Annotated in this window: 49 protein-coding genes and 2 pseudogenes (1 of these 51 running past the window's edge); 33 read left to right on the top strand and 18 right to left on the bottom strand. The window is 58.8% G+C overall.

Features of this window, described 5'->3' with window-relative positions:
- From tssH to AC1DVF_RS14605, 25 genes are all read left to right on the top strand, one after another.
- Positions 1-1,096 carry the 3' portion of a type VI secretion system ATPase TssH gene (gene tssH, locus AC1DVF_RS14725; RefSeq protein ID WP_476334893.1) on the top strand. The gene continues 1,562 nt to the left of window position 1, outside the view, so only the last 1,096 of its 2,658 coding nucleotides appear in the window; the start codon falls outside the window, past its left edge; its stop codon occupies positions 1,094-1,096.
- Positions 1,097-1,106: 10 nt separating this feature from the next.
- A complete protein-coding gene (locus AC1DVF_RS14720) occupies positions 1,107-2,627 on the top strand; it encodes a sigma-54 interaction domain-containing protein (protein WP_477782668.1) in 1,521 nt (506 codons plus the stop codon).
- Between the two features lie 93 nt (positions 2,628-2,720).
- Positions 2,721-2,861: a hypothetical protein gene (locus tag AC1DVF_RS14715; protein ID WP_003229566.1), complete on the top strand. Its 141-nt coding sequence runs from the start codon at positions 2,721-2,723 to the stop codon at positions 2,859-2,861.
- Between the two features lie 18 nt (positions 2,862-2,879).
- Positions 2,880-4,076 carry a type VI secretion system-associated FHA domain protein TagH gene (tagH, locus tag AC1DVF_RS14710; RefSeq protein ID WP_034152083.1) on the top strand — a complete coding sequence of 399 codons (1,197 nt, stop codon included), beginning with the start codon at positions 2,880-2,882 and terminating at the stop codon, positions 4,074-4,076.
- 5 nt (positions 4,077-4,081) lie between these two features.
- Positions 4,082-4,582, top strand: a complete 501-nt coding sequence (gene tssJ, locus AC1DVF_RS14705; RefSeq protein ID WP_007920299.1) for a type VI secretion system lipoprotein TssJ — start codon at positions 4,082-4,084, stop codon at positions 4,580-4,582.
- 2 nt (positions 4,583-4,584) lie between these two features.
- Entirely contained in the window at positions 4,585-5,916 is a 1,332-nt protein-coding gene (gene tssK / locus AC1DVF_RS14700) for a type VI secretion system baseplate subunit TssK (protein ID WP_007920300.1), read from the top strand.
- 5 nt (positions 5,917-5,921) lie between these two features.
- Positions 5,922-6,797 carry a type IVB secretion system protein IcmH/DotU gene (gene icmH / locus AC1DVF_RS14695; RefSeq protein ID WP_016985783.1) on the top strand — a complete coding sequence of 292 codons (876 nt, stop codon included), beginning with the start codon at positions 5,922-5,924 and terminating at the stop codon, positions 6,795-6,797.
- Positions 6,798-6,810: 13 nt separating this feature from the next.
- Positions 6,811-10,350 (top strand): type VI secretion system membrane subunit TssM, encoded by a 3,540-nt coding sequence (gene tssM, locus AC1DVF_RS14690; RefSeq protein ID WP_477782667.1) that lies wholly within the window; start codon positions 6,811-6,813, stop codon positions 10,348-10,350.
- Positions 10,350-11,078 (top strand): PP2C family protein-serine/threonine phosphatase, encoded by a 729-nt coding sequence (locus AC1DVF_RS14685; protein ID WP_038359322.1) that lies wholly within the window; start codon positions 10,350-10,352, stop codon positions 11,076-11,078. Before tssM ends, AC1DVF_RS14685 begins: the two co-directional genes overlap by 1 nt.
- Positions 11,075-12,076, top strand: a complete 1,002-nt coding sequence (locus tag AC1DVF_RS14680; protein ID WP_320336130.1) for a serine/threonine-protein kinase — start codon at positions 11,075-11,077, stop codon at positions 12,074-12,076. The genes AC1DVF_RS14685 and AC1DVF_RS14680 overlap by 4 nt, the downstream gene beginning before the upstream one ends.
- A gap of 28 nt (positions 12,077-12,104) precedes the next feature.
- On the top strand, positions 12,105-14,147 hold the full coding sequence (locus AC1DVF_RS14675) for a type VI secretion system Vgr family protein (RefSeq protein ID WP_477782666.1): 2,043 nt from the start codon (positions 12,105-12,107) through the stop codon (positions 14,145-14,147).
- 51 nt (positions 14,148-14,198) lie between these two features.
- A complete protein-coding gene (locus tag AC1DVF_RS14670; RefSeq protein ID WP_477782665.1) occupies positions 14,199-16,976 on the top strand; it encodes a glycoside hydrolase family 19 protein in 2,778 nt (925 codons plus the stop codon).
- On the top strand, positions 16,973-17,908 hold the full coding sequence (locus AC1DVF_RS14665) for a tetratricopeptide repeat protein (protein WP_477782664.1): 936 nt from the start codon (positions 16,973-16,975) through the stop codon (positions 17,906-17,908). Before AC1DVF_RS14670 ends, AC1DVF_RS14665 begins: the two co-directional genes overlap by 4 nt.
- A 169-nt stretch (positions 17,909-18,077) precedes the next feature.
- Positions 18,078-18,827, top strand: coding sequence for a lysozyme inhibitor LprI family protein (locus AC1DVF_RS14660; RefSeq protein WP_477782663.1), 750 nt, complete (start codon positions 18,078-18,080; stop codon positions 18,825-18,827).
- 47 nt (positions 18,828-18,874) lie between these two features.
- Complete coding sequence (locus tag AC1DVF_RS14655; RefSeq protein ID WP_477782662.1) at positions 18,875-19,300, top strand: hypothetical protein; 426 nt, start codon at positions 18,875-18,877, stop codon at positions 19,298-19,300.
- An 8-nt stretch (positions 19,301-19,308) separates the two neighbouring features.
- A complete protein-coding gene (locus AC1DVF_RS14650) occupies positions 19,309-19,770 on the top strand; it encodes an XAC2610-related protein (protein ID WP_477782661.1) in 462 nt (153 codons plus the stop codon).
- Between the two features lie 20 nt (positions 19,771-19,790).
- The gene (locus AC1DVF_RS14645) at positions 19,791-21,158 is read left to right on the top strand and encodes a lysozyme inhibitor LprI family protein (protein ID WP_477782660.1); all 1,368 of its coding nucleotides are present in this window, start codon (positions 19,791-19,793) and stop codon (positions 21,156-21,158) included.
- 138 nt (positions 21,159-21,296) lie between these two features.
- Complete coding sequence (locus AC1DVF_RS14640) at positions 21,297-22,691, top strand: TIGR01777 family oxidoreductase (protein WP_477782659.1); 1,395 nt, start codon at positions 21,297-21,299, stop codon at positions 22,689-22,691.
- Between the two features lie 9 nt (positions 22,692-22,700).
- Positions 22,701-25,151 carry an alpha/beta hydrolase gene (locus AC1DVF_RS14635; protein ID WP_477782658.1) on the top strand — a complete coding sequence of 817 codons (2,451 nt, stop codon included), beginning with the start codon at positions 22,701-22,703 and terminating at the stop codon, positions 25,149-25,151.
- A complete protein-coding gene (locus AC1DVF_RS14630) occupies positions 25,148-25,876 on the top strand; it encodes a hypothetical protein (protein WP_477782657.1) in 729 nt (242 codons plus the stop codon). Before AC1DVF_RS14635 ends, AC1DVF_RS14630 begins: the two co-directional genes overlap by 4 nt.
- 88 nt (positions 25,877-25,964) lie before the next feature.
- Positions 25,965-26,420 carry a hypothetical protein gene (locus AC1DVF_RS14625; protein WP_049802143.1) on the top strand — a complete coding sequence of 152 codons (456 nt, stop codon included), beginning with the start codon at positions 25,965-25,967 and terminating at the stop codon, positions 26,418-26,420.
- A 4-nt stretch (positions 26,421-26,424) separates the two neighbouring features.
- The gene (locus AC1DVF_RS14620; RefSeq protein WP_477782656.1) at positions 26,425-27,288 is read left to right on the top strand and encodes a tetratricopeptide repeat protein; all 864 of its coding nucleotides are present in this window, start codon (positions 26,425-26,427) and stop codon (positions 27,286-27,288) included.
- Positions 27,285-28,046 (top strand): lysozyme inhibitor LprI family protein, encoded by a 762-nt coding sequence (locus AC1DVF_RS14615; protein WP_238156312.1) that lies wholly within the window; start codon positions 27,285-27,287, stop codon positions 28,044-28,046. The genes AC1DVF_RS14620 and AC1DVF_RS14615 overlap by 4 nt, the downstream gene beginning before the upstream one ends.
- A 54-nt stretch (positions 28,047-28,100) precedes the next feature.
- Positions 28,101-29,087: a hypothetical protein gene (locus tag AC1DVF_RS14610; protein ID WP_477782676.1), complete on the top strand. Its 987-nt coding sequence runs from the start codon at positions 28,101-28,103 to the stop codon at positions 29,085-29,087.
- 97 nt (positions 29,088-29,184) lie between these two features.
- Positions 29,185-30,204: a hypothetical protein gene (locus AC1DVF_RS14605; protein WP_477782655.1), complete on the top strand. Its 1,020-nt coding sequence runs from the start codon at positions 29,185-29,187 to the stop codon at positions 30,202-30,204.
- A 62-nt stretch (positions 30,205-30,266) separates the two neighbouring features.
- Here AC1DVF_RS14605 and AC1DVF_RS14600 read toward each other — a convergent pair whose 3' ends face one another.
- A complete protein-coding gene (locus AC1DVF_RS14600) occupies positions 30,267-30,638 on the bottom strand; it encodes a DUF6124 family protein (RefSeq protein WP_477782654.1) in 372 nt (123 codons plus the stop codon).
- A 584-nt stretch (positions 30,639-31,222) separates the two neighbouring features.
- Between AC1DVF_RS14600 and AC1DVF_RS14595 the strand changes: the two genes are divergently transcribed.
- Positions 31,223-31,606, top strand: coding sequence for a hypothetical protein (locus tag AC1DVF_RS14595; protein WP_007920327.1), 384 nt, complete (start codon positions 31,223-31,225; stop codon positions 31,604-31,606).
- A 192-nt stretch (positions 31,607-31,798) separates the two neighbouring features.
- The gene (locus tag AC1DVF_RS14590) at positions 31,799-34,411 is read left to right on the top strand and encodes a hypothetical protein (protein WP_477782653.1); all 2,613 of its coding nucleotides are present in this window, start codon (positions 31,799-31,801) and stop codon (positions 34,409-34,411) included.
- Between the two features lie 64 nt (positions 34,412-34,475).
- Here the strand turns inward: AC1DVF_RS14590 and AC1DVF_RS14585 are convergent, their stop codons facing one another.
- The 6 genes from AC1DVF_RS14585 to exbB form a co-directional block, all read right to left on the bottom strand.
- The gene (locus AC1DVF_RS14585) at positions 34,476-35,876 is read right to left on the bottom strand and encodes an aminoacyl-tRNA deacylase and HDOD domain-containing protein (protein WP_016985804.1); all 1,401 of its coding nucleotides are present in this window, start codon (positions 35,874-35,876) and stop codon (positions 34,476-34,478) included.
- 79 nt (positions 35,877-35,955) lie between these two features.
- Positions 35,956-38,031 carry an ATP-dependent DNA helicase RecG gene (recG, locus tag AC1DVF_RS14580; RefSeq protein WP_116254237.1) on the bottom strand — a complete coding sequence of 692 codons (2,076 nt, stop codon included), beginning with the start codon at positions 38,029-38,031 and terminating at the stop codon, positions 35,956-35,958.
- Between the two features lie 9 nt (positions 38,032-38,040).
- Positions 38,041-38,970 (bottom strand): hydrogen peroxide-inducible genes activator, encoded by a 930-nt coding sequence (locus AC1DVF_RS14575; RefSeq protein ID WP_007920331.1) that lies wholly within the window; start codon positions 38,968-38,970, stop codon positions 38,041-38,043.
- A 276-nt stretch (positions 38,971-39,246) separates the two neighbouring features.
- The gene (locus AC1DVF_RS14570; protein WP_477782652.1) at positions 39,247-39,993 is read right to left on the bottom strand and encodes an energy transducer TonB family protein; all 747 of its coding nucleotides are present in this window, start codon (positions 39,991-39,993) and stop codon (positions 39,247-39,249) included.
- On the bottom strand, positions 39,990-40,418 hold the full coding sequence (gene exbD, locus AC1DVF_RS14565; RefSeq protein ID WP_007920333.1) for a TonB system transport protein ExbD: 429 nt from the start codon (positions 40,416-40,418) through the stop codon (positions 39,990-39,992). The genes AC1DVF_RS14570 and exbD overlap by 4 nt, the downstream gene beginning before the upstream one ends.
- 6 nt (positions 40,419-40,424) lie before the next feature.
- Positions 40,425-41,384, bottom strand: a complete 960-nt coding sequence (gene exbB, locus AC1DVF_RS14560; protein ID WP_099757518.1) for a tonB-system energizer ExbB — start codon at positions 41,382-41,384, stop codon at positions 40,425-40,427.
- A 188-nt stretch (positions 41,385-41,572) separates the two neighbouring features.
- Here exbB and AC1DVF_RS14555 point away from each other — a divergent pair.
- Positions 41,573-42,394: pseudogene (locus AC1DVF_RS14555) on the top strand (SDR family oxidoreductase); the annotation flags it as partial.
- An 83-nt stretch (positions 42,395-42,477) separates the two neighbouring features.
- On the opposite strand, the gene AC1DVF_RS14550 reads toward AC1DVF_RS14555, so the two are convergent.
- The 6 genes from AC1DVF_RS14550 to AC1DVF_RS14525 form a co-directional block, all read right to left on the bottom strand.
- Positions 42,478-43,218 carry a putative periplasmic lipoprotein gene (locus AC1DVF_RS14550; RefSeq protein ID WP_099757516.1) on the bottom strand — a complete coding sequence of 247 codons (741 nt, stop codon included), beginning with the start codon at positions 43,216-43,218 and terminating at the stop codon, positions 42,478-42,480.
- Positions 43,219-43,285: 67 nt separating this feature from the next.
- On the bottom strand, positions 43,286-43,666 hold the full coding sequence (locus tag AC1DVF_RS14545; protein WP_003229509.1) for a RidA family protein: 381 nt from the start codon (positions 43,664-43,666) through the stop codon (positions 43,286-43,288).
- 24 nt (positions 43,667-43,690) lie between these two features.
- A complete protein-coding gene (gene spoT / locus AC1DVF_RS14540; RefSeq protein WP_064589822.1) occupies positions 43,691-45,796 on the bottom strand; it encodes a bifunctional GTP diphosphokinase/guanosine-3',5'-bis pyrophosphate 3'-pyrophosphohydrolase in 2,106 nt (701 codons plus the stop codon).
- Positions 45,797-45,853: 57 nt separating this feature from the next.
- Complete coding sequence (gene rpoZ / locus AC1DVF_RS14535; protein ID WP_477782651.1) at positions 45,854-46,117, bottom strand: DNA-directed RNA polymerase subunit omega; 264 nt, start codon at positions 46,115-46,117, stop codon at positions 45,854-45,856.
- Between the two features lie 167 nt (positions 46,118-46,284).
- The gene (gene gmk / locus AC1DVF_RS14530) at positions 46,285-46,905 is read right to left on the bottom strand and encodes a guanylate kinase (RefSeq protein ID WP_008078609.1); all 621 of its coding nucleotides are present in this window, start codon (positions 46,903-46,905) and stop codon (positions 46,285-46,287) included.
- Positions 46,906-46,917: 12 nt separating this feature from the next.
- The gene (locus tag AC1DVF_RS14525) at positions 46,918-47,781 is read right to left on the bottom strand and encodes a YicC/YloC family endoribonuclease (protein ID WP_093429970.1); all 864 of its coding nucleotides are present in this window, start codon (positions 47,779-47,781) and stop codon (positions 46,918-46,920) included.
- A gap of 271 nt (positions 47,782-48,052) precedes the next feature.
- Between AC1DVF_RS14525 and rph the strand changes: the two genes are divergently transcribed.
- The 3 genes from rph (at position 48,053) to gltS (ending at position 50,741) form a co-directional block, all read left to right on the top strand.
- Complete coding sequence (gene rph, locus AC1DVF_RS14520) at positions 48,053-48,775, top strand: ribonuclease PH (protein WP_016985814.1); 723 nt, start codon at positions 48,053-48,055, stop codon at positions 48,773-48,775.
- Positions 48,776-48,803: 28 nt separating this feature from the next.
- On the top strand, positions 48,804-49,172 hold the full coding sequence (locus AC1DVF_RS14515) for a DUF4870 domain-containing protein (protein ID WP_007920344.1): 369 nt from the start codon (positions 48,804-48,806) through the stop codon (positions 49,170-49,172).
- 357 nt (positions 49,173-49,529) lie between these two features.
- A complete protein-coding gene (gltS, locus tag AC1DVF_RS14510) occupies positions 49,530-50,741 on the top strand; it encodes a sodium/glutamate symporter (RefSeq protein ID WP_093429662.1) in 1,212 nt (403 codons plus the stop codon).
- Between the two features lie 78 nt (positions 50,742-50,819).
- Here gltS and AC1DVF_RS14505 read toward each other — a convergent pair whose 3' ends face one another.
- Positions 50,820-51,599, bottom strand: a complete 780-nt coding sequence (locus AC1DVF_RS14505) for an exodeoxyribonuclease III (RefSeq protein WP_007920349.1) — start codon at positions 51,597-51,599, stop codon at positions 50,820-50,822.
- Positions 51,600-51,681: 82 nt separating this feature from the next.
- On the opposite strand from AC1DVF_RS14505, the gene pyrE reads away from it, so the two are divergent.
- Complete coding sequence (gene pyrE / locus AC1DVF_RS14500) at positions 51,682-52,326, top strand: orotate phosphoribosyltransferase (protein ID WP_008078597.1); 645 nt, start codon at positions 51,682-51,684, stop codon at positions 52,324-52,326.
- Between the two features lie 168 nt (positions 52,327-52,494).
- On the opposite strand, the gene argB is transcribed toward pyrE, so the two are convergent.
- The 4 genes and pseudogenes from argB to coaBC all read right to left on the bottom strand — a co-directional run bounded on the left by argB (position 52,495) and on the right by coaBC (position 56,782).
- Entirely contained in the window at positions 52,495-53,400 is a 906-nt protein-coding gene (gene argB / locus AC1DVF_RS14495) for an acetylglutamate kinase (RefSeq protein ID WP_003229488.1), read from the bottom strand.
- 17 nt (positions 53,401-53,417) lie between these two features.
- Positions 53,418-54,794, bottom strand: a pseudogene (locus AC1DVF_RS14490) (phosphomannomutase/phosphoglucomutase); the annotation flags it as partial.
- Between the two features lie 318 nt (positions 54,795-55,112).
- Positions 55,113-55,568: a dUTP diphosphatase gene (dut, locus tag AC1DVF_RS14485; protein WP_038359240.1), complete on the bottom strand. Its 456-nt coding sequence runs from the start codon at positions 55,566-55,568 to the stop codon at positions 55,113-55,115.
- A 5-nt stretch (positions 55,569-55,573) separates the two neighbouring features.
- Positions 55,574-56,782 carry a bifunctional phosphopantothenoylcysteine decarboxylase/phosphopantothenate--cysteine ligase CoaBC gene (coaBC, locus tag AC1DVF_RS14480; RefSeq protein ID WP_477782675.1) on the bottom strand — a complete coding sequence of 403 codons (1,209 nt, stop codon included), beginning with the start codon at positions 56,780-56,782 and terminating at the stop codon, positions 55,574-55,576.
- A 135-nt stretch (positions 56,783-56,917) separates the two neighbouring features.
- On the opposite strand from coaBC, the gene radC reads away from it, so the two are divergent.
- Positions 56,918-57,592, top strand: coding sequence for a RadC family protein (gene radC / locus AC1DVF_RS14475; protein WP_093429665.1), 675 nt, complete (start codon positions 56,918-56,920; stop codon positions 57,590-57,592).
- Positions 57,593-57,671 lie beyond the last annotated feature (79 nt).

Genomic DNA, 57,671 nt, shown 5'->3' with positions numbered 1-57,671 from the left:
AGGCCAAAGCGTCGAAGCGCTGGAAGCCCAGCTCAACGAAACCCACAGCGCCTTGACCGCCGCCCAAGTCAAAGAGCGTCTGGTCAGCTTCGAAGTGTGCCCGCGCCTGGTTGCCGAAGTAATCAGTGCCTGGACCGGCGTGCCATTGGCGCAACTGGCTCGCGAACACAACGCCAAAGTCGCCAGTTTCGCCACCGACCTGCGCACGCGCATCCGTGGTCAGGAACAAGCCGTGCACGCCCTGGATCGCTCGATGCGCGCCACCGCTGCCGGTCTGAACAAACCTGACGCACCAGTGGGCGTGTTCCTGCTGGTCGGCCCGAGCGGCGTCGGTAAAACCGAAACTGCACTGGCCCTCGCTGACTTGCTGTACGGCGGTGATCGTTTCATCACCACCATCAACATGTCCGAATTCCAGGAGAAGCACACCGTTTCCCGCCTGATCGGCGCGCCACCGGGCTACGTCGGTTATGGCGAGGGCGGCATGCTTACCGAAGCCGTGCGCCAAAAGCCGTACTCGGTAGTGCTGCTTGATGAAGTCGAGAAGGCCGACCCGGACGTGCTCAACCTGTTCTACCAAATCTTCGACAAAGGCGTGGCCAACGACGGCGAAGGTCGCGAGATCGACTTCCGCAACACGTTGATCCTGATGACCTCGAACCTCGGCAGCGACCGCATCAGCGACCTCTGTGAAAACGGCGCGCGGCCAACCGCCGAAGTGCTCGAAGAAACCATTCGCCCGGTGCTCAGCAAACACTTCAAACCGGCACTGCTGGCGCGGATGAAAGTAGTGCCGTACTACCCGGTCGGCGGCCCGGTATTGCGCGAGCTGATCGAGATCAAACTCGGTCGCCTCGGCGAGCGTCTCAATCGTCGTCAGCTGGATTTCAGCTGGTGCCAGAACCTTGTCGATCACCTGTCCGAGCGTTGCACGCAAAGCGACAGCGGTGCGCGCCTGATCGACCATCTGCTCGATCAGCACGTGCTGCCGCTGGTGGCTGACCGCTTGCTCGATGCCATGGCTACCGGTGAAAGCCTCAAGCGTGTGCATGCCACGCTCGACGGCGAGTCCAGCGTGACGTGCGAGTTCGCCTGAGGTGGGTGTGATGTTCACTCAGGTGCCGCAGCCACTGGTCTATGCCGAAGCGTTGCTGGCGCAGTTCGCCAGTCTGTCGCGGGCGGCGGACGGTGCTGCGTTGCTGGGTGACTTCGTGCGTGGGTTGGCCGAGTTGAGCGGTTGCGAATTGACGCAGCTGTATTTGCTCGACGCCACCCACACGTGCCTGGGGATGAACGCCGAATGCCTCGACGGCGCTCTGCAACCGCGTGAAGCGGCGAGCCTGCCGGCGGATTACAACGGTGAACAACTGCTGCAGTTTGCCCTGTGCCAGAACCGCGTGGTGTGCCTCGACGACTTGAGCGGCAGCTTGCACGAAACCAGTTTCCTGCCGGCGGCGACCTCGCCGTGGCAGTCGCTGCTGTGCGTGCCGCTGGTCAATCAGCACAAAGCGGTCGAAGGCTTGCTGCTATGCGCCAGTCGACGTCGCACCAACCTGCAAGGCTTCGCCGATTCCCTCGGCCAGCTCGGCTCGTTCGTGCTTGGCCAATTGCATTTGTTGCAACGCCTGCGTCAGCCGCTGGCGGAATCGACCACGGTGGCGCGCAGCGTGCCGAGCATCAGTGGTTATGGCTTGATCGGCAAAAGCGCCGCAATGCGTCAGACCCATTCGCTGATCAGCAAAGTTCTGCACAGCCCGTACACCGTGTTGTTGCGTGGTGAAACCGGTACCGGCAAGGAAGTCGTTGCGCGGGCGATTCACGATTGCGGCCCGCGCCGTTCTCAGGCGTTCATCGTGCAGAACTGCGCGGCGGTTCCGGAAAACCTGCTGGAAAGCGAGCTGTTCGGCTATCGCAAAGGCGCCTTCACCGGTGCCGACCGCGACCGTGCGGGGCTGTTCGATGCGGCCAATGGCGGCACGCTGTTGCTCGACGAGATCGGCGATATGCCGCTGTCGTTGCAAGCGAAGATTCTGCGCGTGTTGCAGGAAGGCGAGATTCGTCCGCTGGGTTCCAACGACACCCACAAGATCGACGTACGCATCATCGCCGCGACCCACCGCGATCTGTCGACGCTGGTCAGCGAAGGCAAATTCCGCGAGGACTTGTACTACCGCCTCGCGCAATTCCCGATCGAGCTGCCGGCGCTGCGTCAGCGTGAAGGCGACATCCTCGAACTGGCCCAGCACTTCGCCGAGAAGACCTGCACGTATTTGCAACGCGATCCGGTTCGCTGGTCGAGTGCGGCGCTGGAACACCTGTCCGGCTACAACTTCCCCGGCAACGTGCGTGAACTCAAGGCACTCGTTGAGCGCGCGGTGCTGTTGTGCGAAGGCGGCGAGTTGCTCGCCGAGCATTTCTCCCTGCGCATGGAGCCGATGCCGGAAGACAACAGCCACTTGAATTTGCGTGAACGCCTCGAGCAGGTCGAACGCACGTTATTGCTCGATTGCCTGCGCAAAAACGACGGCAACCAGACCCTCGCCGCCCGCGAACTGGGCTTGCCGCGACGCACGCTGCTGTATCGGCTCGGCCGTCTGAACATCAATCTGGGAGATTTCGATGGGTAGGCAAAACTTCATCGAAATCCCCACAAAAACCAATTTCAGCGCCGCCCGCAAGGGTCGGCGCTTTGTGCTTTGTCTACACCTGGAGACCCTCTGATGTCTGTTCGTCACTGGCACGCTGTCCTGCTGACCCTCGTCGTTCTATGCGGCCTTGGCGGCTGTAGCGGCAACTACAAATTCAACGACAACGACTATCGCCCGTTGGGTGATCCGCAAGCGGTCAATCGCGGCAAGTGACCGCAAGGAGCATCAAACATGGAATTGGTTTTCGAAATGCTGAACACCAAGCAGTTCGTGCCCACCGAGTTGTGCCAGAAGACCTTTAAACAGGCCGGCGGCGTAATCGGGCGAGGCGAGGACTGCGACTGGATCATCCCTGACCGCAAGCGTCATCTGTCCAATCACCACGCGATTGTCAGCTATCGCGAGGGCACGTTCTTCCTCACCGACACCAGCAGCAACGGTGTCCAGGACGGCGAGAGCGGCGCACGCCTGCACAAAGGTGAGCCAGTGCGCATCGAACACGGCAGCACCTACGTGCTGGGTGACTTCGAGATTCGCGCGCGCCTGGTCCGTGACCCGGCGACCTTCGATGGCGAAGTCGGCCGCCCACGCGCCGCTGGCAGCATCATTCCCGATGATGCCTTCCTCGATCTCGACCCGCTCAATGCTCTCGAGCAGCAAGAGCGTGTGTACTCGGAAATCGACGAACTGTTGGCGCCGAACACCAAGCCTGAAGACTCCCGTCAACGTGCCGACTACGCGCGCATCGACATGGAAAGCCTGATGGTGCCGGAGCTGATCGCCGCTCCGGTCGAACCTGAACCCGCTCCGGCACCGAAAGCCGTCGAGCGCCAGAGCGAAGGTTTCTGGGATCATTTCGGTGCGGCGCTGGGTGTCGACGTCAAAGGTCTCAGCCACGACGAACGCGAAGCCCTGGCGTTGAACGCGGCGCGCTTGCTGCGCCAAAGCATCGGCGGATTGCAGCAGAGCCTGCGCACCCGCTCGGAGCTGAAAAACGAATTGCGTCTGGCCCAGACCACCGTGCAAGGCACCAACAAGAATCCGCTGAAATTCGCCGTCGATCCGAGCGAAGCCCTGCAGATTCTGTTGCAGCCAAGCAAGCCCGGCCATCTGCCGGCCGAGCAAGCGATCTCCCGTGCGTTCCGCGATCTGCAGGCGCATCAAGTTGCACTGCTGACCGCCAGCCGCGCCGCCGTACGCGGCACGCTGGAGCACTTCTCGCCGGAGCAACTGACCCTGCGTTTCGAGCGCGACAACAAGCCGTTGATCGCGACATCGGGCGGGCGCTGGAGAGCGTTCGGCCGCTATCACCAGGCGCTGCGTCAGGACGATGACTGGAGCGAGCGCCTGCTGGCCCGCGACTTTGCCCAGGCTTACGAAGAACAGATCCGCCTGATCTCCACCCTCCACACCGACCACCAAGGATGATGCGCATGTCTCGCCGCTCGACCGCTTTTTTCAAGACGCTGACTGCGCTCACCGTGCTGGTGCTGCTCGCCGGTTGCTCGTCGCTGTCGCCGTACTCGAAAGTGACCAAGATCAACCTCAAGCTGACCGGCAGCGATCAGCTCAACCCGGACCTCAACGGTCGGCCGTCGCCGATCGTCGTGCGCCTGTTCGAACTCAAGCACCCGGTGACCTTCGAGAACGCTGACTTCTTCAGCCTGTACGAACGCGCCAAGGAATCCCTCAACCCGGATCTGGTGGCCAGCGAAGAACTCGAACTGCGCCCGGGTGAAACCGTGGAGATGAAGCTCAAGGTGGAAGAGGGCAGCCTTTATGTTGGCGTTCTCGCCGCTTACCGCGACTTGCCGGACACCCAATGGCGCCACACCGTTCAGATCACTCCGCTGGAGGTCACTGAAGTCGATCTGACTCTGGACCAGACCGGCATCCGTAACACCAATCAAGTGCTCGCCAAGGCGGATGACTGATCATGAATACCCATAAAGTCATTTGGCAGGAAGGCATGCTGCTGCGGCCGCAGCACTTCCAGCACAACGATCGTTATTACGATCACCAGATGAAAACCCGCACCCAATTGCTGGGTGGCTACACCTGGGGTTTCCTCAATCTGGAGATCGACCTGCAGTTCCTCAACATGGGCAAACTGGTGATCAGTGAAGCCTCGGGGATTCTGCCGGACGGCAGCCTGTTCGAACTCGGTGGCAACACCGAGCCGCTGGCGCTTGACGTACCGCCGAACACCGGCAACACGCCGATCTACCTGGCGCTGCCGCTGGTCACCGGTAACCACATCGAGTCGCGCCGTCCGGAGCAATCCGACGTGCTTGCGCGTTACACCGCGTACGACGCCGAAGTGGCCGACTCCAACGCCGGCGACGATTCCGCCAGCCAGGTCAGCTGCGGTCGCCCGGACTTCAAACTGTTGCTCGGCGAGCAGCAGAGCGATCAGGCCTACGTCAAGCTGAAGATCTGCGACGTGCTCGACACCACGCCGGACGGCGTGATCAGCCTCGACCCGGATTTCGTGCCGACCTACATTCAGGCCCACGCCTCCAGCTACCTGCTGTCGTGCCTGAAAGAAGTCATCAGCATGCTGAACCACCGTGGCGACACGATTGCCGAGCGGATTCGCTCCAACGGCAAGGTCGGCGGTGCTGAGGTCGGTGATTTCATGATGCTGCAACTGATCAACCGCACCGAACTGCTGCTGCGCCACTACCTCGGCCTGGAGCAAGTGCACCCGGAAGAGTTGTACCGCACGCTGCTGACCATGCTCGGCGATCTGGCGACCTTTTCCGGCGAGAGCAAACGCCCGCGCCTGGACAGCCGCTACTCCCACGCCGATCAGGGTGGGAGCTTCCGCAAACTGATGGAAGCGATTCGCCAGGTGCTGTCGATGGTGCTCGAGCAGCACGCCATCGAACTGATTCTGCAAGCACGTCAGTACGGCATCATCGTCTCGCCGTTGCACGACCACAAACTGCTCGGCTCGGCGTCGTTCGTGCTGGCAGCGAGTGCCAACTGCGACTCCGAAGAACTGCGCCACCGCTTGCCGGCGCACCTCAAGGTCGGCCCGGTGGAGCGTATCCGCCAACTGGTCAACCTGCACTTGCCGGGGATCAAGGTCAAACCGTTGCCGGTGGCCCCGCGGCAGATCGCGTTCCATTCGAACAAAACCTATTTCATCCTCGAACTCAGTTCCGAAGACCTGGCACAACTCGAGCGCTCCGGCGGTTTCGCGTTCCATGTGTCCGGCGAATTCGCCGAGCTTGAACTGAAATTCTGGGCCATCAGGAACTGACCGACATGATCAAGGAAACGGATTACAACCAGGACGACAAAACCGTCCTGCTCGATCGTCAGGGCCACGGACCGGCATCGAGTCCGCTGACCGACTTCGCCGCGCCGCCGCGTTTCGAGCAACTGGAAGAACGCATGATCTACGCCGCGCGCCTGCGCCCGGCAGAAGCGTTCAACATCAGCCTCAATTCGCTGGTCGCTGCTTCGTCCGAGCTGCTTTCGGAAGTGGTGCGCCTCAAGCACAGCGAAACCCGCGAAGACTTGTACGCACTCAACGAGCGTCTGACTGCCGGGCTGAAATTGTTTGAAGTACGCGCCCTGCACAACGGCGCCGAGAGCAGCCAGGTGATGGCCGCGCGTTACGTGCTCTGCACCGTGGTCGACGAAGCTGTCGTGACCACACCGTGGGGCAACGAAAGCGAATGGTCGCAGATGAGCCTGCTGAGCAGCTTCCACAACGAAACCTTCGGTGGCGAGAAGTTCTTCCAGTTGCTCGATCGCCTGTCGAAAAACCCGGTCAAGCACTTGCCGATGCTCGAGCTGATGTACCTGTGCCTGTCCCTCGGTTTCGAAGGCAAGTACCGCGTGCAAGCACGCGGCATGCTCGAACTTGAAGGCATCCGCGATGCTCTGTACCGGCAGATTCGTCAGTTGCGTGGCGACGTGCCGCGCGAGTTGTCGCCGCACTGGGAAGGCTTGAACGATCAGCGCCGCAACCTGGTGCGCATCGTGCCGGCGTGGATGGTGGTGTTGTTCACTTTCGTCTGTCTGGTGGTGATGTATTCGGGCTTCGCCTGGGTCTTGGGCGAGCAGCGCGACACCGTTCTGCAACCTTATCAGCCGCTTGATCCGGCCGCGGTGCAACCGCAGTCGCAGCCGTAAACAGGGACGTGTGATGAAAAAGTTTTTCAAGAAAGTCGGCGCCTTCCTGCGCCAGACCTGGGTCTGGACCTTGCTGCTGGTGCTGTTCGTGGCGCTGCTGGTGTGGTTCGTCGGCCCGTTGTTGGCGGTTGATGACTACAAGTTCTGGGAGAGTGCGACCGCGCGCTTGCTGACCATTGCCGTGCTGTTCCTGATCTGGGGCCTGACCATGGTCTTCGTCAGCTGGCGCGCGGGTATCCGCAAGAAAGCCGAGGAAGAAAGCGAGGACGGCCAGGACCGCATTCGCCGCGAAGAGCTGATTGACGAAGAACAGAAGGAGTTGAAGGCGCGCTTCAAAGACGCGCTGAAAACCCTGAAGACTTCCAGCCTGTATCGCGGCCGCAGCGAGCGCTGGCGCAGTGACTTGCCGTGGTACCTGCTGATCGGTCCGCAGGCTTCCGGCAAGACCAGCCTGCTGGACTTCTCCGGTCTGGAATTCCCGATCAACAAGATCGACCGCAAGCTGACCCGCGACACCCTCGGCACCCGTCATTGCGACTGGTACTTCGCCGACCACGGTGTGCTGATCGACACCGCCGGGCGCTACATGACCCAGCCTGACGCGGAAGTCGACGGCAGCGCCTGGACCACCTTGCTGGAACTGCTGCGCAAGCGCCGTCGCGGGCGTCCGTTGAACGGCGTGCTGGTGACCATTCCGGTGGAAACCCTGCTTGGCGGCAGTGAGCAGGACATCGATACCCTCGCACGCCAGGTTCGCGGCCGTCTGCAAGACGTGCATCAGAAACTGCACGTCGACGTGCCGGTGTACCTGGTCCTGAGCAAGGCTGACAAGCTGCTCGGCTTCGACGAGTTCTTCGATCAACTGACTCGCGAAGAAAGCGATCAAGTGCTCGGCACCAGTTTCCGCAAGGATCAGGTCGGCACCGACGTCGCTGTGCTGCGCAACGAGTTCGAAGAACTGCTGCGTCGCCTCAACAGCCAAGTGATCATGCGCATGCACTCCGAGCGCGACACTCAGCGCCGTGGTCGCATCCTCGACTTCCCGCATCAACTGGGGCAGATCGGCGAGCGCCTGTGCCTGTTCGTCGACATGGCGTTCACCGGCAACCGTTATCAGCGTGCCACGCAACTGCGCGGTTTCTACCTGACCAGCGCGCCGCACCTGACCCAAGAGATGGATGCCACCACCGCCGGCATCGGCGCCAGTCTCGGCATGAGCGCCGGCGTGCTGCCGACCCTGCGCAGCGGCCGTTCGCGGTTTATCCATCACCTGTTCAGCCAAGTGATTTTCCCCGAAGCCGATCTGGCCGGTCTGGACAAGCGCGAACGCAGCCGCATCCATTGGGGCCAGCGTGCGTTGTACGTCGGCGCACTCGCTTCGCTGGCGCTGTTCGGCATGCTCTGGGCCGGTGGTTTCTCGGCCAACTACGAGCGCCTGGAAAACCTGCGCAATCTGGCGCAGAACTGGACGCAGCAGCGCACGGCTTTGTCGCCGCGTGATGACGCCATGGGCGTGCTGAAAACCCTCGACACCAGCTACGCCGCAACCCAGGTCTTTCCGAAAAAGGGCGACGTTTCGTATCACGAACGTGGCGGGCTGTATCAAGGTGAAGACGTCAATCCAGTGGTCAAAGAGGCTTACGAGCGCGAGCTTGAAAAGCAACTGCTGCCACGGGTGGCGACCATGCTCGAAGGGCAGATCCGCGCCAACATGAAGGACCGCGACCGCCTGCTCAACAGCCTGCGCGCGTACCTGATGTTGAACATGAAGGATCGTCGCGATGCCGCGTGGCTCAAGGACTGGGTCGCTACTGACTGGTCGACGCGCTATACCGGCAACACCGCCGTACAGAACGGTTTGAGTGCGCACCTCGATCGCCTGCTGAAGCAGCCGTTTATCTACCCGCTGAACGACCAATTGGTCACTCAGGCGCGTCAGGTATTGCGCAGCGAATCGCTGGCCACCGTGGTTTACCGCATGCTCCGCGAGCAGGCGCGCAACCTGCCGGACTATCGTTTCAGCCAACACCTCGGCCCACAAGGCTCGCTGTTTATCGGCACCGAATACGTGATCCCGGGTTTCTACACGCAAACCGGTTATCAGCAGTACTTCTCGGTACAGGGTTCGGCGCTGGTCACCGACATCCTGCGTGACAACTGGGTGCTGGGTGAAGGCGCCGGCATCAGCGACATGGACTTGCGTCGTCTGATGGTCGAGCTGGAGCAGCTGTACTTCCGCGACTACGCCAACTATTGGAGCGAAGCGGTTGGCCAGGTTGCCCTGCCGCCAATCAGCGACCCCGGTGAAGGTGCCGAGCAACTGGCGGGCCTGACCTCGGCGAATTCGCCGGTGCTGGCATTGCTCACTGAAGTGCGTGAGAACACCCGCTTCCAGGCCGCTGCAGACCCTGTCGAAGAAGCTGGCGACGCTGCTGATGCACTGGCCGGGCAGAAAGGCAAACTGGGTAAAGTCGGTAAACTGGCCTCGGCTGTCGCGGACAAGGCTTCGGCCCTGAACGTGGCGAAGACCCTGCCGGACACCGCGAAGAAGTCGCTGCAACGCCGCTTCGAACCGCTGCATCGTTTGCTCGATGACAACAACGGCCCGGCGGCGGATCTCACGCCTGCACTGAGCGCGCTCAACGACCTGCAACTGCAACTCGCCGGTCTGGCCCGTTCCAGCACGCCGGAACAAGCCGCGTTCGAAATGGCGAAAACCCGCATGAGCGGCCAGCGTGATGCGCTGACCAACCTGCGCAATGCCTCCGGTCGTCTGCCGCGTCCACTGAGCGTGTGGTTCAACGTGCTGGCCGAAGACTCGTGGCGTCTGGTGCTCAACGATGCTTACCAATACCTGAACGGCCGTTATCAGAACGAGCTGTACAGCGTGTATGGCAAAACCATCAGCAAGCGTTATCCGTTCAGCGCCAGCAGCACCAGCGACGTGGCGATCAGCGATTTCCGCGAGTTCTTCCGCGCTCAAGGCACCGTCGACCGTTTCTTCGACAGCTACCTGCGTCCGTTCGTCAGCGGCGATCCGGGCAACTACCGCATGCGCAGTGTCGATGGTCACAGCCTGCCGGTATCGAAGATGTATCTCGACCAGATGGCGGCGGCACTGACGATTCGTCAGAGCTTCTTCTCGATCAACCCGGCCGAGCCGACCGTGCAGTTCAAACTGGAGCCGTACACCCTCGACCCGGCGGTCAGCCGTTCCGAGTTCAAGTTCGGCGACAAGACCATGGAATACCGCCACGGTCCGATCCTGCCAATGTCGTTCAAATGGCCGACCGATGCTGAAGACGGTCGCACCAGTCTGGTCATGGACAAAATGGCCGGTCGCCCGATCGGCATCGAGAAGAACTCCGGCCCATGGTCGCTGTTCCGTCTGTTCGACCTGATGCAGACCGAGTACCTGACCGGTCGCGATGTGCTGGTGCTGAAAGCCGATGTAGGTGGCCTGCGCGCCAACTACCTGCTGACCAGCCAGCGCACGCCGAACCCGTTCGACATGGGCGTACTGCGCACCTTCCGTATGCCGGTGCAGCTCTGATGCTGGTGGCCAGTGCCTGGCGCAGCGCGGCGCGTACCGACCCGGGCAAGGTGCGGGCGCGCAACGAAGATGCCTTCCTCGACTCGCCACAGCAGGGGCTGTGGGTGGTCGCGGACGGCATGGGCGGTCATCAGGGGGGCGACATCGCCAGCCAGTTGATCGTCGCCAGCCTGGCTGAACTGCCGCAACACGAGGACTTCGACGAACGCCTCAAAGCCATCCGCCAGTGCCTGCACTGGTTGAACCGGCGTTTGGGGCAGGAGTTGACGGTCACCGCCGGACGTCACGACAGCATCATGGGCAGCACCGTCGTGGCGCTGCTGGTGGAAGGCAATCGCGCAGCCTGCATTTGGGCCGGCGACAGCCGTTGCTACATGTGGCGCGGGCAGCGGTTGTATCAGCTGTCCAAGGATCATTCGCTGCAACAACAATTGATCGACGAGCAACAGATGAGCGTCGAACAAGCGGCAGCGCACCCAGCGGCTCAGGCCTTGACCCGAGCCGTCGGCGCCGCTGAACAACTGACCCTGGATGTCCTCGAACTCGAGGTTTATCCGGGCGATGCGTTTTTGCTCTGCAGCGATGGTTTGTATCAGGGCCTGAGCAGCGATGCCCTCGGCAACGCCCTCAGCCTCAGCGCGCCGCATGTGGCGCTGGAACGTTTGTTCGACGGCGCCCTGCGTGGCGCCGCGCGCGACAACCTGACAGCCGTGGTGATCCGCCAATGACTGAAATCGAATCCTCAGTCGATGACTTGCTGATGAGCGACGAACAGGCCAACAACCTGACCTACTTCGCCTTTGCCAAGGAAAACAGAGCAGAACCGTTGCTGGCGCCGACCAAGGCCAGCATCGGTGCACTGCCGGATGTACTCGCCGGTCGCTACCACCTCGAGCGTCTGCTCGGGGCCGGTGGCATGGGCGCCGTTTACCGGGCGCGGGATCTGCTGCACGAACAGTTCGGTGATCCCGATCCTTACATTGCGCTGAAAATCCTCAGCGAAGAATTTGCCGAATCGCCGGACGCCAGTGCCTTGCTCTACAGCGAGTTCGCCCTGACCCGACGCCTGCGCCACGACAACGTCGTGCGTGCACATACCTTTGAAGTCGACACCGACTGCCAGCGGGCCTTCATCACCATGGAATACATGCGTGGCCTGACCCTGGACAAATTGCTCTGCGAGCGGCCCCTCGGCCTGCCGTGGCAAGAGCTGCGCGACATCATCCTGCCGCTGCTCGACACGCTGGCCTACGCCCACGGTCGCGGCGTGCTGCACGGTGACCTGAAACCGAGCAACGTCATGCTCAGCGAAGACGGCCTGCGCCTGTTCGACTTCGGCCTCGGTCAGGCAGAGGAGGGCGTGATGCCCGGCCTGCCGCACCTGAGCCGCGAGCGCTTCAACGCCTGGACCCCGGGCTACGCCGCCCCCGAACTGCTTGAGGGCCAACCGTTGTCGGCCAGCGCGGACGTGTACGGCGTAGCCTGCGTGATCTATGAACTGGCGGGCGGCAAACACCCGTTCCGCCGCTTGCCCTCGACCCAGGCCCGCGATGAGCACCTGGAGCGCGAACTGCAAGCCCCGGCGAACTTACCCAAACACGGCTGGCCAGCGCTGCGAACCGCGCTGAGCTTCAACCCGGCAGAACGCACCATCACTGCCCAACAATTGCGTGACGCCTTGGGCGCCACTTCGTCCTGGCTGCAACGTCTGCGACTTCGGGCGTAACGGATGACATTCGAACAGGGAGCACTTTATGTTCAACCCAGCTAACGAAACCCACTTCAGCCTCAAGGTCGAAGACTACGTCGGCGACCTGCAAGTGCTGTCGTTCACCGGCACCGAAGGCATCAGCCAGCCGTATCGCTTCGACCTCGAACTGGTCAGCGAAAACCCCGATCTGGACCTCGAACAGCTGCTGCATAAGCAGGCCTTCCTCGCATTCGATCCACAAGGCTCGGGCATCCACGGCCAGATCTACCGCGTTGCCCAAGGCGATGCCGGCAAGCGCCTGACTCGCTACAAAGTGTCGATGGTGCCGCAACTGCAATACCTGCATCACCGCACCAACCAGCGCATCTACCAGCAGATGTCAGCGCCGAAAATCATCGCGCTGATCCTCGAAGAACACGGCATCAAGGGCAACRCCTACAGCTTCCAGCTCAGCCAGCCGTGCCCGGACCGCGACTACTGCGTGCAGTACGACGAAACCGACCTGCACTTCGTCCAGCGCCTGTGCGAGGAGGAGGGGATTCACTATCACTTCCAGCACAGCGACAAAGGCCATCTGCTGGTGTTCGGCGACGACCAGACCGTGTTCCCCGACCTCGGCCAGCCAACCGCGTACGTACAAGGCAGCGGCATGGTCGCCGAAGAACCGGTGATCAAAGGCTTCAAACTGCGCCTGGAAACCCGCACCAGCCGCACCACGCGCCGCGACTACGACTTCGAAAAACCGCGCCTGCAAATGGAAGCGGCCTACAAACCCGAAGGCGAGAGCACTGAGCCGGATCTGGAAGACTACGATTACCCCGGCCGCTTCATCGACCGGGCCCGTGGCAAGTTCCTCAGCCAGCGCGCCCTCGAACGCCACCGCGCCGACTATCGTCAGGCCGAAGGTCGCGGCGACCAGACCAAACTGGTCAGCGGCCACTTTCTGGAAATGTCCGACCACCCACGCAGCGAGTGGAATGACCTGTGGTTGCTCACCGAAATCTTCCACGAAGGCAAGCAGCCGCAAGTCCTCGAAGAAGGCGTGACCAGCGACACCACCGACAACAAGGACGACTTCCACCAAGGCTACCGCAACACCTTCCTCGCCACCCCGTGGGACGTGTTCTACCGCCCGGCCCTCGAACACCCGAAACCACGCGTCCTCGGCAGCCAGACCGCCATGGTCACCGGCCCCAAAGGCGAAGAAATCCACTGCGACCAATACGGCCGCATCAAAGTCCAGTTCCACTGGGACCGCGAAGGCCTGGCCGACGACAAAACCAGCTGCTGGCTACGCGTCTCCAGCTCCTGGGCCGGCGACCGCTACGGCGCCATCAGCATCCCGCGCATCGGCATGGAAGTCCTCGTCACCTTCCTCGAAGGCGACCCCGACCAACCGCTGGTGACCGGCTGCCTGTACCACAAGGAAAACCCGGTGCCGTACGCCTTGCCGGCGAACAAGACTCGCAGCGTGTTCAAAACGCTCAGCTCGCCGGGTGGCGGTGGGTACAACGAACTGCGCATTGAAGACAAGAAAGGTGCGGAGCAGATCTACATTCATGCCCAGCGGGATTGGGATGAGAACGTTGAGCACGATCAGAAGATTCGGGTCGGCAATGAACGTCATGACACGGTGGTTAAGAACACCTACACCGAGCTGAAGGCTGAAGAACACCGCACGACGATTAGCGATCGCAAGATTGAAGCGAAGCTGGATGACCACCTCACGGTTGGGCAGAACCAACATGTGAAGCTGGGGACTGCGCAGCTCACCAGCGTGGGGAAAGAGATTCACCTTAAGGCAGGGGACAAGATCGTTATCGAGGCGGGGACGGAGCTGACCATTCTTGGGGGTGGGAGCTTTATCAAGCTCGATGGCGGTGGGGTTACGGTGGTTGGGCCGGTGATCAAGATCAATGCCGGTGGGTCGGCTGGTTCCGGCACGGGGATCGGGATTAAACCGCCGGTGCTACCGGGGGCGGCGGATAAGGATAAGGCGGGGAGTTTGATGGATCAGGCGTTGTTGAATGCGTCTGAGGAAAAGATCAAACGCAAACCGAAGCGCATGCTCAATTTTTCCGGGTAAGACATCGACGGCAATCCAAGCCACCAGGGATCAGAATTCAGGTAATTGGTAATGACAGAGACAACAAACAAAATTCAAAAATGGTCGTATCCCCTGAAAGTGGGGACAGCTGAAGCGACCGATCCGCAGCAGTTCTACAAGGCGTTAGCCAAAGCGAAGGATGGTTACTATCCGCTGGGGGCCAATGGGCTTTGGCATGGTGGTGTGCATTTCGATGAAGCTTCGGGTTTGGTCAGCGATCTGACGGAGGTCAGATGCATCGCTGATGGAGAGGTCGTCGCGTACCGCATCGACGAGAAGTACCCGACTTCTGATTTTGGTTCGACACCCTCGGTTTATTCGACTGGGTTTGTGCTGGTAAAGCATCGCCTTGAGCTTCCGGCACCTCCTGCGCCAGGAGCGGCTCCTGCTACGCCCGGGCCAAGCCTCACATTCTTCAGCCTCTATATGCACCTGCTGGACTGGGAAGGTTACAAAGCGAACCCCACGCTTAAAGACCGGCCGGGTTTCTGGGGAAAGGGGCTTTATGAAGTTAAGGCCAATGCTCCAGACAAGCCTTTGGGCATACGGATGCGAAGTGGTAACGCCGGACACTTTCCCGTCTTGGCAGTTTTACCCCGGGGGACGACCGTGGTTACACAACCTGCCCCAGCGAATCAAATGTGGGTTGCGGTTATCAGCGTTAGTCCTGAAATCGCAGGCTTGCCTGCAGGCGGATGGGTATATAAGGGTCAATTGAAAGACTTGGGTGGTGGCAAGTATTTCGTGGGTAACGAAGCTCAAGATCCTATCCCTGGAGGCGCTCAGCACGGAGCGAATATTCGCAGCGCCCATACCAGTGGCCTCCCGATTAGCCACTTACCAGCAGGCGTACAAGTACGGCTTGGTGACGAAGCGACACCTAACAACTTTCGTAAACTCGCCGAAATCGTCAGTGGCCAGGCAACGCCAGCCTTAGCGCCCGGCGCAGATGGGAAGCTCCCGGGTTTTATTTGGCTGCAATCACTTACGCCAAAGAGTGAGCCACATAGCCCGATGGGGGATGTTGTTGTCCTCTCTCCGACATACAAGATCAAGGCTGGTGAGGTTCTGGGGCATGTTGGAAAGTATCAGAACCATTCAGATGCAGCTCCGAAGAACCTTCTGCACCTAGAGGTTTTTAGCTGTGAGGATGTGAAGGCTTTCAGTGAGCAGAGTAAAGCTAAGGCTGTCGGTTTCCCCATCGCTGAAAAATCGATAGTCAAAATCCCAGTAGGCACCAAACTTGTAACTCACGTACAAGGAATGGGCGCTACGAATCCACCTAAAGTATCGGATGCTGGGAAAGATGTGGGGTACGATTTTTATATCCCAGTAGGACTGCTAGAAGGGTTATCTGCGGACAAAAAAATAAAACAAGCAGTCACAATGGGTCAGTCAACGACAACTACTTATTGGTGGCGTCTAGAGGGGCTTTTGGGAGACAAGGACGGTAACGGAATTGATGGTTGGTTCGCGGAGCAGGATGTAGTTATTTCTCGACACTCACCCTTTGAATGGGGTGGCTTCAATTTCATCGAAGAGACCACCAGCAACGCCGATCACTTAGCAGCGTTCCTGCATGCTCAAGAGAATCTCAATGAGCAAGAGCGTGAAACTTATGTACCAAACATTGAAGCGGCCGTTGCGGGTTCGGTTAACGAGATGCTGTATAAAATACTTGACCGGAATGGGGACAAAAAACTGGCCCCGTCTGAGATTGCAGAGGCATTGAGCAAGCCTTGGTTCTCCCAACCGATATCGAACTTGGTCACGCGCTATGAAAATGAGTGGGATTTCAAAAAAGATAAGTGGGATGCTCTGGACGAAATAATTGGGCATAGTAATTCTGAGCCTCATAAAGATTGGATAGAAGAAAAGGCAAGAATTGAGAAGCTTAGTTGGTGGAGCAAGCTGTTGGGTCAGCATGGAATCTCCAATAATGCGAGCGTGCAACATATTCATCCTGTCGGTCTAATTTCTTCGTTTGCACATAACGGTGGCTGTAGTTGTTCGGATGTTATTACTAAAGAGCAAATTAAATTAATTGCCCCAGCGGCTACACAGGCTAATATAGACAAGTACACAGATTTGCTAACTGAAATGTACGCTACGGCTGGAATTGTTACCTGTATAAGTAAGGCGCATGTTTTGGCGCAGATGTTACATGAGAGTGGCAGTCTTAGGGTTACGATTGAGGGTTATAATAGCCTTCCTTCGTATGCACCATATATTGGCCGGGGATTGATCCAAATTACTTATGAAGAAAACTATAAGGCTTATGGGGTTTTTGTAGGCGAAAATTTCTTGGGTGCGCCCGACTATAATAAAATGGCACAGCTGCCTCATAGTGTGGTTTCCGTAGGGTGGTTCTGGGCGAATTATAAAAAGTTAACTGCGAGTTCGGATTTGGATGATTTTATCTATTGTACGGCCGTGGTGAATGGTGGCTTCAATGGTTACGATGATAGATTGCAATTTTTGAATCGAGCAATTGAAGCGCTTGATATAAAGGGGTGCGCTAAGCTAAACAAGCTGGGCGTCTATGAGTTGGCTGACAGCAAAGCATATAAAAATGCCAAGTTTTCGTTTGCTTGGGGGCTATGGAGTGATCCGGCGGGAGGAACTAGCGGGAAGGCCGCAGACCGAAATCAAGCGATTATAGGGTATAAGCGTTTTATTGAACTATATAACTCGGACTCGTCCGTGAGTGGCAATGCTACCCGCAAATACTACGCATCTTCCCGCACCGCGTCTGTCGCGAAACAGCATGCTGAAGCTCGAATAGTTGCTCTTGGAGGAACGCTATGATGAAGTTCTTATGTGGTTTCATTCTTCTTTCCGTGTTCGGTGTTGTGCAGGCAGCTACTCAGTGTCAGATCGATCTGAATTCCGATGGAGTATGTGATCATTATGCTGTGTCCTCTTCTGCGGAAGATGAGACTTTTTCAAATATAACCATCGATATTGGTGGTAGTGATAAAAAAATAACAGGTGGTTTTGAGCTCGGTAGCGGTGGGCTTTCTGAGGGGTATATACCAGGTGATTTTTCACTTCTGATTGACTATTATCCGCATAACACACTGATAACGAAGTATGACTTCAGATGGGATCGAAGTCTTAATGATTTCGTACTATACAAAATGTCCGGCTGGGAGGAGCCTGATCGTGATGAAAAATATTCTATCAGCGACGAGAGCGTGCCAGGCGAGGATAGAATACCTCGTGAATTTAATGTGCGGCGCATTGAGTGTTGCGTAAAGTTTTCTCAATTTTCTGGTAATGGTCCTTCTGTCAAGAATATGAGTGAAAGTGTAAAGCTTGCTGAAATCAATAAGGACTTTAAGTATGTATTGAAGAAGCTTCCTGAAGGTGAAAAAGGGGGGCTGTTTCTTCAGTCCGGCACAAGTAGGGAACGAATTAGTATTCCAAAAGATTTGGTATATGAAATGACATTGATTGTTGGCGATAATAATGTTGGAGCGATCAATGATTATGCTTATTATCTATACCGCAATAAAGAGAGTGCTTTAGCAGTATTGCTTCTGAAGAAAATTCACCAAAAGTATCCTGAAAGGGTGGTTGCTATACTGAATTTGGCAGATGCTTATTGGGATCTAGGTATGAAAGAAGATGCTTGCCCTCTTTACGCGAGTTATACCGATAAGATGAATGCGCTTGGCAAGTCTTCGCGTATACCTGCATCTGTTAAAGATAAGAATTATTGTATAAAGAGGGGTTGATATATTTGTTGCGAATCAAAGGGGACGGATTTATTTGTTGCGTTCGATCGCTTTGAATTTGGTTGAGAACTTAAATAGATCTGGCCCGTTTGTCGGTTCTGACTCTATCTTCTGTCGCAGGCCCGTTCAGAATTGAACGGATCACTGAGTTTTTTACGGACGCCAAGGAATGCAGATTTTCAAATTCAGCCTCATTTTTTTTCTTTCAATACTGTCGCCTGTGGTCATGGCTGAGGGCACGATGATTGCCACCATCCTTCAGGCCGACTTTTCCAAGGACCCGGAAGTCCGGTTGCTTGTCAGAGTCGTTGATGTGGGTGGCGGTTCGGATACCCCTTCCATGGCGGTTCGTAATCAATGCCTGGAGAGGAAGGCGTCCGCAGAGCGTCCTGGGCCGGATCCGTGCTTTTCGATAGAGATCACGGAGAGCAAAAAGCAACGGGCCATTGTTCGGCAAACGCTATTGAATGATCCTCAGCGCACAACCGACCCTATCTATTTGGAAATTGTTTATCGCTCGGAGGTCAGCGAGAGCGATCCGACGAATCACCATCAGCGATCCGCCACACTGAAGATCGAAGAAAACGGCCTCTACAATTGGAACAATGAGAGCGAACAGGCATTGGCGGACGTTGAGTGGTTTCCCTCGGGAAATGGTGTTCTTGATCTGATGGTTCCTGACGCGGATGCATTGTTGAATTCTGTATTTCGGGATCGTATGAGCCGGCTGGACGAAAGCGGTCAGAAAGCACTGAGGGAAACTCAAAGAGCCTGGATGAAATTTCGAGATGCGGAGTGCCAGGCCGACCCGAAATTGCATAAATCAGTTTTCGGTGAGTGGTCCGATGCCTGCCTGATTCGCGCGACGATAGAGCGTGCTCGCCAATTGGCTTTGGCACCGGACAAGAACAGGCGTTGAAACGGACAAGTCAGAGCATTGGCGCGAAAGCGTCTACTTGGATGAGCATGAACAAACTTTTCTTTCTCTTTTTTGCGCTATTTCCTTTAGGCGCTCAAAGCGCAGTCACCACCGAATCACTTTGCTTCGAACTATCCCAATCGAGCCCGGTAAAGTTCGAACTCCGGACCTACTACGACGAAGCCAGCAAATGGTCCGGTGGTTTCGTGAAGTACGCCAATTCAAGTGAGCCCATTTCCATTGTGTTGACGGATTCTCAGAATGAAGTCCTCGATCCGGACGCGCCTTGGCAGCACACCAGAACCTGGTCCGAAATCGTCAACGGCAAGGTCACGGGGACTTATGAGTTGATGACTCAAGGCTCGCAGATCGTCTCGATGTCTTACACAAAGCAGTCCAGCGGTAAGGCTTATGGCTTCGGAATCAGCACCAGCATCGACTCCTCTCTCGAGTCCGGATGCAAGTGGGAGTAGGGCAGTACATGCAATTCAAAACTCTAGCGGTATCGCTGCTCGGCCTGATGTGGACGATCCCGGCGTTGGCCGAAACCACCACGTTCAGCCCAACCAAAGGCGTCGAAGCGACGCTGGTTCTCGAAGGCCCCAAGCTGAACGTCGCGGTTAAAAGCGAAACGCACAGCGAGTCTCGGACAATCGATTTTGAAGCCGAGAACGAACTCCACGTGCAGTTCGACGATTTCAATTTCGACGGCACCCAGGATTTCGCGATCTGGCAGCTGGATGACGGCATGGGTACTTACGATTACTACCGGGTGTTCGTTTACCAAACCAGAACCGGAATGTTCGAAGAGTTGCAGCCGGACTGCGGCGATGGCTTCGTTAACCTGCGCGTCGACCAAAAGCGCAAAGCGTTGCTCAGCACTTACTGGGAAATGAACATACCCAAGCAATGCATCACCCGATTCACCAAACGCAAAGCCTGAATGACTCAAGGAAGAACACTGTGAACCGTTTTGTTTTTACCCTGCTAGCCGCGCTGCTGTTGCCAGTTTCTGCGGTCTATGCGCAGGACGACTGCAGCCATGTCACCTCAAGCCTGGAAATGGTGCCCTGTTCGGAGGCGGCGAAGAAGGCTGCCGATACGCAGTTGAATGTCAGCTACAAGCAGTTGATGACGCGGCTTGAGTCTGACTATCGAGCAGATCCGGCATTGGGCGCGGAGTACGCCGCGAAGGTTAAAGAGTCGCAACGTGCGTGGTTGAAATTGCGCGATGCGAACTGCCCTTTGGAGGCGTTCGAGATCGAGACGGGGATGCCGGCGCATGTGTTCGCCGTTAACTCGTGCATCGCCAGAATGAGCCGCGAGCGCTCGGCGTATCTGGACAAGATTGTCCCTGCGCTTGCATCCGATAAGAGCGCTTCGACGGCTCCCACCAGCGACGCTTGCCCCTCGGAGGAGTTCGCGCCTTTCCTGACTGCGTTTTCCGCCAACAGCGAATCACAGCGCCGTCTCACGGCGATGACGGTCAAGTCGCTGGTGTTGAAACCGGTAGCAGGAAAGGATCGAAGTACCTTTGAGCCTTCGACCTCGGGAGTCAGTGGAGCTACTTTCAACTATCCGCTGATGGCTGCAATCACGCCCGGCAAGACACCTGGAGTCGAAATCGAAGAGGTCGATGACAATCACGTCAACGTTGTGGATAAACGGGCGGGTAACAGCAATGTGAAAATCTTCAACTTCTCTCGTCAGGCGTGCTGGGTGCTTGAGGGGATTGAGGATTGGTCGATCAGTGAGAAGGATCTTGTCGCAACGGACAACCCGGGAATGAGCCGCGCCGAGAACTTCTGTTATCAGCGTGCCGAAGCGCTAGGTGGGCTGGGGTTTCTTGAGCAATACCCGCTGACTGTGGAGTTGATTGAAGCGTCCCTGGAAAATTTCGTGTGTGCTGCAGAGTCAGGTGATGCACAGGCGAGCCTGTCGGCGGCAAGCCTAAGCCTTTCGCAAATGGCGTCTCAGTTGGAAACCCCGAAGGTTGAGGCGCTGTTCAAAGCAGCCTCGAAAATACCGAGTGGCGCGTTGGCCTATGCCACTTTTTTTTGTGTCGGAAACTCCACCGACTATAACGGCCCTTGCCTCCATCCCGAGCAGGCAAAAGAGCAGGTCATTCGGGCGATCACCATGGGTTCCACAGACGCGATGAATTATCTGGCCTCGACCTTTGAAGGTGGCGAGCTTGGAACGAAGGATATGTCGCGGGCGCTAGCCTGTTATCAAATGGCGGCTGACAAAGGTAATCAGTTGGGCATCTTCAACGTGGGGCGATTGGGAACACAAGGCGCTGAGCCGATCAAGGCCAGTCACTGCATCTGAAATGCCGGGTCATGTCTGATGCGTTTTCGCAGTCGTTGGGTCTGAATCCGTCCGGTAAAACGTTTAGTTTTTGAGCATCTGACGACCGCGATTTTCCTTTAAACTCCCCACCCCCAAGGAATGCGCTCAGGACATGGAATGCCAGCCCCCTCGACCTCGCTTCGCCCCGCGTTAGTGCTCTGGCTATACGCCGCCGCAATCGTGCACATTCTCGCCGGCCTCACCCTGACCTGGGCCGGTCACTCCGGATTACTCGACGGCTACCTGCACAATCTCGAACTCGCATTCTGGGGCGCTGATGCGGTTCCCACCGCCGGCCACGAACAACAAGTCTGGTGGCTCGCGCTGTTCGGCGCGACGCTGCAAAGTTATTCGCTGTACATGCTCGCGCTGGTGCACTTGGGCAATCGCTTGAAAACCCCGGCAGTCTGGGGCTGGTTGAGCGCCGGCATCCTGTTATGGGCGCCGCAGGACATGTGGCTTTCAGCGCAACAACAGGTCTGGTCGCACCTGTGGCTCGACGGTTTTGCGTTGCTGGTGTTGGTGCCGCCGTTATTCTGGCTGTATCGGCATGACCGCCGCAAATCCCCTTCAGAAAAGACTCCGAGCCAATCCAACCCGTTTGCCGGCGGCACTTTCAAGCGTGTGCTAATCACCGGCGGCACCGGGTTCATCGGTGAAACCTTGGTCAATCAATTACTCGACGCGGGCCACTCGGTCAGCGTACTGACGCGCGATCCATTGAGCGCAGCCAATCTATTCAACGGCCGCGTCCGCTGCGTGCATTCGCTCAGCGAACTCAGCCACGACGAAGCCTTCGACGTAGTGATCAATCTCGCCGGTGCCCCCGTCGCCGGCCCGCGCTGGACTCCCAAACGTCAGGCTCAACTGCTCGCCAGCCGAGTCGGCACCACCGAAGCGTTGATGACCTGGCTGAAGAACGCCAAGAACAAACCCACGCTATGGATTCAAGCCTCAGCCATCGGTTTCTACGGCGTGCGCGATGCCAGCGAAAGCCTCGACGAACACGCCAGCAAAGGCGATGGGTTCATGGCCGAACTCTGTGCGCGCTGGGAAGCCGCCGCGCAACCGGCCACGGAGTTTGGCGTGCGTCAGGTGGTGCTGCGCCTAGGCGTAGTGTTCGGTCCCGGCGGTGCGTTGACGCCGTTGCTGCTGCCGTTCCGTCTGGGTTTCGGCGGGCGCATGGGTGATGGTCGGCAGATCATGAGCTGGGTGCATCGCGACGATGTGCTTCAGGTGATCGCGCGGGCGTTCAACGACGACACTCTGCGCGGCACCTACAACATGGTCGCGCCCGAAACGGTCAGTCAGGCAGCGTTCGCCGAGCAGGCCGGCAAGGTCCTCAAGCGTCCGGTGTGGTTGCACATTCCCGCCGCGCCAGTGCGTGCAATGGCGGGGGAGATGGCGCAGTTGTTCTTCGACGGTCAGCGCGTGGTGCCGCAGCGTTTGACCGACGCCGGTTACACATTCCGTTATCCAACCCTCGACGCCGCTCTGCGCGATCTGACCTGAGGATCGTCCATGAGCAAGCCGTTGATGTACCTGCTGGCCGGCAACGGCAGCGCTGCCGATTGGTGGGATGACGCGCTGCCGCACTTTCAGCGCTACGACGTGGTGCCGCTGGAGTTGCCGGGCTTCGGCGCCAATCCGCTGCCACCCTGCGAGGATCTGGCGGACTACGCGCAGACCTTGTTGGCGATGACGCAGAAGGGCAGCGCGATCATGGCAGTCGGGGTCAATGCGTTGCTTGTATTGCATGCGTTGCAGCATCGGCCCGGACACTTTTCCCGCAGCGTTTTGTTGGCGCCGGTCGGTGCGTTTTTGTGGCAGCGTCGATTGCCGGCGCTGATGTCACCGCTGCCGATCCGCAAGACCATCCACTGGCTGCTGTCGAACAAGCCCAAGCTGTTCGCCCGCAAGTTCTCCAACCAGACCTGGACGCCCGCGCAGTACCAGCGCATGGGCGCCGGCTATGCGCGCTGCCGTGCGTTCGTGCCGCACTGGGATCTGATTCGCGCCGATACCGCGTTGCCGCTGCTGGAGTGGATCACCGATCCGGTCGAGCTGGTTTGGGGCGATCAGGACGCGGTGCTCGGCATCGAGCAAGCGGCGGCATGGTCGGCGATTCTCGCCCGCGCCGACCTGACCATCAGCCTCAAACCCGGTTGGGGTCATTACCCGTGGATCGACTCGCCCGCGCAGTTCGCGCAGTGGCTGGAGTCGGGCGAGCGCGGGTTTGTCGCGCACACCAAGGGCGGGCGTTTGCGCTTGGCTGAACTGGCGCGGCAAGCGGTGCCGGCGGCGCTGATTCTCAACGATTGCACTGACCCGCGTCTGCCGGCATTTCTCGCCGCCCAACCTGATGTGACCTGGGCGGTGCGCTCCTCCAGTTACGGTGAAGATCAGGCCGACTCGGCGAATGCCGGTTTGAGCACCACCTATCTGCGCGAACCGACCGCCAATGTGCCGAAACGCATTGCCGAACTGACGGCCGAAGGCGTCGAGGAAGTGGTGGTGCAACGCTTCATCACGCCGGTCGTTTCGGGGATTGCGTTCGTGCGCCATCTCTCGGTAGAACTCGAATGGGTTGAAGGCCATCTCGAATCGCTGGCCGACGGTCACGCCAGCCCCTCGCGGGCAACGCTTTCGAGGCTCGGCGATGCTTGGCGCAGCGGCACGTTCACGCCGTCCCACGGTTTGACCGAAGACCTGCTCTGGCGCTTTCTGCAAGACGTGCTGCGCGTGTTCCACTACGTGCCCGGCGACGTCGAATGGGCCTGGGATGGCTCGCAACTCTGGCTCCTGCAATACCGGCCGATCAGCGACTACGGCTGGCGCCGGCACCTGACCGCCGCGAACATCGCCGAGATCCTGCCGCCGCAACCGAGCGTACTGGTGGAGTACGCCCAGCGCCGCGCAGCCGCGAGTATCCCGGCGATCATGGCGCGTTGGGATGCGCGGGTGTTGCAGGACAACGAGCCGTTCACCGCAGTGTTCGGCGGCGCGTCCTATATCAACAATGATCTGTTTCTTGCCCGGCTGGCCGACTGGGGCATCAGCGCCGATAACTACGCCGGTGAAGTCGGTGGCGCTACTCCGCATTTGCCATGGCAACCGCTGAAGATGCTGCGATCGTTGCCGCTGTTTTTGCGTATGCAACGCAAGGCCCGCAGCCATTTGCTGAACCTTGAAAATGGTTTGCAGCGCTTTGATCGGGAGCTGGCCGAACTCGTCGCCCAAGCTGCCGATGGTCAGCAATTGGCGGACTGGTTCACCCGGTTTTACGTGTTCGTGGTGCAAGGCAATCTGTGCATTGCCACGGCGCTGGCCAGCAGTGGCGGTGATTGGCTGGGTCGCCCGCCGACCGCTTACGACAACCTTGAAAACAGCCCGCATCGATTGCCGTGGGAAACTGATCCGGCCACCCCTCGACCCGCGTCGAGCGAACTGCCGCTACAGCCATTCCCGCAATGGCCAAGTCTGATCCGCCTCGCGCATTCGACCGGCCTACCGGGCCTGCGCGGTTACTACCTGCAAGTGCGCGAGTGGTATCGCGACAACCTGATGCGCATCTTCTTTCGTCTGCACCACGCCATGCCGCTGGCGGATCGCGAGCACTGGTTTGCACCGCACCCCGATGTGCGCACCCGCGACGGCAGCTTCTGGCAGGACGGTCGCGAAGGTGCGGAGCAGGCCACCGGGTTCATGATTTATCCGGGGCAGGTGCGGGGCATCCTCGGCGCCGACATCCTGCTCGAAGACACCCTTGATCCGGGGCGGCATGCGCACTATCAAGCGGCGCGGGCGGTGATTGCGCGAATGGGTGGGCGGTTGTCGCATGGCTCGACGTTGCTGCGGGAATTGCGCAAGCCATCGGCGGTGATACCGCAGGTTGATCAGGCGTGGTTGGGGTGTGAGGTGTTGTATCGGGATGGTGAGTTGGAATTGATCAATTCGAAGGATGCGAAGTGAAACTACGATACCTCCGCGCATTGATCTTTGGTCTGGTCGCGTTTTTACAGGTGGAGTATGTGACTGCCGCAGGTCCTGTATTGGTCGGTAACGAACCCSGCCAGTCGCCGGTTGCGCAAGGCCCGACCGAGGCAGTTGTAGACATGGGTCCGTGTCGGTTCTCCATGCCGCTGCTGCAGAACCAATGGCTGAAGTTCGACGATTTCTATTCGGTATTTATCGCAGCCAAACAACTGCCCAAACCGTCCAGCGCCCCCAGCTTGTGGCAAGCGCAGACGTCGAGTGGTGCCGACTGGCACTTCGAGAAACACGGTGACCTGAGCCAGCCGTGGTTTGGTTTGATGTGTGAAAACTCGGAGAACTTTTCGCTTCTCACCGACTGGAAACCCCCGGTAGACGATGCGTTTGCGGTGCAAGTCCTGCGTGACGACAACGACCGCAGGTGTCCGGCGACTCGTACCGATCAGGGCTGGGTGCCCAACTCTCTGGCGGGTCGTGCGAACACCTACACCTTCGAACAATGGGGTGGGGAGAACTCTTCGGGTTTCATCTTCGGTTTCCACGACAAGTCACGACGGCACATTACCCGCATCGCTTTTTGCCTGCTGAGGGGCAAAGACGTGCTGATCGGCTCGGCGGAATCGGGTTCATCCACCCCATTGGCGATCAGCAACGAAGGGTTCGAGCAAATCAGGAAAGCGGTGCGCGGCATTGCCTTCGAATGAACACACCCACAATGACTTGCGTCGATGGAGCTACAGCGTGAAAGGATTTTCGGTTCTTCTCGGCAGCTTGATATTGGCTGCCGCGTCCATGGCATTCGCTGCCGATCCAACCTTCAAGGATTACACCGTCACGCCAGTTTTCACCGGCCCCAACCATAAGCTGGTGCCGCAAGAAAACAGCAGCCCAATGATGGATCAGGCACGGGTGCAAGCCCTGAAAGGCAAGGTCAACTTCGCCGGCCATTACATCCTGCACAGGCTCGGCTGTGGCGGCAGCGCCATTTGCGGCGAAGTGCTGGACGCCCAGACCGGTGAAGTGGTTGGCGGTCTGCCGAATGCTTACGACGGCAGCACCTTCGGCATGGTTTACCAGCCCGACAGCCGTTTGATCATCGTGTCCGGCATCACGCTCGACGGCGAAGAAGATGCGCAGGGGAATGCTTTGGAAAGCGGCAACCGGGACCGTTACTACGAATTTGTGAACAACGAATTCCGGCTGCTGAGCATGACCGACGTGGAATCGTCGCCGATGGATGAGGAGTGAGTGGATGAACCGTCTTCTCGCGGGCAGCCTTAAGTGGTTGATGATTGTCATGAGCCTGACAGCTTCAGCCAATGCCTTGTCTGAAAATATTCAGATCGTGGGGGTTGGCGGGCACTTAGTGACATTGAAGGACAAGACATGGGGCAGGCCTGCTGCGGAGGCGGCGGTTGCCTCGTTTACCGCCAATGGAAAAACGTTTCCCCTCTATGTACCCGCGGTGGGTACTGAAACGCATGAGGCTTGGTTAAGTCCCGACAAGAAAACATTGCTCCTCCTTCAGACTCTGTATGGCGTTGTCATTGGCCAGGAGGGTGAAGAAATCCCAACAGAGGAAACTGGTTGCGGGGTCATTTCGATGGAGACCGGTTGCGTGCTCAGTCAGCCTGCAGCCAGGTTTTGCTACGGCAAGTGGGAGGGCAATCGGTGGACTTCCGGGGAAGAGGATGCGCCTGACCTCGTCCTGCAGACGCCGTCTCCAAAGGACTTATTGAAGCAGGTCTCAAATATTGAGATGCCGCAATCTCGCGTGGAAGAACTCGCATTCAATCTTCGCACTATAAGTCCAGAGTCCTATATGGCTTGTCACCCACCAGCGCGCAATGTTCAAGCTTTTAACGACTTGGCCTTCTATTTGGCCGAGGGCGGTAGAGATGAGTTGGCGCTGAAGTTTTATCGCGGCGTTGAGGCCGTTGGTAAACGCACGGTGCTGATGTTGAACATCGCCGATTCACTCTGGCGCCTCGATCGTACAGACGAAGCGCAACGCTATTACAGTCAGTACCGCGACGCGATGAGCGCCGACGGCAAGGCGCAGAAAGTTCCGCAACGAGTCATTGAGCGAACTGCACATCAAGGAATGAAAAATTGAACAGGATTGTCCGCTTTATCGCGTTACCTCTTGGGATGCTATGCGCGTTATATGCGCACGCCGAGGACGAATGCGAAGTCATTACCTCTAGCTTGGAATTTAATCAATGCGTGGCGGCCGAACTTAAGCGGGCCGACGCCAACCTCAATGCCAGCTACAAAAAGCTGATGGCAAGGTTTGAGGTTCAGCAAAAACGCGACCCTGAACAGGGCAAGGCTTTCATGGCCATCGCCAGAGAGTCACAGCGTGCGTGGATCAAGTTGCGCGATACCACATGCCCGCTCGAAGCCACGGATATCGACCCTGATACGGCGCTTCACTCTACAACCGTCGATAGCTGCATCATCAGAATGAGCCTGGAACGCGCTGCATATCTGGACAGGATCGTGGCAGATGACTCGGGTGATGTGGTTGATATGAATAAGGTGTCCAGATCCGGCGCGAAGCGTTACCAGGATGTAGTCGCGCGCTATCTCTACTCGTTCGACAACCCATGCTTGACGGTCCAAATTCTCGCGCCTGACGGTGGATGGCGAGTGTTGTCATTGACGCGGTTCTGCAGTTTTGACGGCAAGTCATTCCAGTCCGGTTACGCCGATGCTGGATTCGAGGCCCCTGTATTTACAGATGACGGTCTGCACCTGACGTTAAGCACTACGGAGCTTCGCGCGCCCGGTGAGAAGCGTCGCGCCTGTGTGATTCCGATCAAGAACGAGCAAATAAAAGCGCTGAAATGTGGCGAACCTGAGTCATCGTGATGCCCTCGCGCTAGTTATTGAAGATTGATCAATTCGTCGATCGACAAGGAAGTAATGGAAGTGAACAGGTTTTCAAGTTGTGTGTGCTTGCTCGCATCGATCATCGGTTTTACCGCGCAAACGGCAACGGCGGATGACCTGCAAACCATCAAGCAAATGCATCCGCCGGTGGTGGCAACGGTGGGCGGGCAGAAGATCACCGTGTTGTTCTTGAAGAACACACTCAAAGGTCAGACGACAGGTGCCTACGTTCCCGGTGGGGAGGTTTTCTACACGACAATGAGTGCCACGAGGCCAGAACTCTCGTTTGTGGCGCCGCTCGTGGGTGATGAAGTCGCATCGGTGTTTTTTTTCGAACGCAAATTCCCTGAGCGAGCGGGGAAGTCCCTTTACGTGCTCATGAGGCAAAAAGAGGCAAACGGTGGTTTCGAAGGCTACACCTATTGGACGCTGGAATTGCCACTCATCAAGCAGGGCGAACAGTTGTCGTTGCGGTTTTTTCGCGGTGATCCACCAGACCCCGAATTGCAGGATTGCCGAGACGGCCGAGACCTTGAAAACGGCGTCGATGTTGTGTGTGCCTACAAGGATGCAACTAGTATCAAAAAGCGTCTGGCAGACCTTGATGCAAAAATCATTGCCGATTCGAAACTGCAACAGGAGATCCGCCAGAAAGCGTTAAAGATCGACGGTGAAGTGTGTCCCTCGCCCGACTTTTCAACATTCCTCTCAGCCTTCTCTGATCGCGCGGAGTTGCAGAAAGCCTTCGTCCTACAGCCGCTGAAAATGGTCACAACCGTGGCCGGCGACCCCGAGCCCGAGATGCAAAAAAACAGTCTCAGCGGTGATCAGCTCAAGTTCCCAATAATCCCGGATCTGGCGAAGCGAGAGGCCCAGGGCCTGACGTTGACCGTCAAGGAAGAGCAGGGTGATCACGCCGTCGCCATCCTGCAGAAACCGGATACCGATTATGTATTCGAGTATCGGTTTGTTCGTGGGCAATGCTGGTGGCTCGAAGAAGTGATGGATTACTCGCTTTGAAACAGGTGGCAAGTTGAAAAGATTAGGCTTGATCGCGTTATTGCTGTGTTCTTTCTCTGTGGGGGCAGGGCCGATGTTCCCGTCACTCGAGTCTTGCATGGCCGCCGACAGCGACTGTGCGCTGGCGCTGAAAGACGATTTCCTTGTAGACGCTAAGTCCGGGCAACGTCTCTCCGAAAGGCCGGTATCGGCCGGAGCGATGAGTGTTTTCTGGCTGTATCGAGATGGCGAGCGCTACATCCTGGAGGAGGAAAACTCCTCACAGGCGAAGTCGCGTCGCTGGCTGGTATTCACCTACGACAGCGGAAAAGTGGTGCTCGACGGCGCTTATGTTTTCTCGATCGACATTGATATGAACACCGGGCCCTATTGGCATGGCTACGACTGCCGAGGTGATGCCAAGCCGTTCGCCGTGCCCACGAAAGATCCGTTCAATGATGTCGCTTTGGAGGAGTTGTGCGGGGAGGCCGAAGGCTGGGTCGTCTCGGGTCGGAATACCGAGGTGCCGGTGTCTGCCAATGGGCTGGCCGTCAGTGTTCCCGTGTACCACGCCCGCAACCGTGACGGTTCAGCGACGTACCTGTTTACTGAAAGTGATGTTCCGGAGCTTTCGACGCTGGTGTGTTTGTCCAATTGCGCCGATGTCACTCAAATACCAGAACGCGTCTCGCAAGAAACAGCGCCTTTGAAGGGCGGGCAGGATGGAACGTTGTGTTCAGATGACGAAGACATTTACTTCAGTTGCCCGTTGGAGGGTGGTAAGACGGTTTCCGTTTGTGCACGGGGAAACAACAAGCCCACGGCCGGTTTTGTTCAGTACCGTTACGGCGTGCCGAGCAAAATAGAGATGGTCTATCCGAAGACGGCTTTGCCGCCCAAGGGCAAATTCTTTGTCGTGAACGCTTCGGAAGGCAGCGTGAACTTGAACATCATCAAGTTCAAAAACGGTGCTTATACCTACCTCGTTAATCAAGCCTTTCTGAGTTATCTGACGGTGCTCAAGGACGACAAGGCGGTGTTCCGGCAGTATTGCGGTGAGGGAGGGAATGCCTACATAAACCGGGCGGCGCTCCAGGGGTTGGAAACGCGCCCAAAAAGCGCAGAGGACTTTCGCTAGTTTTTGTTATCGAGATTTAGAAAAGGGGACTTAACGTCCCCTTTTTTCATCCTCAAATCTCGCTACGGCTTGGCCGCCACGCTTCGCACTTCAATCTGGTCGAGCGTCCCTTCCACCATCAATCTCACCCCGTCCGCCATTCTGCTCAGGGCCAGTGCCACCGAGCGGCGGGAGCCGTGGAGATCGTCGGCGAGGTCACAGGCGATGACGCTGATGGACAGTAGGTCTTCGGAGGCGTTGGCCATGAGGGCTTCGGCGTCGGTGCCGGGAGAGAGTTTGAAGAGGCCGTTTTCACGTTTGGGATGTGGTTCGACGGATGGTTTGAAATGGTGGTCGAGGGCGCGTTCGGCGGCTTCGTGGAATTTCTTTGATTCCAGGGTTTCGTAGGGCGAAACGTCTGTGTTTTCGGGGGGATTGGGTGTTGGTTTGATCATTCGGTCTTACTCCAGTTTAAGGAGCCGACACCGTTTCGCTCGCACTTCGAAAGTGGTGGCAGCTGTGCATAGGTGTGCAAGACCGGTGGAGTAACCCGGCAGACCCGAAGGCCTCCCATACACAGCCGCCATAACGATCCGCGAGCATAGGAAAACGCTCGGCGAATTGCCATAACCAATGTGTACTCCAACCGGACTTGCACGTCCGTATCGCCAATCTGCGGCGACACACGGAGCCTATCGATAGCCGGCCAACTCGCCTAGTTCACGCACAGCACCGCACTTTGCAGGAAATTTCCCATAGATTCGCGGGGCGGAAGATCAAAAGATCGCAGGCTTCGCCGGCTCCTACAGGGATGTGTTTCAACAGGTGTAGGAAAGGTGAGTGGTGAGACGCAGAGCGTCTCGGGATGCATTCCCACGCGGAGCGTGGGAACGATCAGTCGGCGAGCGCTGAATCGTGACTTGGCGGTCATCGTGCGGGAATTGGTCTGCATCCTCTTCCAACAGTGTCAGATACTGGCGTTATCGTCCGAATCCCTTACACTGCCTCGGCCGTTCATTTTCCTTTTGAGGCTGTGCGCATGAAATTTCGTTTTCTTCTGTGGATGATGGGTTTGTTGATGGGTAAGGCCAGCCGGACAAATCCTGCGTTCCAGCAGCAGTTGGGTGACAAGGATCTGGTGTTTCAGCTGCAGACGCTGGATGGGAAAGTGGCGCGGCATTTCGTGGTCAAGGATCAGCGCATCACCAGCAAGTCTGGCGTGGTCGCAGAGCCGGCGTTTGCGATTGCGTTTAAAGATGCCGGTTATGGCTTTGCGACGATGCAGGCGAAGAACAAGCAGTTGGCGTTTATGCAGGGCATTCAGGACAAGTCGATCCAGCTTAAGGGCAACCCTGCGCTAGTGATGTGGTTTCAAGGGTTGATGAAGTATTTGAAACCAAGAAAGGCGAAGGCTAAAGCTTAGGAAGTCGCTGGCTAGAACAAACCCATGCACGCGCACTGAATAACGGTGCGCTTGTCTTGTAAGGCCATTACTCAGGCTCGCAAAGACAGCCGAACTGTCATTTCTATCAGGTGTTTTGTGCACAGGCGCGATGCTCTACTCAAGTTCCAGTTCCGGCATTAAGGGACTTAACTGACTTGATGGAGCAAGCTCATGACGCAGACACACAGTATTTCGATCCCTAGGTCTCTCGATCCGACATTTGCTAAGGATGGTGTGTTGACCTTACCGATACCTGGTATCGCGGGCGACGAAGCGGCGGCGGTCCTGGCGCTCCCCGATGCAAAATTACTCGTTGCGATACCTTTAACGGGAGCGAATGCCCCGGTTGCCATTGCGATGCTGAATGACGACGGTTCGCTGGACGAAACCTTTGGTCCCGCGCGCAGAGGTTTTGTTGAAATAGCGCTGGAAGGTGCTCGGATCAGCTATGTATCCGGTCTCGATGCGCTTGAGGATGATGGTTGGCTGATACACCTTCAATATTCCTCGACTACCTCCAATGACGTTGGCCTTGCACTGGTCCGCCTGAAAAATACCGGTGAACTGAACGAAGCGTTCGGCACCAACGGCATGCGGTTTATCTCCCATTACGGCAATCCCCATCCCGCTAGCGTGCCGCGTGAGGCAAGTCACCCGAACACCGGATCCTCACAGACTGCCCACCTCCCATCACGATCAACGGCCCGGCAGGTGGATGGCAAAATCGTCCTGCTCCATTTCGTGTTTTTTGATGATGCACCACTGCCTGCGGGTGTTGTGATTCGTCTGCTAGCGGATGGCTCACTCGATCAATCATTCAACGGTTCGGGCTATGTGGTTGTGGATGTCGCCACATCGAATAACGTCTACGGCATCGCCATTCAAGCCGATGGCAAGGTGCTGGTCTGCGGTTCATACCAGGACGGATCAGGAGGTCGTGGAGTTTTTCTGACGCGTCTGGACGCCAGTGGCGCGCCGGACAGTCAATTCAACAACGGTGTGGCCGTGTTGATGCCCGATGATGAAGGCGAGAGTTTTCTGCAGTCGATTTCGGTACGTGAAGGCGATGGCAGGATTATCGTCGCGGGCCAAGCCCAGCGTGGTGGTCTCGACGGCGGGTTGATCGCTGCATTCACGACCAGCGGCGCGGCCAACCTTGTGTTCAATGGTGGCAAGCCGCTGTTTTCGCCGTTACTAAAAGGGTTGGCATGGACGCACACCTCGCAGGTGGGTGGTTCGATCGCTGTTGTCGGTCAGGGTGAATCAGCCATGGTAACGGCGCGTTTCCTTGCTGATGGAAAACCGGATACGGCTTTCAACGGTACGGGGCATGCGCTGTTTGAAGACAGCGCAGGGGCAGCCTTTGCGCGAGGTTTGGCCGTCATGGGGGACGGCCGGATCGTGGTGTGCATCGAACTCTCCGTCCATTCTGATCTTCCCAACGTCCCTGGGCGTTTCGTGCGCTATGTGGCGGGCACGCCATCCTTGAATAACGATCCGACCTTCGGCGACGGTGGCATCCTCAGATTTCCATTCCCCGGATTCTCGGGATATGACGTCAGGGCGCTGCTGGCGCTGCCGCAAAACAAATTGCTGGTTGCCGTTCGCCTTTCAACGCCCGGTACACCTACGCGGATCGTTCGTCTGCTTGAAGACGGTGCTCTCGACTCAGCTTTCGGTGGAGAAGGCTCCGGCTACGTCGAGATCAGGCTGAAAGAAAATTTTTTCATGAGCCGGATCCTCGGGTTTACACCGCTGAGCGATGGCGGCTGGCTGGTTCGTGCTCAGTACACGGAAGAGGGCGCGAATAACTCGACGGGCCTGGTGCTGGTCAGACAGCGCGAGGACGGGCAACTGCAGACGTCTTTCGGGGAACAAGGTGTGCTCTATCTTCCCTACGCGAAGATGGGCGGCGGCGGATATACCGGGGTGGTGCAAGCGTCTGCCAGCGGTGCCGCAGGGGCTGGCGCAGCAGGGATGGTCGCTCAACAACTGGACGAAAAAATCGTCGTGGTCAGTAACGTTGAGGATGCTTCCCGCCGGACAAAAGGTATCGTTCTGAGGTTCGAGCCGAATGGCTCACCCGATACGACCTTCAACGGCACGGGCTTTGCGTTCGTAGAGCTTGCAGATATTTCGCCTTTGGACATCGTTGCGCAGGCGGCCGCGACCCAGGCTGACGGCGCCGTGGTGATCTGCGGCAATTACTTTGCGGTGAGTGCGCATGGCGCCTTCGTTACTCGTTTCGACGCTACGGGTAAGGTTGACACACGCTTTGGAGTCAACGGAGCGGTGAACGTGCCCCTCGATCAATGGATCAGCCTGGACGTTGCGGCAATCGTCGACGACAAGATTGTTGTGGCCGGCGGTGCGGCGGTGGAGGGCGTCTCTCAGGGCTTGATTGCGGTGCTCAATCTCAGCGGCTCCTACAATCGGGTGTTCAATGATGGTCAACCACTGATTTCGTCACCTGTGTCCCAAGGCGTCAGATGGTTGCATTGCGTGCCGCGTACGGACGGTTCAGTCATCGTTTGCGGTAACAGTGGCACTGGCGCGCTTGATGAGAATCTCAGCGCGGTCACCGCACGCTTTCTGGCGGATGGTTCTCCAGACTCCTCTTTCTTTGGTTCGGGATTTACCGTTTTCAATGAAAGCGCGGGTTTCGAATACCCCCACGGCATGGCGGTAATGGACGATGGGCGCATCGTGGTGGGCGGAGTGTATTTCACCGACTCTGGGTACGATAAAGGCTGGGTGATCCGTTACCTGGACAAGTCGGCTTAAGCCGCAGGTTGGCCCATCGCGGGCAAGCGTCGCTCCAACTGGAGGTCGCTTGCCCGCTTTGCATTCAGGCCTGGCTGAACTGCGAAGCCAGTTCGCGCAGCAGCACTTCAGCCTCAAGCACTTTGCTAACCACGTCATTGGCCTTGTCGCGGGTCAGGCCCACACGCTCAAGCAGCGCGTCGGGGATGTCTTCATCCGGACCGGAGCCAATCCCGCGGCTGCGCAGCAGGCGCACAGCCAGGCAAACGAGGTTCGGGTATTCAGCATAAGCGCCGTCGTAGCTTGGGTCGTGCTGGAAGCGCAGAGCGGTGGCCAGTTCATCGGGCATGTCCCAGTAGCGCATCAGCCACGAGCCGATCTGTTCACGGCTGATACCGAGCAGGTGTTGCTCGATGTAGCTGTGGCACAGGTGCGGGTTGACCTCCAGGTGGCGGCAGATCAGCGAGAAGTGCGGCGGAAAGACGTGGGCCAGCAGCAGGTAACCGAAGTTGTGCAGCAGACCGGCCAGATACGTCAGGCCRGCTTCCGGGCGCTGGGCGCGCGGCATGGCGCGGGTCAGGCCTTCGATGACGGCGGCGGTGTAGATCGACTGCTGCCAGTACGGCGTGGTGTGTTGCGGGTGGTCTTTGGGCAGGCTCAGGGTCTTGCCGAGGGCCAGGCCCAGCGCAAGGTTGATCACCAGATCGAAGCCGAGCACGCGGACGATCGCGTCTTCCACCGAACGAATCTTGCCCGGCGAGGCGTAGTACGGCGACGCCGCCCAGCTCACCACTTGCGCGGCCAGCGCCGGGTCGGTTTCAACCACGCCGGTGATGTCGTCGATGGTGGCGTTGGGGTCGACGCGCAGTTTGATGATTTTTTGTGCGGTTTCGGCCAGCGGCGGAATCTCGATGGTCGCTTCCAGACGTTGCTGAATGCGCCGCGCGGTGAACGCTTGCACGGCCTGGGTGATTTCCTCGCGGTCATCGTCCGGGCGGTCGAGGTTCGGACGGATGCTGCTCAGCGCTTCGCCGAAGTTGGCGGCGCTGGCCTTGGTCAGCATGGTCTTGAAGTCTTCGCTGGCGATTTCCAGCAGCAGGCCCGGCTCACCGGAGTTGATCAGCAACTTCGGTTCGCGCAGCAGGCTTTCTTCGTAGAGGCATGGCGAACTGGTCAGCGCCGGCAGGCCCGGCAACAGGCTCAGGCTGTGTTTGCCGAGCATCTTTTCCAAGCGCTCGGTCGACACAGCGGTGAGGCGCCGGCCCGTCAGTTCGGCGAGGCGATTGAGGTCGAGCAATTGGCTCTGTGGAAACAGCACCATCAGCGCGCCGACGGCGTCGTCCAGCAACACGGCTTGTACCTTGCGCGATGCATTGAGGCCGTGGTGGTCGAGCACTTCTTCGTAGGCGATGCCCAGCTTGCCTAGCAGCAGCCGAATGACAGACGGCGCGTGCGGGGATTCGGGGGCGAGAGCGGCTTCGGTCATGGTCTGTATCCGTTTTTGAAACAATGGCAGGAGTATAACCAGCTTGATCAGAACGATCTGTCAGAAACTGCGACGGTGCTCACACTTGGCCGTATTGCTGCCCGTGGCGCAGCCAGCGATCGAGTAATGGGCTGACGTGGGTTGGCCAGCGTTCCAGCAAGGCTTGCGCGGCGTCGCGGACGGCGGGCAGCAGGTCGGCGTCGCGCATCAGGTCGGCGACCTTGAATTGCAGCAGGCCGGTCTGGCGGGTGCCGAGCATTTCGCCGGGACCGCGCAGTTCGAGGTCTTTTTCGGCGATGACGAAGCCGTCGTTGGTCTCGCGCATGATGCCCAGGCGCTGGCGTCCGATCTGTGACAGCGGCGGATGGTAGAGCAGCACGCAATGGCTGGCGGCGCTGCCCCGGCCAACGCGGCCGCGCAACTGGTGCAGTTGCGCGAGGCCGAGGCGCTCGGGGTTTTCGATGATCATCAGGCTGGCGTTGGGTACGTCGACGCCGACTTCGATCACGGTGGTCGCGACCAGCAGTTGCAGGTTACCGGCCTTGAATTCGGCCATGACGGCGGCCTTCTCGACGGGTTTCATGCGCCCGTGAATCAGCCCGACTTTCAGTTCGCCGAGGGCAAGAGTGAGGTCTTCAAACGTGGTTTCGGCGGCCTGACAGGTCAGCTCTTCGGATTCTTCAATCAGCGTGCATACCCAATAGGCCTGACGGCCTTCGGCGCAGGCACCGCGCACGCGTTCGATGACTTCGACGCGGCGGGTGTCGGTGACCAGCACGGTGTTGACCGGGGTGCGCCCGGGCGGCAGTTCGTCGAGGATCGAGGTGTCGAGGTCGGCGTAGGCACTCATCGCCAGCGTCCGCGGAATCGGCGTGGCAGTCATGATCAGTTGGTGCGGGCACATGCGCCCACCGACGCCTTTCTGTCGCAGCGCCAGACGTTGCTGCACGCCGAAGCGATGCTGTTCGTCGATGATCACCAGCGCGAGGTTCTTGAACTGCACTTCGTCCTGGAACAGCGCGTGGGTACCGACCACCATCGGCGTGCCGCTGGCGATCTGCTCCAGCGCGGCGACGCGGTTCTTGCCCTTGAGCTTGCCGGCCAGCCAAGCGACGTCTATGCCCAGCGGTTCGAGCCAGCGCTTGAAGGTGATGAAGTGCTGTTCGGCGAGGATCTCGGTTGGCGCCATCAGCGCGACTTGATAACCGGCCTCCAGCGCTTGCAGTGCCGCAAGGGCGGCGACCACGGTTTTGCCCGCGCCGACGTCGCCCTGAATCAGCCGCAGCATCGGTTCGTGCTGGCTGAGGTCGTAGGCGATTTCGTTGCCGACACGCTGTTGCGCGCCGGTCGGGTTGAAGCCGAGGTTGGCCAGATATTTCGGCGGCAGCTTCGTCGCTTTCGGCATCGCTGGCGCGCGCAGCGAACGCATGCTTTCGCGCAGACGCTGTTGCGACAGTTGATGGGTCAGCAGTTCTTCGAAAGCGAGGCGATGTTGCGCCCAGTGATGACCGAGGGCGAGTTCGTCGACGTCGGCGTCGGCGGGCGGGTTGTGCAGGTAGCGGATCGCATCGGCCAGCGGCGCCAGTTGATAGTCGCGCGCCAGCTCGGTCGGCAACCAGTCGGGCAGGGTGTCTGGCTTGAGCATGGTCAGCGTTTGCATGCACAACTGACGCAGACGTGCTTGGGTCAGGCCTTCGGTGAGCGGATAGACCGGGGTCAGGGTTTCATCCACGGGCGGCGGTTCGTCACCGGTAATGGCGCGATATTCCGGGTGGTAGATTTCCAGGCCGGACGCACCGGGCCGGGCTTCGCCGTAGCAGCGAACCCGCGTGCCGCGTTTGAGGCCTTCTTTCTGTGCGTTGCTGAAATGGTAGAAGCGCAGGCTGAGTCCGCCAGTGCCGTCCTGCAGGCGTACGACCAGGCTGCGGCGTCGGCCCATGACCACATCGGCGCCGCTGACGGTGCCTTCGACCACGGCGTCCTGCCCCGGCCGCAGAGCGCCGATCGGCACTACGCGGGTGCGATCCTGATAACGCAGCGGCAGGTGAAACAGCACGTCCTGAAGATTCTCCAGACCGACCTTGGCCAATTTCTCGGCCATGGCTTCGCCGACACCCTTGAGTGCCGTCACCGACACTTGCGACAGCTCCGTCATGACGCTCGCTTAACCGGCTGTAACCGGTGCCGCTGGCTTGGCCACCGAACACAGGCGAATGGAGTCGGCGAGGATCTCGATGGCTTTTGGCCGTGGGAAGCTCGCGCGCCAGGCAATGGCCACGGTGCGGAACGGCACCGGCGGCGACAGTGGGCGCACTTCGATCACGCCCGGGGCGTAGTGATGGCTGTCGACCGCCGACAACGGCAGGATCGAGATGCCCAGACCGGACGCGACCATGTGGCGGATGGTTTCCAGCGAGCTGGATTCAACCGTGGTGTGCTTGGCGCCATCGTTGCCCTTGGTCAGGGTCGGGCAGGCTTCCAGCACTTGGTCGCGGAAGCAGTGGCCTTCGCCGAGCAGCAGCAGGCTCTTGTCGTTGAGCAGGCCGGCGTCGATGGTTTCTTTTTGCGTCCACGGGTGCTGCGCCGGCATCAGGACGTAGAACGGCTCGTCGTAGAGCGGCAGGGTCAGCACGTCGGCTTCGTTGAACGGCAGGGCGATGATGATCGCGTCGAGCTCGCCGTTGCGCAGTTTGTCGCGCAGCACGTGGGTGAAGTTTTCTTCGATGTACAACGGCATCTGCGGGGCGACCCGGTGCAGTTGCGGAATCAGGTGCGGGAACAGGTACGGGCCGACGGTGTAGATCGCGCCGACTTTCAGCGGTGCGGTCAGCTGGTTCTTGCCGGCCTGGGCCAGTTCGCGGATGCCTTGCGCTTGCTCGAGGACTTTCTGCGCCTGGGCGACGATGCCTTCGCCGACCGGGGTCAGGCGCACGGCGCTTTTGCTGCGCTCGAAAATCAGCACACCGAGTTCGTCTTCAAGCTTTTTCACGCCCACCGACAGGGTCGGCTGGCTGACGTGGCAACGTTCGGCGGCGTGGCCGAAATGCTGCTCTTGGGCGAGGGTAACGATGTAGCGTAATTCTGTGAGGGTCATAGCAAGCGTCCATGAAGATGCGGGCCAAGCATACCGGCTGCAATCGATAGACGCACGTTATCAGACTGAGTGTGGAATGCGACACCGGGCAATGTCGGTTTGCCGTTGCCAGATATGCAAAAGGCACCTTTCGGTGCCTCTCTCTTGATTTAACGGTCGACTCATAACCCATGTGGGAGCGAGCCTGCTCGCGAAAGCGGTGGGTCAGACAAGCATGTGCTGACTGACACGACCTCTTCGCGAGCAGGCTCGCTCCACAGGGTATTGCGGTGTTGCTTAGCGGCGGCGTTCGAGGGAGTACACAAACGGCGCCACAATTTCGATCGAGCCATTGGTCAACATGTCGGCCGGTGGCTTGGGCAGCGGCTGCGCACGACGGATCATTTCCAGGGTAGCCCGGTCCAGATCGGCGTTGCCTGAGCGGCCCACCAGTTCAAACGACAACACGTTGCCTTCGGCATCGACTACAAAACGCAGGCGGTTCAAGCCTTCCTTGCCCCGTGCCTGTGCACTTTGCGGGTACTTCTTGTACTTGGCCAAATGCGCAAGCAGAGTGCCTTGCCAACTGGCCTTGGCTGCCAACTGTGCCGGCGAGGGGCCGGGCGCCGGTGCAGCGGATTTCTCCGTCGGTGCCGGGGTCGGTAGTGTATCGGCCGGTTTCTCCTCGGAAGGTTTTTCCTTCGGTGGATCAGGCAGCTTCTTCTCGACCGGCTTCGGCGGTTTAGGCTTTGGCTTCGGCTTGGGTTTCTGCACCGCGATTTCAGCTTTCGGTGCTTCGGCCAACTTCGGAATCGGCAACTCTTCAACCGGAGCCGGTGGCTGCGGCGGTGTGACGACTTTCGGCGGAGCAGGCGGTGGCGGGGCTGGAACCGGGGCCAGCTCGACCATCATTGCCTGTGGGGGCAATTCGATGGGCGGGCGGGCGGTCCAGTTCAGTGCCAGCGCGATGGCCAGCGCATGCACGCCCAGCACCACGGCCAGGCTACCGCTGTAACGCGTCAGCTTATGGCGCGTCGTGATCATTTCTTGGCTGCCGTCTCAAGTCCGACCAGGCCGACCTTCAGGTAACCGGCGGAGCGTAGCTTGTCCATCACGCTCATCAGGTCGCCGTAATCCACGCCTTTATCAGCCTGGAAGAAGATAGTGGTGTCTTTCTTGCCCTGAGTCTTGGCGTCGAGCACGGCGCCAAGGGTTTCGGCTTTCACTTCGTCGTCGCCGATGTACAGGCGCTGGTCAGCTTTGACGCTGAGGAACACCGGCTTCTCTGGCCTTGGCGCCGGTTTGGCGGTCGAGGCCGGCAGGTCGACTTTGATGTCCACGGTGGCCAACGGAGCGGCCACCATGAAGATGATCAACAGCACCAGCATCACGTCGATGAACGGCGTGACGTTGATTTCGTGGTTCTCGGCCAGATCGTCGTCTGCGCCTTCTTTCAAATGCAGGCCCATGGCCGATTACCCCACTTTCACCATGTGCGGTTGCGAGCTGCGCTCAGGCTGGTGATCGAGGTCGCGGCTGACCAGCAGCAGAACTTCTGCCGACGCGTCGGAAACCTGCGCCTTGTAACCGGCGATGGAACGGGCGAAGACGTTGTAGATCACTACCGCAGGAATCGCCGCAACCAGACCCAATGCAGTGGCCAGCAGCGCTTCAGCAATACCGGGCGCTACGACAGCAAGGTTGGTGGTCTGGGTTTTGGCGATGCCGATGAAGGAGTTCATGATCCCCCACACGGTACCGAACAGGCCGACGAACGGCGCGGTGGAACCGATGGTGGCGAGGACGCCGGTGCCGCTGCTCATGTTGCGACCGCAGGCCGCTACCAGACGCTCGAGGCGGAAGCTCACGCGTTCCTTGATGCCTTCTTTCTCGCGGCTGTTGACCGACAAGCGCATCTCTTCGAGGGCGTCGTGCACCAACAGGTTGGCGAGGGTGCCTTCCTTGCCGGCGGTGGCGCTGGCTTCTTTAAGGGTGGTGGCTTTTTTCAGAGCGGCGATTTCGCCACGCAGACGACGTTTGGCGCCCATCAGCTCGAAGCCTTTGGCGATCCAGATGGTCCAGGTGATGATCGAAGCGATGGCCAGACCGATCATCACGATTTTCACGATGATGTCGGCGTTCTGGTACATGCCCCACGGCGACAGGTCGTGGGCCATGCCCAGGCTGTTGTCCGCTTCGAGAACTTCAGGTACGTCGGCAGCGTCTACCGCTTGCACTGGATCAGTGGCAGCGGGAGCAGCGGCAGGCGCGTTGGCGGCCGGTGCGTGCTGTTCGGTCGCGGCCGGGGCTGCTGGCGCTTGTGCGTCGGCGAACGCGGCGGTCGGTGCCAGCATCATGCTGAGCAGCAGAGCCGCCAGCGCGCTCCAGGCGCGAGGTCGATTGGTTGGCGAAGCGGGGATTTGATTGCGTGTCATGCTGGCCGGACCTGAGATAGAAAAACGTTGATGCTCTTCCAGGCCTCGTGAGGCCGAGAACAAAAGTGAGGTGCATTATTGCAAGTAATTCTTGTTAACAAAAGTAATAGAGTATCTTTTTTTCCTTCATTGCTAGCCGCCCGTCCTTTGCCAGCGCTAGTCTGTGTCTTTCCGATAGGAGTTTTTTGATGTCCGCGCCTTCTGTTTTGATTGCCGGTTGTGGTGATGTCGGCAGTCGTCTGGCCAGGCAATTGCTGGCGGCTGGTTGGGAAGTTCACGGCCTGCGCCGGGATGTTTCGAAGCTGCCTGCTGGGGTGATCGGCGTTGCCGGCGACCTGTTCAACGAAGACTGCCCGGCGACCTGGCCGGTGGGTGCCGTGGACTATCTGGTGTATTGCGCTGCAGCGACTGATCACGATGAGGCCGGTTATCGCGCGGCTTATGTGCAGGGTTTGCAGAATGTCCTGAGCTGGCTGGACGATTACGGGCAAGTGCCTGAGCGGCTGCTGTTCGTATCCAGCAGCAGTGTCTACGGTCAGCAGGATGGCGAGTGGGTTGACGAGGCATCCGCGACGGTCGCTGCGGGTTATTCCGGGCGACTGATGCTCGAAGCAGAGCAGGTGGCTCTAAACAGTGGAATCGCTGCGAGCATCCTGCGCCTGACCGGGATTTACGGCCCGGGTCGCGAATGGCTGCTGACTCAGGTGCGTCGCGGTTATCGCGTCGCGGTGGAGCCGCCGCTGTATGGCAACCGGATTCACGCTGACGACGCGGCGGGATTGCTGGCGTTTCTGCTGGAGAAGGATCGGCAGGGCGTGAAGCTGGAGGATTTCTACATCGGCGTGGACGATGCACCGGCACCGTTGGCCGAAGTGGTGGGCTGGTTGCGTGAATATCTGGGCGTTACCGAATGGGCGGAAGACGCCAGCGTTCGGCGCACGGGCAGCAAGCGATGCAGCAATGCCCGGGCGAAAGCGTTGGGCTGGACGCCAGCGTACCCAAGTTACCGACATTCAACACTTATGCTGACTGTTACACCGCTATCGCGAGCAGGCTCACTCCTACAGGGGATCTCAGCGGATTGTGGTCCGGATTACTGCTTCTCCAGCAACCACTTACGCTCGCCCGGCGTGTATTGCGGCATTTCATCCGCCAGCGCGGTGTTCACCGCCTGGAAAATCTCCAGTTCCTTGCCCTTGCGCGCAAAGATGTAGGCATTGCCCTGACCGTTGAGCTGTAACCACATGTTGTCGTTGGTGCTGCTCATCGACGCGCAATCGCCCGCCAGGCACAAGGCATAACGGTCGGCGCCCGGCAAACCGGAAACCTGGCCGTCAGCCTGGAACTGCACGGTGCTGCCTTCGCCCTGACCACTGGCGATTGTCCAGCTGCCGCCCATGTAGGCGGAATACAGCGCACGTTCGAAACTGGCGCCGATCGGCGCACCTTCCGGCACCGGAATCTGCGCACGGTCGAAAAGCTGCTCGGGTTCGTTCTCGCTGGCGGCTTGCTGCAGTTGCCCGCCGTCGCGTTTCAGCTCGCTGGCGGAGCTGCCATAGAAGTCGACTTTCCAGGCGCCGGATTTCTCACCCAGTAGCCGTCCTTCGACGTTCTCAAAACCGTTGGTGTAGCGGGCCTGACCGGCCTTGGTGTTGACGTCCCACTCAAGGTTCGGGCCGTAAGCCTGAAGCGCTTCGCGCAGGGGGCCGCCCTTGGCTGCGGCATCGATCGCCACCTGGTTGATCCAGGTGCCGCTGATGTCACGGTCGGCAGGGTTGCTGGCGCAGCCGCCGAGGAAAATGGCGAGCAGCGGGAGAGCTAGCGCTTTGCGCATGGTGGAATCCTTTCAAAACCTTTTCTTGCAGCAGTCGGCGCGGCGTTTGAAGGCCGCGCCGTGCGCATCACTCGATGACCAGAATGGCATCCATTTCAACCTGCGAACCCTTTGGCAGGGCAGCTACGCCGATGGCGGCGCGGGCCGGGTATGGCTGGTCGAAGTACTTGCCCATGATCTCGTTGACCTTGGCGAAGTGGCTCAGGTCGGTGAGGAAGATGTTCAGTTTGACGATGTCCTTGAACGAACCGCCAGCGGCTTCAGCCACGGCTTTGAGGTTCTCGAACACCTGGACGGTCTGGGCTTCGAAGCCTTCAACCAGTTCCATGGTTTTTGGGTCCAGAGGAATCTGGCCCGACATGTAAACGGTGTTGCCTGCCTTGATCGCCTGGGAGTAAGTACCGATGGCGGCCGGGGCCTTGTCGCTGGTGATTACGGTTTTGGTCATATATGACTCCTTGTAATAGGCAGGTTATGCACGCATGCGGGTAATGCGGATCACCCCGGTCAAGGCGCGCAGTTTCTTGATCACGCGGGCCAGGTGCACACGGTCGTGAACGCTGACCACCAACTGGACCACGCTGATGCGACCATCGCGCTCGTCCATGCTGATTTTCTCGATATTGCCGTCGGCTGCGTTGACGCTGCTGGCCAGCAGGGCGATCAGGCCGCGCTGGTGTTCCAGCTCGACGCGCAGTTCGACGTTGAATTCGCCGGTGACATCCTTGGCCCAGGAGAGCTGGATACATTTTTCCGGGTTGTGCCGGATTTCACTGATGTTGCGGCAGTTGTCCAGGTGCACGACCATGCCTTTGCCCGCCGACAGGTGCCCGACAATCGGGTCGCCCGGGATCGGCGTGCAGCACTTGGCGTAGCTCAGCACCAGACCTTCGGTACCGCGAATCGCCAGCGGGCCTTCCGGGCTTGGCAACTGTTCGCCTTCGCCAAGCAGGCGGCGGGCGACCACGTAGGCCATGCGGTTGCCCAGGCCAATGTCTTCGAGCAGGTCTTCGATCAGTTCGAGGCGGTACTCGGTGAGCATGGCTTTGACGCGTTCGGCCGGGATCTTTTCCAGCGCGCTGTCGAAACCGTTGAGCACTTTGTTCAGCAAGCGTTCGCCGAGGCTGATGGACTCCGAGCGACGTTGCAGTTTCAGCGCATGACGGATGTGCGTGCGCGCCTTGCCCGTGACCACGAAGTTGAGCCACGCCGGATTCGGTCGGGCGCCGGGTGCGCTGACGATCTCGACCGTGGAGCCGCTTTGCAGCGGTTCGGACAGCGGTGCGAGTCGACGGTTGATCCGGCAGGCAATGCAGCTGTTGCCGACGTCGGTGTGTACCGCGTAGGCAAAGTCGACTGCCGTGGAGCCTTTCGGCAGCTCCATGATCCGGCCTTTGGGTGTGAACACGTAGACCTCGTCCGGGAACAGGTCGATCTTCACACTCTCGATGAATTCCAGCGAGTTGCCGGCACGTTGCTGCATTTCCAGCACGCCTTTGACCCACTGGCGGGCGCGGGCGTGAGTGCCTTTCGGCTGTTCGTCACCGCTGGATTTGTACAGCCAATGGGCGGCGATGCCGTTGTTGGCCATCTCTTCCATTTCGCGGGTGCGGATCTGGATCTCGATCGGTACGCCGTGCATGCCGAACAGCGTGGTGTGCAGCGACTGATAGCCGTTGGCCTTGGGAATCGCGATGTAATCCTTGAAGCGCCCTGGCAACGGTTTGTACAAATTATGCACAGCACCCAGCACGCGGTAGCAGGTATCGACCTTGTCGACGATGATCCGGAACGCATAGACGTCCATGATCTCGTTAAAGGCCCGACGCTTGCCGCGCATTTTCTTGTAGATGCCGTAGAGGTGTTTCTGCCGACCGCTGACTTCGCCCTGGATGCCGTCGATGGCGAGGCAATGGCCAAGGGATTCTTCGATTTTGTTGACGATTTCCTTGCGGTTGCCCCGGGCGCGTTTGACCGCTTGGTAGATCCGCGCGGAACGCATCGGGTGCATGGCCTTGAAGCCAAGGTCTTCAAATTCGATACGAATGGCATGCATGCCCAGCCGGTTGGCGATGGGCGCGTAGATTTCCAGGGTTTCCTTGGCGATGCGTCGGCGCTTTTCGCCGGACAGCACTTCCAGCGTGCGCATGTTGTGCAGGCGGTCGGCGAGTTTGACCAGGATCACGCGAATGTCGCGCGCCATGGCCATGGCCATTTTCTGGAAGTTTTCGGCTTGGGCTTCGGCCTTGGTCTCGAAATTCATCTGGGTCAGTTTGCTGACCCCGTCGACCAGTTCGGCCACGGTTTCACCGAACTGCGCTTGCAGCGCTTCTTTGGCGATACCGGTGTCTTCGATCACGTCATGCAGCATCGCCGCCATCAGGCTCTGATGGTCCATGTGCATGTCGGCAAGAATATTGGCCACGGCAAGAGGATGCGTGACGTACGCCTCGCCGCTGCGACGGCGTTGACCGTCATGGGCTTGTTCGGCGTAGAAATACGCTCGGCGGACCAGGTTGACCTGGTCGTTGCCGAGGTAGGTCGATAAGCGATCGGCGAGGGCGTCTATGCTCGGCATGATGATTCCTGCCGTAAGCTGTGATCCCGCGCCGTGCTACGTCGACCAGGCATAGGCTTAGACGGCCTCGTTGGACTCGTCCTCGAACGCTGCAAACAGCGGCTCATCCTGGACGATTTCCTGCTCGGCGATGAACGCGTAGCTCATCAGGCCTTCAGCGATTTCACGCAGTGCGACAACAGTCGGCTTGTCGTTTTCCCACTGGACCAATGGCTCTTTGCCGCCGGTGGCCAGTTGACGGGCACGCTTGGTAGAGAGCATGACCAGCTCAAAGCGGTTTTCCACGTGTTCTAGGCAGTCTTCAACGGTTACGCGGGCCATGGTATTCCTCGGAGCGAATGCAATATGCGCGCTGCCCGGTTGGGCGAGCGGACTCAACAGTTTAAAAAATCACCAGCGATTAGGGAAGCGCTGATTTTTTGACCAAGCCCTTCAACGCGCTGCAAGCACCAATGTAAAGCGCTTGCAGCTGTTTTGGGAAGTGCTGATTATCCGAGCAATTCGGCCAGCAATTTGCCGAAACGTACTTGCTGGCGTTTCTGCTGGAGTTGATTGGCGCGGAAAATCGCCTTCAGATCGTCCAGTGCGTGAGCAAAATCGTCGTTGATGATCAGGTAGTCGTATTCGACATAGTGACTCATCTCGCTGACCGCTTCGCGCATCCGCCCGTCAATGATCTCGTCGCTGTCCTGACCGCGATTGGTCAGGCGTTGGTGCAGGGCCTGAAGCGACGGCGGCAGGATAAAGATCGAGCGTGCTTGCGGCATCAGCTTGCGTACTTGCTCGGCGCCTTGCCAGTCGATTTCCAGAATCAGGTCGTGACCTTCGTCCAGCGTCTGCTGCAGGCGGCTTTGCGAGGTGCCGTAGAAGTTGCCGAAGACTTCGGCGCGTTCGAGGAAGTCGCCATGCTCGCCCATCTTCACGAACTCTTCGCGGGTCACGAAGTGATAGTTCACGCCGTCCACTTCACCCGGACGCATGGCGCGGGTGGTGTGGGAAACCGAAACGCGAATTTCCGGTATGGCATCGGTCAAGGCCTTGACCAGACTGCTCTTGCCCGCGCCCGATGGCGCGGAAATGATGTACAGGGTGCCGGTGCTGTGGGTCATGTCGGGGTAGCCTTACTCAATATTCTGCACTTGTTCGCGCATCTGCTCGATCAACACCTTGAGGTTGACGGCGGCTTGGGTGCTGCGCGGGTCGAAGGCCTTGGAGCCCAGTGTGTTGGCTTCGCGGTTGAGTTCCTGCATCAGGAAGTCCAGGCGCCGACCGGCGGCACCGCCGGACTTGAGCACCCGGCGAACTTCGATGATGTGGGTGCTCAGGCGATCCAGTTCTTCGGCCACGTCGCTCTTTTGCGCGAGGATGACCATTTCCTGTTCGAGACGCTGCGGATCCAGCTCGGCCTTCATGTCGGCGAAGCGATCGAGGACTTTCTGGCGCTGGGTCGCGAGCATCTGCGGCACCAGTTCACGCAGGGTCACCACGTCTTCTTCAATGGAGGTCAGACGCTCGTTGATCAGGCGTGCCAGCTCCGCGCCTTCGCGCTCGCGGCCGGCCTTCAACTCTTTCAGGCCTTGATTGAACAGCGCCAGTGCGTCGGCATTCAGCGCCTGCGGGTCGCTCGCATCGCCCACCAGTACGCCGGGCCAGGCCAGCACTTCCAGCGGGTTGAGTGCGGCAGGGTTCTTGATCAGGCCAGCCACGGTCTCAGCCGCTGCGACCAGCTGCGCGGCGCGCTCGCGATCGACTTGCAGGGTTTTGCCGGTGCTTTCTTCGGTGAAACGCAGGGTGCATTCCAGTTTGCCCCGCGACAGGCCCTGACGCAGCGCTTCACGCACCGCGCCTTCGAGGTCGCGAAACGACTCCGGCAGGCGCAGGTGCGGTTCCAGATAGCGGCTGTTCACCGAGCGCAGTTCCCAGCTCAGGGTGCCCTGTGCGCCGGCTTTTTCGACGCGGGCGAAGGCGGTCATGCTGTGCACCATGGCGGTGACCTCGCAAATGCAGATCGGCGCGAAACCTGTGTTCCGCAGGCGCGATATGTATGAATTTAAGCCGACTGGCAGCAAAGGCGCAGGATTGTAGCGCAGTGCGGCGAATGCGCCCAAACACACGGTGTGACAAAGGGCTGCATCCCGTCGGTAACGGGTGTTTCAGGGCCTTCGATCGTCGGGCTGGATTTTTAACGAGTGCCCACGCGCGGTGCAGCGCTCTATAATGCTCGGCAGTTTTCCGTCCCCAGTACAGGTATTCCCTATGAAACGTCCAAGTGGTCGCGCTGCCGATCAGCTCCGCTCGATCCGCATTACCCGCAACTACACCAAACACGCCGAGGGATCCGTACTGGTCGAATTCGGTGATACCAAAGTCATCTGCACCGTCAGCGTCGAAAACGGCGTGCCGCGTTTCCTCAAGGGTCAGGGCCAAGGCTGGTTGACTGCCGAATACGGCATGCTGCCGCGCGCCACTGGCGAGCGTAACCAGCGTGAAGCGAGCCGTGGCAAGCAGGGCGGTCGCACCCTGGAAATCCAGCGCCTGATCGGCCGTTCCCTGCGCGCTGCGCTGGACATGTCCAAGCTGGGCGATGTGACCCTGTACGTCGACTGCGACGTGATTCAGGCCGACGGTGGTACTCGCACGGCTTCGATCACCGGCGCCATGGTTGCACTGGTTGATGCACTGAAAGTAATCAAGAAGCGTGGCGGCCTGAAGGGTGGCGATCCGCTCAAGCAGATGATCGGTGCCGTGTCGGTCGGCATGTATCAGGGCGAGGCCGTGCTGGATCTGGACTATCTTGAAGATTCCGCCGCCGAGACTGACCTCAACGTGGTGATGACCAGCACCGGTGGCTTCATCGAGGTGCAGGGCACGGCTGAAGGCGCGCCGTTCCAGCCTGAAGACTTGAACGCCATGCTGGAACTGGCCAAGCAAGGCATGAACGAAATCTTCGAACTGCAAAAGGCTGCACTGGCCGACTGAGCAGGTTCATAACCGCAAGGAGGACGCGATGAGTGACGAACAAGAATTGCTGCCCAAACCGAGCCAGGAGGTTCGCCAGTGGGCGATGTTTTGTCACTTGTCCGCCTTGCTGGGGATCTGGATCCCGTTCGGCAATCTGATCGGGCCGTTGATCCTCTGGCAGATGAAGCGCGAAACGGACCCGTTCATCGACGCTCAAGGCAAGGAGGCGCTGAATTTTCAGATCACCGTCGCCATCGCCTCGTTGATCTGTTTCCTGCTGATGGTGCTGATCATCGGGTTCTTCCTGTTGGGGATACTGGCCATTGGTGCGCTGGTATTGACCATCATCGCCGGTGTGAAGGCCAATGAAGGTTTTCCTTACCGATATCCGTTTACCTGGCGGCTGATCAAATAAGGCGCTCGAAAAGTTTTAAAACAAATGCCCTGACCTGTCAGGGCATTTTATTAATGCAACAAAATTAATCGTTATTATGGGTAGGAATGATCTGATCGCGATGATCGGTCGATACTCTTTCTGTATATACACTTTTAGTCACAACTGCATCGGCTTAGTTAGGATTCATGGCCTTGGAATCAAAGGCGACGATTGTTAAAGTTGCTCGGATAATATTTCTCCTGAAATATTAAGATATATTCAAGCCATCGAAGGCTATTGAATTTCCGAGTAATCAGTGTTGAGACAATCAGCCGGTTCATGAGGCGCGTGCAGGTAAACAGCTCGCCTCTGAATATCTAGCCAAGAATAATCCCAATGATTCAGCTTGATTTTTACGGAACACTTGTCGCCGCTTCCTTAGTGCTTCTACTTGGGCGTGGGCTCGTTATGCGTGTTGGTTTCATGCGCAGTTACAACATTCCCGAACCTGTCGCGGGTGGCCTGGTAGTTGCCTTGATCTTGTTGCTGCTGCGAACGCTCAATATTGAAATTCGTTTCGATACTTCGCTGCAGACACCTTTGATGCTGGCCTTTTTTGCCACCATTGGTCTAAGTGCAGACTTTGCCAGCTTGAAGAAAGGCGGGCGCGTTGTCGGGATATTTCTATTGGCAGTCACCGGATTGTTGGTAGTGCAGAATGCGATGGGGATCGGGCTGGCAACAATGCTCGGGCTCGATCCATTGATGGGACTGCTGACCGGATCGATCACCTTGGCGGGCGGTCACGGCACTGGGGCTGCGTGGGGTACGGTATTCAGTGAGAAATACGGTCTGGCATCTGCGTCGGAGCTGGCGATGGCTTCCGCGACGTTTGGCCTGGTGCTGGGTGGTTTGATCGGCGGACCAGTCGCGCGCTTGCTCATCAAGCGAGTGCAGGTGCCCGGTTGTCAGAGTCCGGATGCGCCGCTGCGGTTGCCGAAAGGCTTCGAGCAACCAAACAAAGAACGCTCGATTACCCCGTTTTCGTTTATAGAAACACTCGCCCTGATCGCGGTCAGTTTGCTGGCGGGCAATCTGTTGAACGGCCTGCTGCAGGGCACCGCATTCGAGTTGCCGACGTTCGTTTGTGTTCTGTTTGTTGGCGTGGTCTTGCGCAACGGGCTTTCGGCGTTGGGTCTGTATCAGGTGTTCGAGCGTGAGGTGTCGGTGCTGGGCAATGTCAGCTTGTCGCTGTTTCTGGCGATTGCCCTGATGTCGCTCAAACTGTGGGATCTGGCAGCATTGGCGCTGCCCATCTTCATCATCCTGGCAGTGCAGGCGCTGGTCATGGCGTTGTTCGCGATTTTCGTGACATTCCGGATGATGGGGCGCAACTACGACGCGGCCGTGCTGGCGGCAGGGCACTGCGGTTTTGGCCTGGGTGCCACGCCGACTGCCATTGCCAACATGCAGGCCGTGACGCAGCGCTATGGCCCCTCGCAGATCGCGTTTCTGGTGGTGCCGATGGTTGGAGCGTTCTTCATCGACATTATCAATGTCATCGTGATCAAGCTGTATCTGGCCTTACCGTTCTTCGCGGCAGTCTGAGTTCGAATCTGCTGCACTGTGAGGCACAAAAAATGCCCGTATCTTGCGATACGGGCATTTTTAACTGCGAAAAGGCGCTTAGATGGTCAGCGTCCAGTCGTAGTCGACGATCAGCGGTGCGTGCTGCGAGAACCGTGGCTGACGCGGCAGGCGAGCACTGCGCACGAAGCGCCGCAGGCCCGGGGTCAGGATCTGGTAATCGAAACGCCAGCCGAGATTGAGCATCTCGGCCTGTTCGTTGTCCGGCCACCAGCTGTACTGGTCGCCTTCGCGGCTGACTTCGCGCAGGGCATCGACATAGCCCATGTTGCCGACAATCTCGTCCATCCAGGCGCGTTCTGGCGCCAGGAAGCCCGGGGATTGCTGGCTGTCGCGCCAGTTCTTGATGTCGAGCTTCTGCTGCGCCACGTACAGCGAGCCACAATAAATGTACTCGCGACGTTTGCGCCGCTGTTTGTCCAGGTACTTGCCGAAGTCGTCCATGAGCTTGAACTTCTGGTTCAAGTCCTCATCGCCGTTCATCCCCGAAGGAAGCAGCAAGGTGGCAATACTGACTTTGTCGAAATCTGCTTGCAGGTAGCGCCCGTAGCGGTCGGCCGTCTCGAAACCGAGACCGCTGATGACAGCCTTCGGTTGCAACCGCGAATACAAAGCCACGCCGCCTTGGGCAGGGACTTCAGCATCGCAGGCATAAAGGAAGTAGCCATCCAGTTGGAAGGCTGGGTCATCCAGTTCAAAGGCGGAGGCACGGGTGTCCTGCAGGCAGATGACGTCGGCATTCTGTGCTTGCAGCCAACTGAGCAAACCACGCTCGACTGCAGCCTGAATACCATTGACGTTCACACTGATGATCCGCATAAATGGCCCCAAAAATCGCGTGCGTGTATGATACACGGCGTCAAGCTAATTAGCTAAATCCGTGGTATTTGGGGTTTTTTTCATGCAAGCGTATCAGCGCGATTTCATTCGTTTTGCCATCGATCGCGGCGTTTTGCGCTTCGGTGAGTTCACCCTGAAGTCCGGGCGCACCAGTCCTTACTTCTTCAATGCCGGCCTGTTCAACTCGGGTTCGGCCCTGGCGCAGCTGGGGCGTTTCTACGCGGCAGCCATCGCTGAGAGCGGCATTCCCTTCGACGTTCTGTTTGGCCCGGCCTACAAAGGCATCCCGTTGGCGGCAACCACCGCTGTGGCACTGGCCGAGCACCACGACCGTGATCTGCCGTGGTGCTTCAACCGCAAGGAAGCCAAGGCCCACGGCGAGGGCGGTAGTCTGGTCGGCGCGCCACTGACTGGCGATGTGCTGATCATTGATGACGTAATCACGGCCGGTACAGCAATCCGCGAAGTGATGCAGATCATCGCTTCCCAGGACGGTGCCAAGGCTGCGGGCGTGCTGATTGCGCTGAACCGTCAGGAACGTGGCAACGGTGAATTGTCGGCCATTCAAGAAGTCGAGCGTGATTTCGGTATCCCGGTGATCAGCATTGTTTCGCTGAATCAGGTGCTGGAATTCCTTGCCGATGATCCGCAGCTCAAGCAACACCTGCCCGCCGTGGAAGCCTATCGCGCCCAGTTCGGCGTTTAACCGCAGAGCACTGTGGGAGCGAGCCTGCTCGCGAAGAGGGCTTCACATTTAACATTGATGTGATGCAGAGACCGCTTTCGCGAGCAGGCTCGCTCTCACAGGGAATGTGGTGCAAAAAAAGACCCCGCTCAGCCAGGCTGAGCGGGGTCTTTTTGTTTACGTCAGCGCTTATGGGCGCTTGCGATTGCTGATCAGCGTGCCCACACCGGTGTCGGTGAAGATTTCCAGCAGGATCGCGTTCGGCACGCGGCCGTCGATGATCAGCGAGCTGCCCACGCCGCCCTGAACCGCTTCCAGTGCACAACGGATCTTCGGCAGCATACCGCCGTAGATAGTGCCGTCGGCGATCAGGTCGTCGACCTGCTGCGTGCTCAGGCCGGTCAACACGGTGCCCGACTTGTCCATCAGGCCGGCAATATTGGTCAGCAACATCAGCTTCTCGGCTTTCAGTGCCTCGGCGACTTTACCAGCCACCAGATCCGCGTTGATGTTGTACGACTCGCCGTTCTCACCCACGCCGATCGGCGCGATCACCGGGATGAAGTTGCCTTTGACCAGCAGGTTCAGCAGTTCGGTGTTGATCCCGACCACTTCGCCGACCTGACCGATGTCGATGATTTCCGGTTGAGTCATCTCCGGCGTCTGACGGGTGACGGTGAGCTTCTTCGCACGAATCAGCCCGGCGTCTTTACCGGTCAGGCCGATGGCGCTGCCGCCGTGACGGTTGATCAGGTTGACGATGCTTTTGTTGACCTGGCCGCCAAGGACCATTTCGACCACATCCATGGTCGCGGCGTCGGTGACGCGCATGCCATCGACGAAGTGGCTTTCGATCGACAGACGCTTGAGCAGATCGCCGATCTGCGGGCCGCCACCGTGAACCACGACCGGGTTGATGCCCACGGCTTTCATCAAGACGATGTCGCGCGCAAAGCCGGTTTTCAGCTCCTCGCTTTCCATCGCGTTGCCGCCGTATTTGATCACCAGGGTCTTGCCGACATAACGTCGGATGTAAGGCAACGCTTCGGACAGGACCTGGGCGGTATGGGCGGCGGCTTCGCGTTCGAGGGTCATTCAGGGCTCCGGGTGGATCAGAACGGTAGTTGGAGATCAGGTGCAACGCGTTTCAGTTGGGCGTGGAACACATCCTTGATGCGTTGCAATTCAGCCTCGTCATCGGCCTCGAAGCGCAGCACCAGCACCGGTGTGGTGTTGGACGCGCGCACCAGGCCCCAGCCTTTGGCGTAATCGACTCGCACGCCGTCGATGGTGGTCAGGTCAGCGCCTGCGCCCCACTGTGCGTCGTGCAGTGCATCAATGATGCTGAATTTGCTCTCTTCGGTCACATGGATATTGATTTCCGGCGTAGAAATATCGTTCGGGAACGTCGCAAACAGCTCTTCCGCGGTGGATTTTTCCTTGCTGAGGATCTCCAGCAGCCGTGCGGCGCTGTAGATACCGTCGTCGAAACCGAACCAGCGCTCCTTGAAGAAGATGTGCCCGCTCATTTCCCCGGCCAATAGCGCTCCGGATTGTTTCATTTTCTTTTTGATCAACGAATGACCGGTCTTCCACATTAGCGGACGACCACCGTATTCCTTGATCAGCGGCACCAGGCGACGGGTGCATTTGACGTCGAAGATGATTTCCGCGTCCGGGTTGCGCGCGACCACATCACGGGCGAACAGCATCAGCAGGCGGTCGGGATAAACGATGCTGCCGGTGTTGGTCACTACACCGACGCGGTCGCCGTCGCCGTCGAAAGCCAGGCCGATATCGGCGTTGGTTTCCTTGACCTTGGCGATCAGGTCGACGAGGTTCTCAGGCTTGCCCGGATCCGGGTGGTGGTTGGGGAAGTTGCCATCGACCTCGCAGAACAGCGGGATGACTTCGCAATTCAGCGCTTCGATCAGTTGTGGGGCGATCACACCGGCCGCGCCGTTGCCGCAGTCGACCACGACCTTCAGGCGCCGTGCCAGTTTGATGTCCTGGACGATTTCGGTGTTGTAGCGGTCGAGGATCTCGACCTGAGTGACACTGCCGGTGCCGCTGCTCAAGTTGTTGCTCTTGAGGCGCTCGTGCAGGGCCTGGATCTGTTCGTTGGCGAGGGTGTCGCCGGCGATGACGATCTTGAAACCGTTGTAGTTCGACGGGTTGTGGCTGCCGGTGAGCATCACCCCGGATTTGCCGGCCAGGACGTTGGCGGCGTAGTACAGCGCGGGCGTTGGCACCAGGCCGACATCGCTGACGTGGCAGCCGCTTTCGGCGATGCCGCGAATCAGTTCTGCAACCAGCTCCGGGCCGGACAGGCGGCCGTCGCGACCGACGGAAACGTTCGGTTCACCTTGGGCCAGGCTCTGCGAACCGATGGCGCGGCCGATCCAGTAAGCGGTTTCGGCATTGAGGAATTCCGGCACGGTGCCGCGAATGTCATAGGCGCGGAAAATGCTGTCGGGCAGCTTCGGGGCGATCTTGGCTGGGGTGCTCATCTACGGAAATGCTCCATCTCGAAAGTGGCGGGACAGACCGACGAATCGTTCGACGGCAGGCTCAAACTGAAGGGTATGACGGCGTTTTCCACGGAGAGTTCGTGGTATGAAAGGGCCATGACGCCTCGGCGGGCGTGGCTTTCGGCCGGCAAAACCTTGATTTTCGGTGTTAAACCTTTCAGCTGATCTGCTGAAACTTCCCCCTGTAGGAGCTGCCGCAGGCTGCGATCTATTGATCTTGATCTTAAAAATCAAAAGATCGCAGCCTGCGGCAGCTCTTACAGAAGATGACTCCGGTTACTTGGTGCCGGTGTGGCCAAACCCGCCGGTGCCGCGTTCGGTTTCGACGAACTCTTCAACCATTTCGAAATGCGCCTGTACCACCGGTACCAGCACCAGTTGCGCCAGACGTTCGCCGACGGTCATGGTGAAATCGGTCTGGCCACGGTTCCAGCAGGACACCATCAACGGGCCCTGGTAATCGGAGTCGATCAAACCGACGAGGTTGCCCAGCACGATGCCGTGCTTATGGCCCATGCCCGAGCGCGGCAGGATCAGCGCGGCGAGGTTCGGGTCGCCGATGTAAACCGACAGACCGGTGGGGATCAGCACGGTTTCACCCGGCTTGATCACGATGTCCTGATCCAGCATGGCGCGCAGGTCGAGGCCGGCGGAACCCGGGGTGGCGTATTGCGGCAGCGGGAAATCGGTACCGATGCGTGGGTCGAGGATCTTGGCTTGCAAAGCGTGCATGTAAATTAAACCTGGTTCAGACGTTCGGCGATAAAGGTGACCAGTTGGCGAGCGATCTTGCTCTTGCTGGTCTGGGCGAAAACCGTGGCGTGCAGCGCACGGTCAATCACGCTGCAGGCGTTTTCTTCGCTGTTGAAACCGATGCTCGGGTTGGCGACGTCGTTGGCGACGATCAAATCGAGATTCTTGTCCTTCAGCTTGCGTGCAGCGTAGTCGAGCAGGTGTTCGGTCTCGGCGGCGAAACCGACACTGAACGGACGGTCGGGACGGGTCGCGATGGTGGCCAGGATGTCCGGGTTACGCACCATTTGCAGGACGAAGCCGTCACCGCTCATAGGATCTTTCTTGAGTTTTTGCGGGGCGACGACTTCCGGGCGGTAGTCCGCAACGGCCGCCGAGGCGATGAACACGTCACACGGGATCGCCGACTCACAGGCCGCGAGCATATCGCGGGCGCTGACCACGTCGATGCGCGTGACGCGATCCGGCGTCGGGAGGTGCACCGGGCCGCTGATCAGCGTGACGCGGGCGCCGGCCTCAACTGCGGCTTCAGCGAGTGCGAAGCCCATTTTGCCGGAGCTGTGGTTGGTGATGTAGCGAACCGGGTCGATGTTTTCCTGAGTCGGGCCGGCGGTGATGACGACGTGTTTGCCGGTCAGCGCCTGGCGCTGGAAGCAGTCCGCCGCGCATTGTGCGAGGTCGGTGGCCTCCATCATGCGGCCCATGCCGACGTCGCCGCAGGCCTGGCTACCCGAGGCCGGGCCGAAGGTCTTCAGGCCACGGCTTTCCAGGAGTTGCAGGTTGGCCTGGGTCGCCGGATCACGCCACATCGCCTGATTCATTGCCGGCGCGACTGCCACAACGGCGTCGGTGGCCAGCACCAGGGTGGTCAGCAAATCGTTGGCGATGCCTTGGGCCAGGCGGGCGATCAGGTCGGCAGTGGCCGGGGCGATCAGTACCAGATCGGCCCATTTCGCCAGCTCGATGTGGCCCATCGCGGCTTCGGCAGCCGGGTCGAGCAAGTCGAGGTGGACCGGGTGGCCGGACAGCGCTTGCATGGTCAGCGGGGTGATGAACTCGGCGCCGCCATGGGTCATGACCACGCGTACTTCGGCACCCTGATCGATCAGGCGACGAACCAGATCGGCGCTCTTGTAGGCCGCGATGCCGCCGCCGACGCCGAGCACGATGCGTTTCCGATACAGCCGCTGCATAGGTCTGCCTTTCATTTCGTGGGTGACATACGTGGCGAAACCCCCTCCCCAGGGTGAATTCGCCCGCAAAAAAGATGGGCTACGATATCACAGCGACCGCTACGGAACAGCGGCGCCCACAGACAGGGAAGTGCTATGAGTATTCGCGATTGGCCTGCGGCGGAACGTCCGCGGGAAAGGTTGTTGGAACACGGGGCAGCGAGCCTTTCAGACGCTGAGTTGCTGGCGATTTTTCTGCGCACCGGATTGCCCGGACTAAGTGCTGTGGATCTGGCGCGCAATCTGTTGACTCAATTCGGCAGCCTGCGTTTGCTGCTTGAGGCCGATCAGGACGAATTCAGCAAACAATTGGGGCTCGGGCCGGCGAAGTTTGCGCAACTGCAAGCTGCTCAGGAAATGAACAGGCGGCATCTGGCTGAGAAATCACGGCAGAAACCAGCCTTGGAAAACCCTCAGGTCGTTCGCGATTATCTGAAATCGATGCTTCGTCACGAACCGCATGAGGTGTTTGGTTGCCTGTTTCTCGACTCCAAACATCAAGTACTGAATTTCGAGATACTGTTTCGCGGCTCAATCGACAACACCAGCGTGCATCCACGCGAGGTTGTGAAGCGATGTTTGGCCAATAACGCCGCTGCGTTGATCCTGTGCCACAACCATCCATCGGGGAACACTGACCCCAGTCAGGCAGATCGGCTGCTGACCAAACGCCTGCAAAAGGCACTGGAGTTGATTGACGTGCGGGTACTCGATCACTTCATCGTTGGTGATGGTGAGCCGTTGTCGATGGCGGAGTGTGGCTGGATGTAACTCTCAGGGACAAACGCTAAACCCCTGTAGGAGTGAGCCTGCTCGCGATATGGCGTCATTTCAGTCAACCCATTCGGTG

The organism is Pseudomonas sp. P4_D7 (genome assembly GCF_056401755.1).
The sequence above is the reverse complement of the archived record's forward strand: the minus strand, read 5'-3'. Positions and strand labels throughout refer to the sequence as shown.

Bases quoted from the DNA above. Each gene is read 5' to 3' on its own strand.
- AC1DVF_RS14720 (WP_477782668.1), top strand. From the start codon at position 1,107: ATGTTCACTCAGGTGCCGCAGCCACTGGTCTATGCCGAAGCGTTGCTG.
- AC1DVF_RS14715 (WP_003229566.1), top strand. From the start codon at position 2,721: ATGTCTGTTCGTCACTGGCACGCTGTCCTGCTGACCCTCGTCGTTCTA.
- tagH (WP_034152083.1), top strand. From the start codon at position 2,880: ATGGAATTGGTTTTCGAAATGCTGAACACCAAGCAGTTCGTGCCCACC.
- tssJ (WP_007920299.1), top strand. From the start codon at position 4,082: ATGTCTCGCCGCTCGACCGCTTTTTTCAAGACGCTGACTGCGCTCACC.
- tssK (WP_007920300.1), top strand. From the start codon at position 4,585: ATGAATACCCATAAAGTCATTTGGCAGGAAGGCATGCTGCTGCGGCCG.
- icmH (WP_016985783.1), top strand. From the start codon at position 5,922: ATGATCAAGGAAACGGATTACAACCAGGACGACAAAACCGTCCTGCTC.
- tssM (WP_477782667.1), top strand. From the start codon at position 6,811: ATGAAAAAGTTTTTCAAGAAAGTCGGCGCCTTCCTGCGCCAGACCTGG.
- AC1DVF_RS14685 (WP_038359322.1), top strand. From the start codon at position 10,350: ATGCTGGTGGCCAGTGCCTGGCGCAGCGCGGCGCGTACCGACCCGGGC.
- AC1DVF_RS14680 (WP_320336130.1), top strand. From the start codon at position 11,075: ATGACTGAAATCGAATCCTCAGTCGATGACTTGCTGATGAGCGACGAA.
- AC1DVF_RS14670 (WP_477782665.1), top strand. From the start codon at position 14,199: ATGACAGAGACAACAAACAAAATTCAAAAATGGTCGTATCCCCTGAAA.
- AC1DVF_RS14665 (WP_477782664.1), top strand. From the start codon at position 16,973: ATGATGAAGTTCTTATGTGGTTTCATTCTTCTTTCCGTGTTCGGTGTT.
- AC1DVF_RS14660 (WP_477782663.1), top strand. From the start codon at position 18,078: ATGCAGATTTTCAAATTCAGCCTCATTTTTTTTCTTTCAATACTGTCG.
- AC1DVF_RS14655 (WP_477782662.1), top strand. From the start codon at position 18,875: ATGAACAAACTTTTCTTTCTCTTTTTTGCGCTATTTCCTTTAGGCGCT.
- AC1DVF_RS14650 (WP_477782661.1), top strand. From the start codon at position 19,309: ATGCAATTCAAAACTCTAGCGGTATCGCTGCTCGGCCTGATGTGGACG.
- AC1DVF_RS14640 (WP_477782659.1), top strand. From the start codon at position 21,297: ATGCCAGCCCCCTCGACCTCGCTTCGCCCCGCGTTAGTGCTCTGGCTA.
- AC1DVF_RS14635 (WP_477782658.1), top strand. From the start codon at position 22,701: ATGAGCAAGCCGTTGATGTACCTGCTGGCCGGCAACGGCAGCGCTGCC.
- AC1DVF_RS14625 (WP_049802143.1), top strand. From the start codon at position 25,965: ATGGCATTCGCTGCCGATCCAACCTTCAAGGATTACACCGTCACGCCA.
- AC1DVF_RS14620 (WP_477782656.1), top strand. From the start codon at position 26,425: ATGAACCGTCTTCTCGCGGGCAGCCTTAAGTGGTTGATGATTGTCATG.
- AC1DVF_RS14610 (WP_477782676.1), top strand. From the start codon at position 28,101: ATGGAAGTGAACAGGTTTTCAAGTTGTGTGTGCTTGCTCGCATCGATC.
- AC1DVF_RS14605 (WP_477782655.1), top strand. From the start codon at position 29,185: ATGGCCGCCGACAGCGACTGTGCGCTGGCGCTGAAAGACGATTTCCTT.
- AC1DVF_RS14600 (WP_477782654.1), bottom strand. From the start codon at position 30,638: ATGATCAAACCAACACCCAATCCCCCCGAAAACACAGACGTTTCGCCC.
- AC1DVF_RS14595 (WP_007920327.1), top strand. From the start codon at position 31,223: ATGAAATTTCGTTTTCTTCTGTGGATGATGGGTTTGTTGATGGGTAAG.
- AC1DVF_RS14590 (WP_477782653.1), top strand. From the start codon at position 31,799: ATGACGCAGACACACAGTATTTCGATCCCTAGGTCTCTCGATCCGACA.
- recG (WP_116254237.1), bottom strand. From the start codon at position 38,031: ATGACGGAGCTGTCGCAAGTGTCGGTGACGGCACTCAAGGGTGTCGGC.
- AC1DVF_RS14575 (WP_007920331.1), bottom strand. From the start codon at position 38,970: ATGACCCTCACAGAATTACGCTACATCGTTACCCTCGCCCAAGAGCAG.
- AC1DVF_RS14570 (WP_477782652.1), bottom strand. From the start codon at position 39,993: ATGATCACGACGCGCCATAAGCTGACGCGTTACAGCGGTAGCCTGGCC.
- exbD (WP_007920333.1), bottom strand. From the start codon at position 40,418: ATGGGCCTGCATTTGAAAGAAGGCGCAGACGACGATCTGGCCGAGAAC.
- exbB (WP_099757518.1), bottom strand. From the start codon at position 41,384: ATGACACGCAATCAAATCCCCGCTTCGCCAACCAATCGACCTCGCGCC.
- AC1DVF_RS14550 (WP_099757516.1), bottom strand. From the start codon at position 43,218: ATGCGCAAAGCGCTAGCTCTCCCGCTGCTCGCCATTTTCCTCGGCGGC.
- AC1DVF_RS14545 (WP_003229509.1), bottom strand. From the start codon at position 43,666: ATGACCAAAACCGTAATCACCAGCGACAAGGCCCCGGCCGCCATCGGT.
- spoT (WP_064589822.1), bottom strand. From the start codon at position 45,796: ATGCCGAGCATAGACGCCCTCGCCGATCGCTTATCGACCTACCTCGGC.
- rpoZ (WP_477782651.1), bottom strand. From the start codon at position 46,117: ATGGCCCGCGTAACCGTTGAAGACTGCCTAGAACACGTGGAAAACCGC.
- gmk (WP_008078609.1), bottom strand. From the start codon at position 46,905: ATGACCCACAGCACCGGCACCCTGTACATCATTTCCGCGCCATCGGGC.
- AC1DVF_RS14525 (WP_093429970.1), bottom strand. From the start codon at position 47,781: ATGGTGCACAGCATGACCGCCTTCGCCCGCGTCGAAAAAGCCGGCGCA.
- rph (WP_016985814.1), top strand. From the start codon at position 48,053: ATGAAACGTCCAAGTGGTCGCGCTGCCGATCAGCTCCGCTCGATCCGC.
- AC1DVF_RS14515 (WP_007920344.1), top strand. From the start codon at position 48,804: ATGAGTGACGAACAAGAATTGCTGCCCAAACCGAGCCAGGAGGTTCGC.
- gltS (WP_093429662.1), top strand. From the start codon at position 49,530: ATGATTCAGCTTGATTTTTACGGAACACTTGTCGCCGCTTCCTTAGTG.
- AC1DVF_RS14505 (WP_007920349.1), bottom strand. From the start codon at position 51,599: ATGCGGATCATCAGTGTGAACGTCAATGGTATTCAGGCTGCAGTCGAG.
- pyrE (WP_008078597.1), top strand. From the start codon at position 51,682: ATGCAAGCGTATCAGCGCGATTTCATTCGTTTTGCCATCGATCGCGGC.
- argB (WP_003229488.1), bottom strand. From the start codon at position 53,400: ATGACCCTCGAACGCGAAGCCGCCGCCCATACCGCCCAGGTCCTGTCC.
- dut (WP_038359240.1), bottom strand. From the start codon at position 55,568: ATGCACGCTTTGCAAGCCAAGATCCTCGACCCACGCATCGGTACCGAT.
- coaBC (WP_477782675.1), bottom strand. From the start codon at position 56,782: ATGCAGCGGCTGTATCGGAAACGCATCGTGCTCGGCGTCGGCGGCGGC.
- radC (WP_093429665.1), top strand. From the start codon at position 56,918: ATGAGTATTCGCGATTGGCCTGCGGCGGAACGTCCGCGGGAAAGGTTG.